This window comes from Litchfieldia sinesaloumensis, from assembly GCF_900156865.1.
Lineage (GTDB): Bacteria > Bacillota > Bacilli > Bacillales > Bacillaceae_L > Ferdinandcohnia > Ferdinandcohnia sinesaloumensis.
Genome location: NZ_LT732529.1, coordinates 3189399 through 3247069 on the forward strand (window position 1 = coordinate 3189399; position 57671 = coordinate 3247069).

The 57671-nt window shown below is 37.0% G+C and carries 52 protein-coding genes, 1 pseudogene and 2 riboswitches (2 of these 55 cut by a window edge); of the genes and pseudogenes, 11 read left to right on the forward strand and 42 right to left on the reverse strand.

Annotation, left to right across the window (positions count from 1 at the left end; genetic code table 11):
• Together istB and istA are read right to left on the reverse strand one after the other, a co-directional pair.
• Positions 1–47, reverse strand: the 5' end (the start) of a protein-coding gene (istB, locus tag CZ490_RS15730; protein WP_200801595.1) for an IS21-like element helper ATPase IstB. 703 nt of this gene lie to the left of the window's left edge; only the first 47 of its 750 coding nucleotides appear in the window; it begins with the start codon at positions 45–47; its stop codon lies off the left edge, out of view.
• On the reverse strand, positions 44–1594 hold the full coding sequence (gene istA / locus CZ490_RS15735; protein ID WP_077619784.1) for an IS21 family transposase: 1551 nt from the start codon (positions 1592–1594) through the stop codon (positions 44–46). The genes istB and istA overlap by 4 nt, the downstream gene beginning before the upstream one ends.
• 420 nt (positions 1595–2014) lie before the next feature.
• Here istA and CZ490_RS22380 point away from each other — a divergent pair, with 420 nt between their 5' ends.
• A complete protein-coding gene (locus tag CZ490_RS22380; protein ID WP_159439970.1) occupies positions 2015–2155 on the forward strand; it encodes a hypothetical protein in 141 nt (46 codons plus the stop codon).
• A 131-nt stretch (positions 2156–2286) separates the two neighbouring features.
• On the opposite strand, the gene CZ490_RS15745 is transcribed toward CZ490_RS22380, so the two are convergent.
• From CZ490_RS15745 to CZ490_RS15845, 22 genes and pseudogenes are all read right to left on the reverse strand, one after another.
• Positions 2287–3162: an ROK family protein gene (locus CZ490_RS15745; RefSeq protein WP_077619785.1), complete on the reverse strand. Its 876-nt coding sequence runs from the start codon at positions 3160–3162 to the stop codon at positions 2287–2289.
• Positions 3163–3225: 63 nt separating this feature from the next.
• A pseudogene (locus tag CZ490_RS15750) lies at positions 3226–3476 on the reverse strand (DJ-1/PfpI family protein); the annotation flags it as partial.
• 181 nt (positions 3477–3657) lie between these two features.
• Positions 3658–3792 (reverse strand): PglD-related sugar-binding protein, encoded by a 135-nt coding sequence (locus tag CZ490_RS22930; protein WP_159439971.1) that lies wholly within the window; start codon positions 3790–3792, stop codon positions 3658–3660.
• Complete coding sequence (gene manA / locus CZ490_RS15755) at positions 3793–4740, reverse strand: mannose-6-phosphate isomerase, class I (protein WP_077619786.1); 948 nt, start codon at positions 4738–4740, stop codon at positions 3793–3795.
• 90 nt (positions 4741–4830) lie between these two features.
• Positions 4831–5850 carry a dTDP-glucose 4,6-dehydratase gene (rfbB, locus tag CZ490_RS15760; protein ID WP_077619787.1) on the reverse strand — a complete coding sequence of 340 codons (1020 nt, stop codon included), beginning with the start codon at positions 5848–5850 and terminating at the stop codon, positions 4831–4833.
• 2 nt (positions 5851–5852) lie between these two features.
• Positions 5853–6707 carry a dTDP-4-dehydrorhamnose reductase gene (gene rfbD, locus CZ490_RS15765; protein ID WP_077619788.1) on the reverse strand — a complete coding sequence of 285 codons (855 nt, stop codon included), beginning with the start codon at positions 6705–6707 and terminating at the stop codon, positions 5853–5855.
• A 4-nt stretch (positions 6708–6711) separates the two neighbouring features.
• Positions 6712–7272 carry a dTDP-4-dehydrorhamnose 3,5-epimerase gene (gene rfbC, locus CZ490_RS15770; protein ID WP_077619789.1) on the reverse strand — a complete coding sequence of 187 codons (561 nt, stop codon included), beginning with the start codon at positions 7270–7272 and terminating at the stop codon, positions 6712–6714.
• 14 nt (positions 7273–7286) lie between these two features.
• Positions 7287–8171, reverse strand: a complete 885-nt coding sequence (gene rfbA, locus CZ490_RS15775; protein ID WP_077619790.1) for a glucose-1-phosphate thymidylyltransferase RfbA — start codon at positions 8169–8171, stop codon at positions 7287–7289.
• 61 nt (positions 8172–8232) lie between these two features.
• A complete protein-coding gene (locus tag CZ490_RS15780) occupies positions 8233–9282 on the reverse strand; it encodes an acyltransferase family protein (RefSeq protein ID WP_142255392.1) in 1050 nt (349 codons plus the stop codon).
• 158 nt (positions 9283–9440) lie between these two features.
• Positions 9441–10811, reverse strand: coding sequence for a sugar phosphate nucleotidyltransferase (locus CZ490_RS15785; RefSeq protein ID WP_077619792.1), 1371 nt, complete (start codon positions 10809–10811; stop codon positions 9441–9443).
• A 179-nt stretch (positions 10812–10990) separates the two neighbouring features.
• Positions 10991–12112, reverse strand: a complete 1122-nt coding sequence (locus CZ490_RS15790; RefSeq protein ID WP_077619793.1) for a glycosyltransferase family 4 protein — start codon at positions 12110–12112, stop codon at positions 10991–10993.
• Between the two features lie 572 nt (positions 12113–12684).
• Complete coding sequence (locus tag CZ490_RS15795; RefSeq protein WP_077619794.1) at positions 12685–13860, reverse strand: glycosyltransferase family 4 protein; 1176 nt, start codon at positions 13858–13860, stop codon at positions 12685–12687.
• 102 nt (positions 13861–13962) lie between these two features.
• The gene (locus CZ490_RS15800) at positions 13963–15264 is read right to left on the reverse strand and encodes a hypothetical protein (protein WP_077619795.1); all 1302 of its coding nucleotides are present in this window, start codon (positions 15262–15264) and stop codon (positions 13963–13965) included.
• Positions 15265–15356: 92 nt separating this feature from the next.
• A complete protein-coding gene (locus tag CZ490_RS15805) occupies positions 15357–16304 on the reverse strand; it encodes a glycosyltransferase family 2 protein (RefSeq protein WP_077619796.1) in 948 nt (315 codons plus the stop codon).
• Between the two features lie 23 nt (positions 16305–16327).
• On the reverse strand, positions 16328–17545 hold the full coding sequence (locus CZ490_RS15810) for a Coenzyme F420 hydrogenase/dehydrogenase, beta subunit C-terminal domain (protein WP_077619797.1): 1218 nt from the start codon (positions 17543–17545) through the stop codon (positions 16328–16330).
• Entirely contained in the window at positions 17538–18995 is a 1458-nt protein-coding gene (locus CZ490_RS15815; protein ID WP_077619798.1) for an oligosaccharide flippase family protein, read from the reverse strand. The genes CZ490_RS15810 and CZ490_RS15815 overlap by 8 nt, the downstream gene beginning before the upstream one ends.
• Positions 18988–20334, reverse strand: a complete 1347-nt coding sequence (locus CZ490_RS15820; protein WP_077619799.1) for a polysaccharide pyruvyl transferase family protein — start codon at positions 20332–20334, stop codon at positions 18988–18990. Before CZ490_RS15820 ends, CZ490_RS15815 begins: the two co-directional genes overlap by 8 nt.
• Before the next feature lie 119 nt (positions 20335–20453).
• On the reverse strand, positions 20454–21122 hold the full coding sequence (locus CZ490_RS15825; RefSeq protein WP_077619800.1) for a sugar transferase: 669 nt from the start codon (positions 21120–21122) through the stop codon (positions 20454–20456).
• Between the two features lie 14 nt (positions 21123–21136).
• A complete protein-coding gene (gene galU, locus CZ490_RS15830) occupies positions 21137–22024 on the reverse strand; it encodes a UTP--glucose-1-phosphate uridylyltransferase GalU (RefSeq protein WP_077619801.1) in 888 nt (295 codons plus the stop codon).
• A 401-nt stretch (positions 22025–22425) separates the two neighbouring features.
• Positions 22426–23196 (reverse strand): tyrosine-protein phosphatase, encoded by a 771-nt coding sequence (locus tag CZ490_RS15835; protein ID WP_077619802.1) that lies wholly within the window; start codon positions 23194–23196, stop codon positions 22426–22428.
• A gap of 194 nt (positions 23197–23390) precedes the next feature.
• Positions 23391–24092, reverse strand: coding sequence for a CpsD/CapB family tyrosine-protein kinase (locus CZ490_RS15840; RefSeq protein ID WP_142255393.1), 702 nt, complete (start codon positions 24090–24092; stop codon positions 23391–23393).
• Positions 24082–24819 carry a YveK family protein gene (locus CZ490_RS15845; RefSeq protein ID WP_077619803.1) on the reverse strand — a complete coding sequence of 246 codons (738 nt, stop codon included), beginning with the start codon at positions 24817–24819 and terminating at the stop codon, positions 24082–24084. The genes CZ490_RS15840 and CZ490_RS15845 overlap by 11 nt, the downstream gene beginning before the upstream one ends.
• Before the next feature lie 337 nt (positions 24820–25156).
• On the opposite strand from CZ490_RS15845, the gene CZ490_RS15850 reads away from it, so the two are divergent.
• Positions 25157–25882: a hypothetical protein gene (locus tag CZ490_RS15850; RefSeq protein WP_077619804.1), complete on the forward strand. Its 726-nt coding sequence runs from the start codon at positions 25157–25159 to the stop codon at positions 25880–25882.
• A gap of 170 nt (positions 25883–26052) precedes the next feature.
• Here CZ490_RS15850 and CZ490_RS15855 read toward each other — a convergent pair whose 3' ends face one another.
• From CZ490_RS15855 to CZ490_RS15870, 5 genes are all read right to left on the reverse strand, one after another.
• Complete coding sequence (locus CZ490_RS15855; protein ID WP_077619805.1) at positions 26053–27210, reverse strand: hypothetical protein; 1158 nt, start codon at positions 27208–27210, stop codon at positions 26053–26055.
• Between the two features lie 230 nt (positions 27211–27440).
• Positions 27441–27971 (reverse strand): signal peptidase I, encoded by a 531-nt coding sequence (locus CZ490_RS15860; RefSeq protein ID WP_142255394.1) that lies wholly within the window; start codon positions 27969–27971, stop codon positions 27441–27443.
• A gap of 226 nt (positions 27972–28197) precedes the next feature.
• On the reverse strand, positions 28198–28362 hold the full coding sequence (locus CZ490_RS22390) for a hypothetical protein (RefSeq protein WP_159439973.1): 165 nt from the start codon (positions 28360–28362) through the stop codon (positions 28198–28200).
• A gap of 48 nt (positions 28363–28410) precedes the next feature.
• A riboswitch (cyclic di-GMP riboswitch) is annotated at positions 28411–28496 on the reverse strand.
• A gap of 139 nt (positions 28497–28635) precedes the next feature.
• Positions 28636–31764, reverse strand: a complete 3129-nt coding sequence (locus tag CZ490_RS15865) for a S8 family serine peptidase (RefSeq protein WP_077619807.1) — start codon at positions 31762–31764, stop codon at positions 28636–28638.
• 242 nt (positions 31765–32006) lie between these two features.
• Positions 32007–32588, reverse strand: coding sequence for a hypothetical protein (locus tag CZ490_RS15870; RefSeq protein ID WP_077619808.1), 582 nt, complete (start codon positions 32586–32588; stop codon positions 32007–32009).
• 289 nt (positions 32589–32877) lie between these two features.
• Here CZ490_RS15870 and CZ490_RS15875 point away from each other — a divergent pair, with 289 nt between their 5' ends.
• Positions 32878–34233, forward strand: a complete 1356-nt coding sequence (locus tag CZ490_RS15875; RefSeq protein WP_077619809.1) for an SGNH/GDSL hydrolase family protein — start codon at positions 32878–32880, stop codon at positions 34231–34233.
• Positions 34234–34509: 276 nt separating this feature from the next.
• On the opposite strand, the gene CZ490_RS15880 is transcribed toward CZ490_RS15875, so the two are convergent.
• Together CZ490_RS15880 and folE are read right to left on the reverse strand one after the other, a co-directional pair.
• A complete protein-coding gene (locus CZ490_RS15880) occupies positions 34510–35298 on the reverse strand; it encodes an SDR family oxidoreductase (protein WP_077619810.1) in 789 nt (262 codons plus the stop codon).
• 40 nt (positions 35299–35338) lie between these two features.
• Positions 35339–35968 carry a GTP cyclohydrolase I FolE gene (gene folE / locus CZ490_RS15885; RefSeq protein ID WP_077619811.1) on the reverse strand — a complete coding sequence of 210 codons (630 nt, stop codon included), beginning with the start codon at positions 35966–35968 and terminating at the stop codon, positions 35339–35341.
• A gap of 234 nt (positions 35969–36202) precedes the next feature.
• On the opposite strand from folE, the gene CZ490_RS15890 reads away from it, so the two are divergent.
• Both CZ490_RS15890 and CZ490_RS15895 read left to right on the forward strand, forming a co-directional pair.
• Complete coding sequence (locus tag CZ490_RS15890; protein WP_077619812.1) at positions 36203–37525, forward strand: Hsp70 family protein; 1323 nt, start codon at positions 36203–36205, stop codon at positions 37523–37525.
• A 339-nt stretch (positions 37526–37864) separates the two neighbouring features.
• A complete protein-coding gene (locus tag CZ490_RS15895; RefSeq protein WP_077619813.1) occupies positions 37865–39421 on the forward strand; it encodes an ATP-binding protein in 1557 nt (518 codons plus the stop codon).
• A gap of 81 nt (positions 39422–39502) precedes the next feature.
• On the opposite strand, the gene CZ490_RS15900 is transcribed toward CZ490_RS15895, so the two are convergent.
• From CZ490_RS15900 to CZ490_RS15915, 4 genes are all read right to left on the reverse strand, one after another.
• Positions 39503–40168, reverse strand: coding sequence for a GIY-YIG nuclease family protein (locus CZ490_RS15900; RefSeq protein ID WP_077619814.1), 666 nt, complete (start codon positions 40166–40168; stop codon positions 39503–39505).
• Between the two features lie 55 nt (positions 40169–40223).
• Positions 40224–41405 (reverse strand): J domain-containing protein, encoded by a 1182-nt coding sequence (locus CZ490_RS15905; RefSeq protein ID WP_077619815.1) that lies wholly within the window; start codon positions 41403–41405, stop codon positions 40224–40226.
• A gap of 727 nt (positions 41406–42132) precedes the next feature.
• Complete coding sequence (locus CZ490_RS15910) at positions 42133–43008, reverse strand: HNH endonuclease (RefSeq protein WP_077619816.1); 876 nt, start codon at positions 43006–43008, stop codon at positions 42133–42135.
• A 78-nt stretch (positions 43009–43086) separates the two neighbouring features.
• Complete coding sequence (locus tag CZ490_RS15915; protein ID WP_077619817.1) at positions 43087–44274, reverse strand: acetyl-CoA C-acetyltransferase; 1188 nt, start codon at positions 44272–44274, stop codon at positions 43087–43089.
• A 516-nt stretch (positions 44275–44790) separates the two neighbouring features.
• Between CZ490_RS15915 and CZ490_RS15920 the strand changes: the two genes are divergently transcribed.
• The 4 genes from CZ490_RS15920 (at position 44791) to CZ490_RS15930 (ending at position 48117) form a co-directional block, all read left to right on the forward strand.
• Positions 44791–45273 (forward strand): sigma-70 family RNA polymerase sigma factor, encoded by a 483-nt coding sequence (locus CZ490_RS15920; RefSeq protein WP_077619818.1) that lies wholly within the window; start codon positions 44791–44793, stop codon positions 45271–45273.
• Between the two features lie 68 nt (positions 45274–45341).
• Positions 45342–45866: a hypothetical protein gene (locus CZ490_RS15925; RefSeq protein WP_077619819.1), complete on the forward strand. Its 525-nt coding sequence runs from the start codon at positions 45342–45344 to the stop codon at positions 45864–45866.
• A 45-nt stretch (positions 45867–45911) separates the two neighbouring features.
• Positions 45912–46043 (forward strand): hypothetical protein, encoded by a 132-nt coding sequence (locus CZ490_RS22935; RefSeq protein ID WP_268762138.1) that lies wholly within the window; start codon positions 45912–45914, stop codon positions 46041–46043.
• A gap of 790 nt (positions 46044–46833) precedes the next feature.
• Positions 46834–48117, forward strand: coding sequence for a M20 family metallo-hydrolase (locus tag CZ490_RS15930; RefSeq protein WP_077619820.1), 1284 nt, complete (start codon positions 46834–46836; stop codon positions 48115–48117).
• Between the two features lie 43 nt (positions 48118–48160).
• Here the strand turns inward: CZ490_RS15930 and CZ490_RS15935 are convergent, their stop codons facing one another.
• Positions 48161–48691: an AAA family ATPase gene (locus CZ490_RS15935; protein ID WP_077619821.1), complete on the reverse strand. Its 531-nt coding sequence runs from the start codon at positions 48689–48691 to the stop codon at positions 48161–48163.
• A 210-nt stretch (positions 48692–48901) separates the two neighbouring features.
• Positions 48902–49003: riboswitch (purine riboswitch) on the forward strand.
• Positions 49004–49277: 274 nt separating this feature from the next.
• Between CZ490_RS15935 and CZ490_RS15940 the strand changes: the two genes are divergently transcribed.
• Positions 49278–49868: a xanthine phosphoribosyltransferase gene (locus CZ490_RS15940; RefSeq protein ID WP_077619822.1), complete on the forward strand. Its 591-nt coding sequence runs from the start codon at positions 49278–49280 to the stop codon at positions 49866–49868.
• On the forward strand, positions 49868–51172 hold the full coding sequence (locus tag CZ490_RS15945) for a nucleobase:cation symporter-2 family protein (protein ID WP_077619823.1): 1305 nt from the start codon (positions 49868–49870) through the stop codon (positions 51170–51172). Before CZ490_RS15940 ends, CZ490_RS15945 begins: the two co-directional genes overlap by 1 nt.
• Positions 51173–51224: 52 nt before the next feature.
• Here CZ490_RS15945 and CZ490_RS23060 read toward each other — a convergent pair whose 3' ends face one another.
• From CZ490_RS23060 to purU, 6 genes are all read right to left on the reverse strand, one after another.
• The gene (locus CZ490_RS23060; RefSeq protein ID WP_077619824.1) at positions 51225–52373 is read right to left on the reverse strand and encodes a YecA family protein; all 1149 of its coding nucleotides are present in this window, start codon (positions 52371–52373) and stop codon (positions 51225–51227) included.
• Between the two features lie 23 nt (positions 52374–52396).
• The gene (locus CZ490_RS15955) at positions 52397–52786 is read right to left on the reverse strand and encodes a hypothetical protein (protein WP_077619825.1); all 390 of its coding nucleotides are present in this window, start codon (positions 52784–52786) and stop codon (positions 52397–52399) included.
• Positions 52787–52926: 140 nt separating this feature from the next.
• Positions 52927–54456, reverse strand: a complete 1530-nt coding sequence (locus tag CZ490_RS15960; protein WP_077619826.1) for a YifB family Mg chelatase-like AAA ATPase — start codon at positions 54454–54456, stop codon at positions 52927–52929.
• Positions 54457–54613: 157 nt separating this feature from the next.
• Positions 54614–55747: a glycerate kinase gene (locus CZ490_RS15965; protein WP_077619827.1), complete on the reverse strand. Its 1134-nt coding sequence runs from the start codon at positions 55745–55747 to the stop codon at positions 54614–54616.
• Between the two features lie 80 nt (positions 55748–55827).
• Positions 55828–56748, reverse strand: a complete 921-nt coding sequence (locus CZ490_RS15970) for a ribose-phosphate diphosphokinase (RefSeq protein WP_077621093.1) — start codon at positions 56746–56748, stop codon at positions 55828–55830.
• A 407-nt stretch (positions 56749–57155) separates the two neighbouring features.
• Positions 57156–57671 carry the 3' portion of a formyltetrahydrofolate deformylase gene (purU, locus tag CZ490_RS15975; RefSeq protein ID WP_077619828.1) on the reverse strand. 378 nt of this gene lie beyond the right edge of the window, so the window shows 516 of its 894 coding nt (coding positions 379–894); its start codon lies off the right edge, out of view; the stop codon is at positions 57156–57158.

Sequence of the window (57671 nt, forward strand, 5' to 3'; positions counted from 1 at the left end):
CTTAATTTCATCTCGATTAATTTGGTTAAAGTTTGTTCATTCATCATTTATCCGTTCCCCCATAGTAAGAAGCTCCACGTGTAAAGCCGTAATTATTTTTGTTGATATCTGTTTTCCGTTTTAATTCTTGCTCTGCGTCATTCTTTTTGTTAGTCTTCAGTAGAGTTTGAATACTTTTGACCGTTGGTCTTTTAGTCATTGAGAGCACCATTTTACAAGCACGTTCAATCTCATATTTTGTGTAACGACGCTCAAATTTTTTTAAAGAAAATATAGATTGTAGGGCTAGCTTCTCTGTTTGTGAAGTATCTAGAAGATATCGAATTACGCTTAATGTTGATTCTCCGATATTTTCTGCCCATTCAATCGCAACTTCTGGGGTTTGATCAACGAATAACTTGTGATTATCTGGCATATGATCGTGAATGGTGGTCGTCTGTCCAAATTTTCCATATAATCGTTTATGAGATGCAATTCTCATATGGTTAAAAAATACTTCTATGAGGTTATCTGTCACTCTCACCTCGACTTCTCGATTGATATATTCGTATGGCACAGAATAAAACATGCTATCGAAAGAAACGTGATAGTCAGGGGCTACAGTTGTCTTTTTCCATTCAGACATTTTATAAGGTGCTAGTGGAAGGGGAGAAAGCGCAAATTTCTCCTCTTCTTCAAATGCTGACCAACGAGACCCTTTTTTCCGAGTAAAGGGTCTCTTATTAAATTTATCTAATTTCTTCCGAACCTCTTCGTTCAATTCATCAATAGTAAAACAATGCGTATTTCTTAATGCTGCAATAATCCAGGTAGAGATAACTCCAACCGAACCTTCTACACTAGCTTTATCTTTCGGTTTACGCACCCTCGCCGGCATGACGACAGTGTTGTAGTAGTCCGCCATCTCTTTGTAGGCAGGATTTAATATCAATTCACGGGTCGTATGCTTCGTAACGCTAGTTTTAAGGTTGTCTGGAACTACAATCTGTGTCGTTCCACCAAAATACTTATACGCATTATTGTGAAGTGTAATCCATGAATGCGAATCCATAGATAAGCTTGCCTCTGCGTATGATAACTGGCTGCACGGCAGTGTCGCAACGAACACATAGGCTTTTACCTTTTCTCCAGTATCTCTATCAATGATGAATGCTGTGGAACCCGCCCAATCGACTTCGATGATTTCGCCTGGTTTTCTACGAATGCGCAAAGTAGCTTTGTACTTATCTGCATAATTGCTGTAATGACGCAAAAAACTACGATAAGAGTATGGAATCTTCTGGCTCGCTCTACATTCAGCTTCATATTCATGGTGGAGAAGTGAAAGTGTGACATTGGGCTTTGCCAACTCTTCATGAATATAGTCAAAATTCAAGGGGTGTCGACCTGAAGCCTCCAGTGTCTTCTCAGGAAAAAGGAATTCCTCAATCCACTTATCCGTCATTTCTTCCTCTAACGGACAGACTAACCCCTTCTTTTCGGCAAGGCCGATGATCTCTGTTACTTTTTGACGAGAATGACCAGTACTTGAAGCAATGCCTCTAAGGCTGATGCCCTCATTGTGTAATTCCAAAATCTTTCGATAATGAATCATACTAAAATACCTCCTGAATAATAATGGCACACCCGATGGTGTGCTCACTAATTATACAGAAGGCATAGTGGTAAATAGCTTGTCATTTACTGGTACATTTCTTGTCACTGGGTGGTAAATAGAATGTCATTGGTGGTACATTTCACTGGCCGTAATCACTCCTCGAATGGCCAAGAAACATTTAACTTTTGAGCCCTTTTAAATACTTCTCTAATCGTATTTCTCGAGTTGGCACAACTAGAAGCAATCCCCCTTTGACTTACTCCTTGGGCATGCAGCCTAAGGATTTCTCGGTATTTAACCGCAGAAAAACCTCCTATATAATAGTTGAGCACAGCGTAGTGCAATTCCATTATATAGGAGGGTGGTTCTCTGCTTGGCAGAAGTGGATCTGATTTTTGTCATCAATGGGATAAAAATATGGCAAAGTTGGATCTATTGGGTGAAAATATTCAACCAAGCTTAACGGGTCGTGATAAAAATGAAAAAGTGGCCATTCGCAAAAGGCGCCTATGGGCTTGTCAATCTCAATGGTTTTATGGGCAATTATTATTTTTATAGTTGTAAATATTATTTAACTAACGAAAGTTTTAATTACAGACAGTTCTATAATACCTATACAGAAACAGACGGATAAAAAAGATAAAAACTCCTCTAAATCCAAGAGGAGTCACAATCCTGCAACCTTTTAATTAAATCATACCTTCTACCCCAAGAGCAATTGCCCCAGCCAGTCCAGCATTATCGCCAATTTCAGGTAATACAATGTAGGTATCGATATTTTCTACCGTTAACTCAGGTATGTCTACGTATCCATTTAACATCTCCAATACTTGTTTGCGAACGAGCGGTAATAAATGTTCTTGCTTCATTACACCGCCGCCGACTATAACTTTTTTCGGAGATAGAACTAGAATGTAATTCATTAGCCCCTGAGCGAGATAGTAGGCTTCAATCTCCCATACTTCAGGATAATTCGTTAACTCTTTCCCTTTTTTATTCCATCTTTTTTCAAGGGATGGACCTGCAGCTAATCCCTCCAGGCAGTCTCCATGATATGGACAGAATCCTTCAAAAGTATCCCTTGGATGACGTTTCACAATGATGTGGCCCATTTCAGGATGAGTTAGCCCTTGGAATGGCTTACCGTTTATGACAGCGCCGACACCAATTCCCGTTCCTACTGTCATATAGATACAACTGTCCAATCCCTTTGCTGCTCCCCATATAGATTCAGCTAGAGCGGCTGCCGTTACATCTGTATGAAAGCCCATCGGTACAGAAAAATGTTTTTTTAGTTCTCCAAGCATATCATAATTTTTCCATTTTACCTTTGGTGTTTGCGTGATATAACCGTACGTTTCACTTTTTATGTCTACATCGACTGGACCAAATGAACCAACGCCTATAGCCTTGACCTCATATTCATGGAAAAATGAGATTACCTTTGCCATTGTTTCTTCCGGTGTTGTGGTTGGAAAAGTGACTCTTTCTAAGATCTCTCCATTCTCATTTCCAACTCCGCAAACGAATTTTGTCCCACCTGCTTCAATTCCACCAATCAGCATAGATAATTACCCCTTTAATGTTAGATTAGTATGTATGGGACAAGCTACCTGTCCTCTGTCACATTATTTTAGAACGTTGATGAATTCTCTAATGTAGTCTGGTAAGTCTGGAGGGAGACGACTTGAGATTAGGTATCCACCGGTTATGACTGGTTCGTCATACCAAATTGCACCTGCATTTTCCATGCCATCCTTAATTCCCTGGGTACTCGTCACTTTCTTCCCTTCCAGTATCTACGCTGAAATCAATACCCAACCTCGAGGATAGATAACACTTCAGGGAATCTACAAATTTTATCTGGCGCCCAGCCTCCTGTTGCCGGAGGCGTAACGTTGCCGTGACTACTGTACTGCTACCTATAGATACATCTCAAGCAATCTGAGCCGAGGGATGGATAGCTGTTGTCAGCTAATGCAACACTGCCAACTACATGTTCCTCAATTTCAGATAAGCTATCCTCACCCGTCCAAGATTTCATACCCCATTATTTTTGTTCAAATCTCTTTAAATGGGTTAATCCATCCAAGAATAGTAAATTCGCCGGCCTTCTCAACAATATCAATCACCACCTTGCTATGGCCTCCAGAACCAAATATGATTATATTGTTCAGCATATTCTCCTTACCCATTTATGGATGAGATACGATTAAGTCTAAAGTCCCTTTTAGTTCAAAGTCACCTAACCCAGCAGGTAAGATAAAATGCATGCCTTTTTCAACAGTGAAGCTTCCTTCGTCTATGAGGATTTCACCTGAACCATTCAAAATACTACAAATTAAAAATGGCTTATCTTGATGAAAGTCTGCAGAACCATCAATTTCCCATTTGTATACTGTGAAGTAGTGTTCCTTAACAAAAGTCGTAATCGTAGCTCCTTCAGTCTGCTCAACTACAGGCTTAACCGTAATGTTTTCGTGTGGAATGGTCGTTACGTCAATTGACTTTTTAATATGTAGTTCACGCTTATCACCATTTTGATCTACTCTGTCGTAGTCATACACACGATAAGTTGTGTCAGAACTTTGCTGCGTTTCTAGGATGAGAACACCAGAACATAGAGCGTGAATCGTTCCACTAGGGACATAAAAGAAATCACCAGGCTTCACTTTTATGCGGCTTAATAATCCGTCCCAATCGCCACTCTCTATCATCTCAACAAATTGTTCTTTAGTCTTTGCTGTATGGCCAAAGATAATCTCTGCTCCATCTTCACAGTCAATTACGTACCAGCATTCTGTTTTACCTAGTTCACCGTTTTCATGTTCATTAGCATATTCATCATTTGGATGAACCTGAATTGATAAGTCATTATTGGCATCGAGAATTTTTGTGAGAAGCGGAAATACGTCCCCTTCCAAATAACCGAAAAGCTCACGATGCTCTTTCCACAATTCACCAAGACTTTTGCCTTCATATGGGCCATTACTTACAATACTTTGTCCTTTTGGATGAGCAGATACAGCCCAGCATTCACCTGTTAAATCAGAATCAATCTTATAACAAAATTCTGTCCGTAGTTTCGTTCCACCCCAAATACGTTCCTGAAATAGTGGATTTAAAAAAATGGGTTGTTTCAAAAATATGCACGTCCTTTACTAATTACTTATATAAAAAGATAATAGGAAGCAACTTATGCTTCCCATGCGGCATTTGTAATTAAAACAGTGTTACAAAGTATATTGTGTTTCAAAATAATTCTTGTATTCTCCACTAATAATTTGCTCCCACCATTCTTTATTATCCAGATACCATTGAATAGTTTGTGCAATTCCAGTTTCAAATGTATAAGTTGGTTTCCAGCCTAATTGTTCCAATTTTGATGGATCAATAGCATATCGTTTATCATGTCCTAAACGGTCGGTTACAAACTCTATTAATTCTTCAGACTTTCCTAAAGCGCTAATTATTGTTTGAACAACTTCTAAATTAGTACATTCATTGTGTCCGCCTACATTGTATACCTCACCATTTTCACCTTCATGTAAAACCAAATCTATTGCTGCACAATGATCTAGTACGTGTAACCAATCACGTATGTTTTTACCATCACCATATACAGGTATCTTTTGGTCTTTTAAAACACGAGAAATAGTTAAAGGTATTAACTTCTCTGGAAAGTGGAATGGTCCATAGTTGTTTGAGCAACGTGTAATATTTATAGGCAATCCAAATGTTTCATGGTAAGCACGAACTAAAAGGTCAGATGATGCTTTACTTGCACTATAGGGACTATTAGGTTGTAATGGTGTATCTTCGGTAAAAAACGTATTCGGGTCAAAGTCTAACTCTCCATATACTTCATCCGTGGATACATGCAAAAATTTTGATACTCCAATTTGTTTCGCCGAGTCTAGCAAAACTTGAGTACCAAGTACATTTGTCTTAACGAAGATTTCCGGATCAGTTATTGAACGATCAACATGACTTTCAGCAGCAAAGTGAACAACACAATCAAATTTTTCATTCTCGAAAAGTGGTATAATCGTTTCCCGATCAGTTATATCTGCTTTAACAAAATGATAATTTTCTTCACTTTCAATTTCTTTATGTTTCATTAAATCCCCTGCATAAGTTAACAAATCTAGATTATAAATATCATATTGAGGATATTTTTTGACCATGTATTGTACAAAGTTACCACCAATGAATCCTGCTCCACCAGTAACAAGTACTTTCTTTTTAGCCATCCTTATTCACCTCTTGAGTTAATTTCTGTCAAGTATCTTGTAATCGCGTCTTGCCAAGGTGGCAATGTCGTAAATCCATTTTCTACTAGTTTCTGCTTCGACATACGGGAGTTTTTAGGACGTACAGCACGCGTTGGATATTCTTCAGTTTTAATAGAATTTATCACAACATCCTTATTAGACACTCTGAATATTTCCTTAGCAAATTCAGCCCAACTACAATATCCCTCATTCGATGCATGATAAATGCCGTACTTGTCAGTTTGTATCATATCAATTAACAGTCTCGCTAAATCATATGTGTATGTCGGAGAACCGTATTGATCGCCTACTACATTTATTTCATTTCTCGATTCTGCAAGGCGTAGCATAGTTTTTATAAAATTATTGCCATTCATACCAAATACCCACGATATTCGTACAATGAACCATTTATCCAATAAGCTTTTAACTGATTCTTCACCAGTGTGTTTTGTTAAACCGTAATGTCCAATAGGATCGGCACTATCAGTTTCCGTAAATGGCTCTTGACCTTCACCATTAAAAACGTAGTCAGTACTTATATAAAGAAATTTTGCATTAACCATTCTTGCAATAGTAGCTAGGTTTTTTGTCCCATCAACATTAACCTTCCAACAAGTTTCTTTGTCGTCTTCCGCTTGGTCAACAGCTGTATAGGCTGCACAGTGTACTATTACATCAGGTCTCAATTCTTCAATATAAGATATAACATTATTTTTATTTGTAATATCTAACTGGCTTGAACCAATACCATACATCTCAAATCCACGTCTTGAGCCCTCTCTTACGACATCATAACCTAATTGTCCAGTAGCACCAGTCACTAATATCTTCATATGGCTATTCTCCATATTTAAAATTATTATCAGCATCTTTTAGTAATGGTGCATTCTCATCTTTTGCTGACAAAACAGGTCTTATTTCGAAAGGCCACTGAATTCCGATTGAAGGGTCATTCCATAGAATACCTCGATCACATTCTGGCGCATATAGCTCGTCCACCTTATATTGAACCTCAACATCATCAGTAAGTGTCATAAAACCATGCGCAAATCCTTTAGGAATTAACAGTTGCTTTTTATTTTCCGCACTCAGTTCAATCCCATACCATTTTCCATAAGTTGGACTTCCTTGGCGAATATCAACAGCAACATCAAAAATTGCGCCTTTTGTACAACGAACTAACTTAGTCTGCGCTTTTGGGTTTAGTTGATAATGCAACCCGCGAAGTGTTCCTTTTGTCGCCGAGAATGATTGGTTATCTTGTACAAAACTTATATCTAATCCAAATTCTTGGAGGTTACGACAATTGTATGTCTCCATAAACCAACCACGATGGTCTCCAAATACATTAGGTTCTATGATAATAACGTCTTTAAGATATGTTCTTACAATCTTCATTTATTCTCACCCACTCATTTCGTAACAACATAAACCTGACTTGCAAGTCGTAATAAATATTGACCGTATCCGTTCTTTTTTAACGGTTCTGCTAGATCTATTAGTTGCTCTCTAGTTATATATCCTTTTCTAAAAGCAATCTCTTCAAGGCAAGCAACCTTTAAGCTTTGACGTTTCTCAATAGTTTCAATAAATGTTGAAGCCTCTAACAAAGACTCATGTGTTCCAGTATCTAACCATGCAAAACCACGTCCTAGTAGTTCAACATGAAGTTCATTTAATCTTAGATATTCTTCATTTATAGCGGTTATCTCCAATTCACCACGTTTAGAAGGCTTAATATTTTTCGCAATCTCAACTACACGGTTATCATAAAAATAAAGGCCAGTAACAGCATAAGTAGATTTCGGAACTTCCGGTTTTTCTTCTATAGAAATAGCTCTACCATCTTGATCAAACTCAACTACACCAAATCTCTCTGGGTCTTTTACATTGTATCCAAAAACTGTTGCTCCTTTTTCCTTAGAAGCCACTTTCTCCAGTAATCTAGTAAATCCATGACCATAAAAAATATTGTCACCTAAAATAAGTGCAACGTTATCATCACCGATGAAGTCTTCCCCAATTATAAATGCTTGTGCTAGCCCATCTGGAGATGGTTGGACTGCATAACTTAATTGAATTCCTAACTCAGAGCCATCCCCTAGTAACTGTTCAAAGCGTGGAGTATCATCCGGTGTAGATATTATCAAGATATCCCTAATCCCTGCTAGCATTAATATAGATAAAGGATAGTAAATCATTGGTTTATCATAGATGGGTAATAATTGTTTGGAAATAGATCTTGTAATGGGATAAAGTCTCGTCCCACTTCCCCCTGCCAATATTATGCCTTTCAACTCTACACCTCATTATAATTTATTAAAAAGTTATAATTAGTTTGCTATTAATTCTTTCATCTTACTTAGAAATTTTTTCTCTTAAAAAAGGCCCAACCTTTATTGTTACTAATTCACTTGATTTTACTTTTTTAAATTTCAACATAGGATTCTCAATTAAATGCCACGAGCAATAACTCATAACTAAAACAATAGGAAATGAGATAGCAAAATTTGATAACGGTGAAATCTCTCCGTTAAATAGATAAGTTATTAATTGTTGGATTGGGAAAGCAAAAATATACAATCCGTATGAAGCATCTCCAATTTTCGAAAAACTGTGAAACGCAATTCTTGGATGATATGCAATATAGAAAATTAAATAACTACCAAAAAGGGCAAATACAGTATTAAAGTGTCCATAAACTAAAGACAATACTATAGTTGAAAAAGAAATCATTGCTATTATCCAATTTATTGAAATCCTTTCTCTATATAAATAAAAAATGCTTCCAGCGACAAAATATCTAAATAAATCTATATAATCTTCACCAACAGAAAACCCTAAAAATGGGAGAAGTAATGACAAAACAAATATTATTACCATAAACCTTTTATTTAGTAGGTTTATAATTCCTATAAATAAAATAATAAAATAAAATAAAAATTCAATTGGCAAAGTCCATAGTGAACCATTAATCGCTATTGGATATGGATTAGTTGTGAATACTCCTGGTATATCGTACTGCATCGTATAAAGTAAAATTGATTTTAAATAGATATATGTTTCACTGTTTGTAAAATATTCTTTTATCGAGAGAGTTGTTACGAAAGAGCCTAAAACAAAAACACTTAATAAAACTACGACTATTAGTGCAGGAAAAATCCTAAGGATACGTGCTTTAATAAATAGTGAAACATTTTTATTTCTATCGAAACTCTGAGTAATTAAGAACCCACTAATAACAAAAAAAATCAATACTCCCAAATGACCGAAAGTTGTTTGGTTTTTACTGAATTCCTTTAAAGGTTCACTTTTGTCAAAGCCAGTCAAGGGAAATGCGTGTGAATAAATTACTAGAGTTGCAGCAAAAAATCTTATTATATCGAAGTTATTTTTTCTACCTACCATTTGGTCATTAATGCTTATCAATATATCAACCCACTTTGGTCAGTTTTAACCTAAAAAATATATAAATCATAGTAGTCTTTCAATTATAATTCTTTATTAAATAGCCAACACAATTACTAATGGACTTTTCACACTCTAGTTAAACTCAATGTATTATTTTATTTATTAAATGCGTAACAATGTTCCTCTATTTCATCCCAACTCATATAAATACGGACAATGTCCTCTTCAATTAATTGAGACCCTGATTGGACCTCTATTAATTCTAAATCAGTTATTGCTTTCAAGGCGTGACTTTCTCCGGTCTTAATTTGTAAGACATCTCCAGGACGAACTACACTTAATTTGTCATTATGAGCAAATACTCCCTCACCTTTTATTATCGTCCAAGTCTCACTTCTTAAAAAATGGTATTGATAACTTAAATTACTACCTGCATTAACTCCAATTCTTTTGGTTAATACTTCATGACCATCTTCTACCTTAGTATGGTCTAATACACGATACCAGCCCCATCTACGTTCCTCATACATTGGTCTATTGTTAAATTCACTAACTATTTCTTTAATGAGTGGACTTAATTCTTTATCCGCTATTAAAATCCCATCCGGGCTTACAGCAACAATAGCATTGGATATGCCTAAAATAGTAACTGGAATGTCTAATTCATTGATTAAATGAGTATCAATACTCTCCTTACTAATAACTCCTTTACCTATTTGGTTTGTACTCATCTCATCTGTTAAAGTGTTCCAAGTACCTAGGTCCTTCCAATATCCCTCATATGACAATGCCACGATATTTTCTGCTTTTTCCACTACTTCATAGTCAAAACTTATTTTTGGAAGATCTTCATAGCACTTTAATAATTCATCATATTGAACGGGCAAACCTTTTTTCTCTAGTATCTCAATTATATAACTTAATTTAAATGCAAATACTCCACAATTCCATAGTCCGCCTTGTTTAATTAATTCACTTGCTTGAATCTCTGACGGTTTTTCGGTAAATCTATCTACATTAATATATTTTTTGTTATCATCTTTAGGAATTATATAGCCGTACTTTGAAGACGGATAGGTTGGCATTACTCCTATTAAAGCTAAATCCGCTTCACGCTGTTCAATCAAACTCTCCAAATCTTTAACTCTTTCAAAAAAGGACTCTTCCACATAGGGGTCAACAGGAAGCACTCCAATTACTTCACTTAAACTTGCTTCTTTTACTGTATATAAGTATGAAGCTGCAAGTGCGATTGCTGGAAATGTATCACGTCGGCTAGGTTCGACTATCAAACTGGCCTCATGACTAAGCTGACTTTGTATCATATCAACTTGTGATTTACTAGTAGCAATTACAGTATTTTCTGCAAGACCAACTTCTGATAACTGCCCCCAAACTCGCTGGACCATTGATTGTTGAACACCATTATCATTCTCTAATACTTTTAGAAACTGCTTAGATCTTGCATCGTTAGATAATGGCCATAACCGTTTTCCTGATCCACCAGAAAGTAAAACTAATCTCATACTTTATTCTCCTTATTCTATTATTCTTAATAAATAAACATTAAAAAGATATTTAATGTCCAGTATATATCCTATGATCAGCAACTTTTTTATCTGTTCCTTCACTTACAATTCTTCAATATTTATTTATTAATATAACTGGTGTTAATAACCTTATTAAATAGTTAAAATTAACTTGTTTAATTTCTCTCCTTTATTTTTTCACTAACAAAAGATTCAAATTCCTTTCTGAACCTTTCTGAAGAGAATCTTAATGCATTGTCTCTGCAATCTTCAAACTTTATTTGATGGCTTATATCTTCAAACCTTCTCACTCCGTCTATTAATGATTCTACCGTTTGTTCCTTAAAAAATACTCCTGTGCACTTCTCCCCACTATCTCCTATAACTGTTTCTAATGCTCCTCCTTTACCATAAGCAATTACTGGAGTCCCACAAGCTTGCGCCTCGACAGGGGCAATACCAAAGTCCTCTTCTGCCGCAAAAATAAAGGCTTTCGCCTTTTGCATATGTGATAGTAAAGATTCAAATGATTGATAACCTAATAGTTGTACATTAGAAGTGGCTTTAGATTTTACTTTATCAAAATCCGGTCCATCACCAATTACCACCAATTTCTTATCTTGCATCTTAGCAAAGGCTTCAACAATCATATCAATTTTTTTGTAAGGAACCATTCTTGAAGCAGTTAAATAGAAATCTTCTTTTTGTTGATGAAAATTAAATGATAAAACATCAACAGGAGGATAGATGGTTTCAGATTCTCGACGATACACCTTCCAGATTCTTTTTCCAATAAAATCGGAATTTGACAAAAAATAATCTACACCATTTGCAGTTCTATAATCCCAATCACGCACTTTCTGTAACATATACCTCGTGGCCCAACCCTTTATTCCCTTATTCAACCCAGACTCTTTTAGATATTGGTGTTGTAAATCCCATGCATAACGTATGGGAGAATGCACATAAGAAATATGCAGTTGATTAGGACCTGTAATTACACCCTTTGCCACAGCATGTGAACTTGAAATTATCACATCATAGGATGATAAATCCAACTGCTCAATTGCTAAAGGCATAAAAGGTAGATAGATACGATATTTCTTATTTGCCAAGGGTAATTTTTGAATAAATGTGGTATTTACTTCTTTGTTAAGAATAAAAAAACGTTTATCCTCTGGTAAGAAGTCAACCGTACTAAACAAATCAGCCTCAGGAAATATTTTCAAAATCTCTTCCAGTACTTTCTCAGCACCTGCATATGTGACTAGCCAATCATGAATAATTGCAACCCTCATCTATTTTCTAACAACTCCTTTAATAATATTAAATATAATGTTGCTATTGGTCCCAATCGGATTTGCAACCATGATTAAATCACGACTATCTAATACCGAAATATCTTGAGACATAGGCATCAATACAACCATGTATTTTATTTCTTACTTAACTAACAAACACTTCCTATATTCCCAAAATATAAATTCATCGATAAACTTTTATTCAAAAAATTTTTTCAAAAACTAAATTGGATATAACATATATAAGTTTCTTTACTGATATTGATAGAGATATCTACCAGTAAAATCTTTCAATTAAATAAAAGATTATTGCATTATTAAGAAGTGGGTACAAAAATATATCTAGTTAATTTTTAAATCATGAATTCGGAATATTAAATAACAAAAATTATATTATTTTCAAAAACTGATTATGAATAAAAGAATACAAAGTGAAGTTCACCTATTTTTTTTTTAATATTTAACAATTGATACAAACATTGAAGCTTTTATTACTAGAGTATACAAATATTCAAGTCTTGAACTAAGAAAAATATCACTCAAGATTTAATATTAATAATCTATCCAGTTCACCCATTACAATTTAAATTATTTAGATATTTAATTACCTTTTTAGTTATATCAAACTCATTTTTCAGATACAGCTGTGAGTTTCTAACTAATCTTACTTTATCTTTATTACTTTTCAATATATATAATAACTTTTGACTAAATTCAAATTTATCCTTCCCAATATAGATATGTTCATTATCAATCAGTCCGGTGCCCTCAGCACCTACACTTGTTGAAACTACTGATAATCCCTTCTGTATCGCTTCTACTGTCTTTAATTTCACACCTGCACCATGTAACATAGGATTTATAAATACTGAACAACTAGAGTACAAGTCATCTAAGCTTTTTGGGGAATCATATATACTTATGTTCGATCTAAATTTGCATTCTTTAATTGTTTCTTCCAACCACTTAATACCCTCACCTTTTGAATTTCCAGCTATAGTCAAAGTGTAATCACTTACCTGTTTTGAAACATTATCATGGATATTCTCTAAGTACCATATTACCCCCTCTCTGTTGTTAACCATAAAAAATGATCCAATAAATAATACATTATTATTTAGCGTTTTTTTAAATTTATAAGAGTCTTTATTAACATGCGGAGGTAAAAATAAACTATTTAATTTATGCACCTTTTCCTCATACACTCTTTTTTCATCTGCGGATATAAACCAAATATTTTTTAAATCTTTACTATATTTTTTTGTTAGAATTTTATTTTTGAGAGATTCGGTCAAATAATAGATTTTTTTCAAAACCTTTTTGTCACTTTTCATTAACTCAAACAAATATTTGACTTCATTGTTGTGCATTCTATATATTAATTTTTCTTTACCTGTTAGATTCTTATTTTCCAATATAGAAAGGACATAGTCCCCTTCACAAATAATAAAGTCATAATTTTTCATTATGGCTATTTCTTTTAACAGTTCACGTGTTTTATATTGGAAAGGATATATTGAGAAAATGTTAAGTAAGGTTAGATTTCTATTTATCAAGGTAATTTCAGAACAAAACTGCTTAACAATCGAAATATAACTTTCATCTACTTTTTCTGTAACCGTCGCAATTAAATCAATTTCATATCCCATTTTTGCTAGTGCCTTAATCCGTTCCCAAATGTCTTTACGACCTCCGTGATTAGCTGGATATGGAAAATCGGACGAAACAACTAAAATTTTATACATCCCTTTTTCCTCTTTCTTAATTTTTGTTTAATAGATATTATTTGCATTGTACACATAGGATTAATTAGATTGACCCTATGTATACTACAGATAAAAGTATTTTTAATTATTTTGAGCTTTATATTCACTATGAATAGTAAATTCAACAAAAGCGAATAGTAGCCATATTTCATACTTGATATCAATACTAATATACGTAGTAATGGCAATTAAAATAAATAGTAAGCTATATTTTAAAATACTTGTTTGCTTTACCCCTTTAAATAAATAGATAAACGTTTGAATGAAATACCAGAATGCAAACAATCCGCCTTCTATACCCCATTGGAGTATACCAGACTTCATACCTAAGCCCTTAGTATCGGTAGACAATCTTATTAACTCTGAAACGTTTGGTGTTGCATTAAAGAACATAATAAAAATATTTCTAAGTGGTTTAAGGATGTTGGGTATTTCATTAGCTAAAAAAAATATATATGCTCCCTTCCCAGTTCCAAGGGGATTTAAAAGAAGAATATTTATTTCTGCTAATAATAATCCACTTCTAGTTGCAACTGATGTATAACTTTCAATATCATTTAAAAATAAATCTACAATAGAATCCTTAACAAAGGCTAATATAGCAAAAAGTAAACCTATGCCTAAAATTGTTACTAATATTTGTTTATATGATATTTTTTTTATTCTTATATTCTGAATAACAAAGAGCAAAAGTGAGATAAGAAGTGTCATTAAAAATCCTTTTGATAAAGTTAACACCGTGTACAATGTTATAGTTAATATAATATAGGTTATAATTCCACTCTTAAATAACCTCACTTCTTTTGTTAAATATAGAGCAATAAAACAATAAACTATATATATAGTCCCAGTCCAACTACTTTCTGCAGTTAGTAACCTTATCCTATAATATGGAGCATTTTCCGAATGAAAGCTTAATAACGCATTCGGTATAGTAAAATATTCTATTAAAATGATTAAGTTCAATATGGTTAGCACAACCAATATTGATAATAAAATATTCTTTTTACTCATATTTACAAATAGAAGGTAACAATGTCTTATATACAAAAATATAAGAAGTAAATACAGTTCACCTTTAATATATTTTAGAAATAAGTTTTCATTTAAAAATGAATATTCTCCTTTTAAAAACAGTATAAGAACATATATCAATCCGATAGTTGAAGTAAATAATATATAATTTAATAAATATTTTTGTAGTTTTGTTATCTTAAATTTCCTTCTAAAAATCAATATTAATTCAACTATTATAAATATTGGAGTTAGAAAAAAAATAGGTGTCCTTGCAATCTCACCAAAAGTATTAACTAACGGTAAATCTTGATACGCAGTACAAAGCAGAAAAATTGTGCTGTATAATATAAGAAGTATAATCCTCAACTAAATATTTCTCCTTATCTTAGCAGCTAGTAAATTAAATGAGTTATTATTTCACTGCTATCTTTGTTAATAGTTTTTCTTCATTTATTAATTCAAATTAAAGGATGAGATCCCATCTTTCCTTTAATACCATCACTTATTCCTAAAAAAATATATTTTAGTCTCTTAATCTTATTATTTTGGTTGAGCAATAATACTTTTGCGATATATTTAACGGAAGGAATGAAGAGAAAAATTAATCCTAATTTCTGAGAAATTAAACCACCATTCCTTTTAATCATTACATATCTATTTCTTAAAAAATAATATGGAATAAATGGAGAAGGACTTTTGTCTCCTCCTGAAGATGATGAGACTTTATGGTAGACAATTGACTCGGGAACAAATAAAATCTTAAAGCCATTTTTACTTACTTTAATGTTCCAGTCAGTTTCTTCAAAGTATAAAAAGTAATCTTCAGGCAAAAATCCAACTTTCTCTAGTAATTCCTGTTTAAACAGCAAGCTGCACCCAGTGATGTAATCAACTTCCCTAATTTTGTCGAATTGACCTTTATCCTCTTCTTCAAACCCAACGTGTTTTGTAAATCCACTTATAGTATTTAACTTTCCACCTGCAAACCAAATTTTATTAGTACCATAGTATAATATCTTTGAACCAACTATACCTATTTTAGAATTGTGTTCAATTTCGTCTACTAGTTTTGTTAAAGCACTTTTCTCAACAGTAGTATCATTATTTAACAACCAAAAATAACTAAATCCTTCCTTATATGCCTTTTCTATAGCAACATTATTTCCACCGGCAAAACCAATATTCCCTCCAGACTGGATGAAGGTAATATTTATATTAAATTTGCCTATTTGATAGTCTGCTTTTAATTTTACAAAAGAATCATCTTGGGAATCATTATCTACCAAGAAGACACTATATGAAGGGTAATCTAGATTTTCCAACGACTTCAAACATTCAAAGGAATCGTTATATGCATTCCAATTTAATAAAATTATAGCAACAGATTTTCGTTTAAAATTATTCATCTATTATCACCACTAATCATTTTTTACATCTTGCCTTGTTTTATTCGAATGGTTGTACCCAAAAAACTCTTAGCCTTTTTTTTGAAACTAATTTTTTGGGAACTTTTCACTAATAGAGATTTTGGATAACCTGGTGTCCTTCTTCTAGAGACTTTCATAGCTATAATTCTAGATAGTAACAATCTTCTTCGTTCAGATTGATAAGGCTGTATTTTTTCGATTTCCTCAATGCTGACACTTTGATCTACAGACAAGTGACCTTCTTTCACAGCTCTTTCAAATAAATCCTGACCTTTTACTGTCCTCGTAGTTACAAGACTCCTACCTTTTGACTCTTCAAAACTAGGATATCCATTTTCATTACCAAACCAGCCATCTCCACAACTTATGTCTGCAAACTCTCCAATACCATCTATACATACTTTACATCTTGGCTGTAAATGTCGATTAAGAATTTTCCCCCAAGAGTCATCATATTTCATATTAAATTTTTCATTTTTACTAGTAATGACTTCGGTTAAACCAGGCCAACCTTCTCCTCTGTAACGAAAAGATTGAACTTCCTCTTTTTTCACATTGAAGTTTTCTAATATTTTATATGTTCCTTCTATACTCGGAACTCCGGCACAAAAAAATGAAAAGAAATACAGTATCTTTTCGGAGACTCGTTCATCAAGTCTAGAATAACTTCTTAAAGCTGCTATATCACAGGGTTTTCCAACAAGAGCGAATTTCTTATTTTCATTTAAAAGTTTCCCTAAGTTTGCTAGAGGTGCAGATGGGCTATATCTTGATCCAGAATTTTGGAGAACTTGTTCTTTTGTATTGCTTCTTTTAATTTCATTTAGAAGAGGATTTTCGTTACTCACCCCTATATGAATAATTTCATCAACCTCTCCTTTTTCCAGTAAATATACTAGTAATTGGGACAATACTCCCCCCGAGGACCCTTTATGCCTAATATTTTCATCTGTTGAATAAGCTATTGTACTTGATTCAATGTTCCCCCAAACTGGTTCATTAGTTGGGACTCTATCATAGTTAACAACATTCCCTGGGCAAACTTGACTTAATATATTATTCTCTTCCTCTGTAATACTTTTATTTATTACTGGACGAAGGTAGCCATCCTCGCTAAATTGCATACTTATCTTTTCGTTACTAACAATACCAGCACATATTCCACAGCCAGAACACATATTGGCATCTATAACTTTTGAAATAATATTATCTTTACTCATTTTTACCCCTTACCTTCAACTTAATTTTTTCTATTATTTTGTCTAAGTACCCAACAAAATAAAATACTATACCAACTGCAAATAAAGATACACCACCAAATACAAAAAACGAAAGAATGTTACTAAAATTAATCAGTAAGGAAACACTGTAGCATCCTGCTACCGTTATGCCAGAAATGAGGAAGATTTTACATAACCTTATTAAAGGAAATAATGTCTTTACTTTTACCTTTAACGAAACTTTAATTTCAATAAGTGTAAGTACTACTAAGCTAAATTGAGTAAGTATAGCTGCAAGTGCAACACCCTCTAATGAGAAAACCTTATCCAATATAATAATTAAAGTAATATTAATTATTATTGCAGCTACCATATTAAAAAGAATATATTTACTTTTGTTTAAAACGATTAGAATATTACCAAAAACTGTGATGGCCAATGGTAACTTCAATAAAAATATCAGAAAGATACTTTTTGCACCAATATATTCAGATGAATAAATAAATTCTATATATCCATCTCCAAACAAAAATAAAATCCAAAAAATTGGGAAGATCAATAAAGCACTAATAATTGTTGATTCATTCCATATTGACAACATTTCTAGAGGTTTTTTTTCTTTGTTATATTTTTCAGAAAGAGTTGGTAGTATTGCGGTTGCAATTGAAAGAGTAATAATTGAAATAAATGGAATCTCGGTTACACCCACCGAAAAAACCGCAAAATCATCAACACTATACTCTCTAGAGACATACATATTTCCTAAATATGAATTTAAAGACTGAGCAATAAAGGAAATTCCTATAGGAACAGCTATAACCCATTCCTTTTTTATCAACTTTGTATCAAATTCAAATTTAATATTATTTTTCCTTTTAAACAAAAAATATAACAATATGCCTTTTATAGTTTCTAATCCAACAAATAAAATAAGAATAATATTTAAATCCTTGTAGATAAAACTGACATATAAAAAAGAAATTAACTGGATAATGAAATAAATAATATTAAATTTAGCAAAACTTTCTCCGTCATTATTTGATGTAAATATATTTTCTAAAAAGCTAAAAAATATGATTGATGAAATATACAAGATTAGAAGATAATAATAATTGAGAATTTCACCATCTTTACTTACAAAATCAATAAAGGTATCTCTAAATATCACCAATATAAGAGCGGAAAAAATATTAATAAATAATAATAAAATAGATGTTGAAGTAAACAGTTTTGAAATATGTTGTTTATTTATGGTTTTAAATAGATAACTTACCGCCGTTGGGATACCAAAATACAATATGCCACTTAGCAATGTAGAATATAAAATAAACTGTCTGTATACACCATATTCATTCTGCGAAAGAACCCTAGCAATTATCATTGTAATTACTAGAGCAGATACAGATTTTAAACCTTTGCTAATAGATAGATAAAAAGATTGTTTATACAATGTCCTTCCCCAATTCCTCTATTGAGGAAAACATAGAAGCTAACTCGTTTTTAAATCTTGTATTCGTAGAGGTGATTTTTTCTATAGAGCCTTCCCTGTTTTCAAATGCATTTTTTATAGTTTCTAATAATTCTTCTTTTTTCTTTTTTCTAGGATCTGCAACGAAACTCTCCAAGCCAAATTGTTCCCAAATCCCTATAAACTTTCTACTATACGCAATCGGGACAGTTGGCACTCCTGATGAAATGGCACCTATGCAAGAATGCATCCTACCACCAATAAAGAAATTACATTGCTTCAACATACCTTTAATCTCATCTTCTCTAAGATGCTGTTTTAAAACATGAACCCTTCCAGGAAAATCTTTATTAAAATTGGAATACATATTTAAACATACTTGTAGATCATCTTCTACCGGAAAATCTTCTACTATTACATGAGGGATAAACACTACTTGAACATTATCGTATTTTTCAAGAAACATTTTAGTAATACTGTTCATTAAATCCTTATAATCCGTTATAAAGTTAAACATATTATTCTGTGAATAACCACCATTATATAAAAGACCACTGACATTAATTCCAACCAATAAATCATTTCCAACTTTTTCTTTTATCAAGATTGCTTCTTTAGTTTCAAGAGGTTTCATGTAGAATGCTAAATCCGCACAATATTTTATTTTATCTTGGTTAACACCAATGTCTTCCTTTAGGATATTATAACTAATGAGATCCCTAGCATAGTTCATCTTTGAATTGTTACAAATATACTTAGTTGTTCTTTTAAACATTTCTTTTTTAAATGGTCCCATTGTTTGTGGAAGTAATACTAGATTTTTTCCTTTATTAACGGCTAATAGCTTTATATTTGAATGCATTACAAATCTTTTCCATCCATAAATATCACTAAAGCTGTCACCTTCACTTATATCAAGAATTAGGTCAGCCCAATCAATGATTGAATTTATAGCTTCAAATACACTAAACTTATTTATAAATTTATTTAGATTAACTTTCTTATGAATAAAAGATATTGGTGTTAAAAGCGTTGCAAACTTCGTACTTACTGGAACTTCTTCAATTTCTATTTTTCGGCCTTTATAGTCAATATAGTGCGTTTGTTTAGATTTTGTTGTATATGATAATATTTTTATTATTGGAGAATTTTCATGGTCAAGTAATCCATATATTGCTCCTCTAGTTAATGCATTTACTCCCCTATTACCTGAGGTTAGAGAAGCCCCTACCAATAAAACTTTTTTAGATTTCACGTTTATTAATATGCTCCTTTCGATAAAGCAATATTTCTTGTTGTTTAAAAGAGGTTTTTCAAGCAAAGATTAACACTATTTATATCCCAAGGTTTCTAATCCATCCTTATTCAAGTTCCTTTAATATAGCAACTCTCTCTTTTATTTCTTTATTGTGATTTTAAATCTATTATTACACCCATCTATTAAAATGCGTCTTTTGAGCCGAACAATACCAAAATAGTTCGTAAAATGATTTTTATATCAAATAATAGAGTGCGCTTTTGGATATATTCTAAATCTAAACTTACCATATCCTCAAACCCAATATTACTTCTACCACTTACCTGCCAAAGACCCGTACACCCAGGAGTAACCATAAGTCTTTGTTTATGGTAATCAGTATACTCTTTGACTTCTCTTTCCAAAGGTGGTCTCGGACCAACAAGGCTCATGTCCCCCTTTAACACATTGAATAACTGCGGAAGTTCATCGATACTTGTTTTTCGAATAAACCTACCAATTTTTGTTATTCGTGGGTCATTTTTCATTTTGAACATAGCCCCAGTTGTTTCATTATACTTAAGCAATTCTGCTAATCTTTCTTCTGCATCCGAAACCATGGAACGAAATTTATACATTTTAAATTTTGTTCCATCTTTTCCTACTCTTACTTGTGAAAAGAAAACAGGCCCTTTTGGATCTTCGATTTTAATCGCAATACTTACGACTATGAATAATAAACTTGTAATAAATAAACCAATAATTGCCCCTACAATGTCCATTGAGCGTTTCAATACGATATATGTTTTCTTTTCATTTGTTGTAAGGATGCTAGAAACGCTTATATTTTCACTTTTCGCTAACTCCGCCACCTCTACATACTCCTTTACTCAACCGTTACTAGTTTTTCGTTATTTAATAATTGTTCCATGAATTCTAGAGTTTCTTTACGTAATTCTTCATTTTGCAATGCAAATTCAATTGTTGTTTTGATAAAACCAATCTTTTCACCAACATCAAAACGGTTACCTTCAAAATCATAAGCAAATACTCGTTGAATTTCATTCAGTTTTTGAATCGCATCCGTTAATTGTATTTCTCCACCAGCACCAAGTTCCTGTTGTTCTAAGAACATAAAGATTTCTGGTGTTAATACATAACGACCCATAATTGCTAAACTAGAAGGGGCAGTACCTTGTTTCGGCTTTTCGACGAATTGATTCACTTGGTAACGTCTACCGTCATTAGAAAGGGGATCAATAATACCGTAACGGTGTGTTTGGTCATCAGGAACTGGTTGAACGCCAATCACAGATGATAGTGTATTGTCATATTCATTAATCAATTGCTTTAAACAAGGTGTCTCGGCTTGTACAATATCATCACCTAAAAGAACGGCAAATGGTTCATCACCAATGAATTTCCTCGCACACCATACTGCATGTCCAAGTCCTTTCGGTTCTTTTTGACGGATGTAATGGATTTCTACATTCGAAGACTGTTGTACCTTTTCTAGCAAGTCAAACTTCTCTTTTTCTATTAAGTTCTGCTCTAGTTCAAATGAGTTATCGAAATGATCTTCGATTGAACGTTTTCCTTTACCTGTTACGATGATGATATCTTCTATACCAGATTCAATTGCTTCTTCAACGATATATTGAATCGTTGGCTTATCAACAATCGGTAACATTTCTTTTGGCATTGCTTTCGTTGCAGGCAAAAATCTTGTTCCTAAACCGGCAGCAGGAATAATTGCTTTACGTACCTTTTTCACTTTATTTCTCCCCTTGTAAATGATGTTATTTCATAAAAATTATAACAATAGGTCTCTGCTATTCTTGGTTAGAAGACACGTATTCTTACAATTCTAAGTTGGGCAACTAACCCACCCTCACCCGCACTTCCGACGACATGCTTCTAAGGCACCAAAACCCATAGTGAGACCGAGTACCTCCTTTGATAATGGTAAGGAGATATATCCATGACCAATTATTAGAAATGGTCTAACTGAAGTGCGATTCAGTTTTTATCCAATATTGGATAAAATGGAAGTGATAAATTAGAACTTCCATTTTTGGGATAAATTAGTATGATTAAGGTGAGTAAATCTAAAATTTTTAGATTCTTAGCTTTAAGTCATTACATTATTAAAGTACCATTACAAAATGTTAACTTTTACCCAAATAATCCAAACAATTTCTTTTGCTTAATTCTTTCAGGTGTATCTTTAATGACCGATTTACCCTCAACTAGAAGCTCAGCATTTTCCTTGAAGTAGTATTCTGCGGCAGTGCCGTATTCTTTTACAAGCACTGAATAAGCCTCTCTAAGGCGAAATGGTCGATTTGATAGATTATGAGCATCCGATGCTAGAAAGTGAGTTAAATTGTATTCAACTAGTTGCAGCGAAAACTTTTTAATCTTTTTTCCAAAATGTCCGGTTACACTTGAAGAAGTGATTTGCGTACATGCTCCATTTTTAACAAACTTATATAAAAGGTCTGGATTTTCGATAAGTTCACTATTACGCTCTGGATGAACAATGACAGGCGTAAGTCCATTAAGTTGAATGTCAAACAAAAGTTGTTCTGCATATCGTGGTACATGTCCACTTGGAAATTCGACAAATAGATACTTTCCGCCATTGTTTAATGATAGTAATTCACCTTTAGTATAGTCCTGTAGAAGTTCACCATCGATCCGCGGCTCTTGTCCTGGTAGAATTATGAGGGGTATATTTTGTTGAGACAATTCTTTTTTTACCATCTCAACAGCCTGTAGGATTTTTTCTTTCGCGTTTTCATACTCTCTTTTTTTATAATGAGGAGTTGCAATTATATGTGTAATTCCTTCTTCTGTCGCACTCTTTGCCATCTCAATCGTAACATCTATGTCTCTTGCTCCATCGTCGATACCTGGAAGTATGTGACAGTGAATGTCAATCATACGTTACCCCCTCCTTATGATATAGTACTTTTCGACAAATTATTCTACCAAAATGCTTACAAACGTAATAGTACCACAGTCGTATAGTGAAAGGAACAGGTGTATTTTGTCGAATCATGCCGAACAAGTGAAAAGGAAATATTTACACAAGATAAATATCTCCCTCTGTCCATTTAATCATGCAAAAATAAGTATTAATTTTGTGCATAATAATAATACTGGCTTTCTGTTCTCTTAATATTATTTAATACAACACCTAATAGCTTTGCCTTTGAATTCACTAATGACTCTTTTGCTTTAGTCGCAGCTTCTATTTCTGTTTTCCCACTACTTACAACCATGACTACACCATCCAGTTTATTCGCTAACACTTGTCCATCTGTAACAGCTAATACAGGCGGTGTATCAAATACAATAACATCGAATAACCCTTTTACTTCATTGATAAATTGATCCATCGCTTTAGAACCATGTAGTTCGGCTGGGTTTGGTGGTATTGGTCCGCTTGTTAGAACAAATAGATTCTCTTGATTAGTTGCTTGTACAGCATTAATCAAGGTTTCCTGTTTTGTCAAAACATTTGTTAACCCTGTATGATTATCAACACGGAAGGAATAATGTACCGTTGGCTTACGCAAGTCAGCATCAACTAGCAATACTTTTTTCCCTTGTTGCGCAAAGACAACTGCAATATTATTTGCTGTTGTTGACTTTCCTTCACCAGGTCCTGAAGAAGTAACCATGATAGCTCTCATTTCTTCATCAACTGTGGAGAACTCGATATTTGTTCGAATTGTTCTGTATTGCTCCGAAATAGGTGATTTCGGATTCATCATTGTGACTAGACTACGATTCTGTGCTTGAAATTGTTTGCGATTCGACTTCTTACGCACCAACAGAATCACCTCTTCCTCTCTTACGTTTAACTGCTTCTTGGGCTTTTAGCGCTTCTTCCTCAAGGTCAATCTTTGCAATTGCACCTAATACAGGGAGCTCAAGTAACTTTTCAATATCTTGTTCAGTTTTGATAGTGTTATCAAGGTATTCTAATAAGAAGGCAAGACCTACACCTACCATTAAACCAACCACTAATGCAATCGCCATGTTAAGGACTGGGTTTGGTTTAACTGGCACCGGATTTTCTGCAACCACTGCTGGTGAGAGAACACTAACATTATCTACATTCATAATCTTTACAATTTCTTCTTTAAATACTGTTGCAGTCGTATTTGCAATATTTGCTGCAGTTTTTGGATTTGTATGTTGGACGGTAATTTTCATGACTTGGGAGTTATTTGAACTTCCAACCGTTATCAGATCACTTAATGGTTCCGTTAAGTTTAGTTCTTCCTTAACAAGTTCTAATATCGTCGGTGTCTTAATAATTTCGTTATACGTATTGATTAGTTCTATATTTGTTCTAATATCAGATTGATTTAAGTACGGCTGTTCTGAAGCTTTTTGGTTTACAAGAATTTGAGTAGAAGATTCATAGACTGGTGTTAAAAAGAAGTAACTCACAACCCCAACAGTCGCTACAGCCACCGCCGTAATCATTGTAATTAACCAAAGACGTTTTCGTATCGTCTGGAATATCTCTTTTAAGCTAATTGTTTCTTCCATTGTATCCTCCTGTTTCGTTTGTCGATAAATGTTAAGTCTAAAGGTTATTATAAACAAGGAATTTACAAATATCTACAAAAAACCAATAAATTAATATGGCACTTTGTGCCTAATTTCCTAAATCAGACCAACTTATACTATGTAAGGGTTTTCGAATTTATTTGAGGGATAATATTGTTGATCCATCTGTGGACTATCAAAATCTAATATATGTACTCCGCTTCTTAAGAACGGATTGACATAGTTGTAGCAACTAGACTTTTTCATATTTTCGTTAGATTAATAGGATATATATGGTAGAATAGGAATAGTTTCAACAGCAGTGGAGGTAATAAAATTGCAGAAGAGTAACCTATTCTATCTTGTTCTTTTAATTAGTATGTTTATTACATATAATCGTCCTGATATTGCATATGGGTCAATAAAGCCCATCGATTCAGAAGGAAAGTCCATTACGAATCCGACACCTAACCCAGAACCTGAACCTAATCCAACTCCGGAACCTAGTCCTGAACCTCAGCCAGAACCTGAGCCCGCTCCTGAACCGGATCCTGAGCCTAAGCCAGTGGAGGAGCCTAAGCCAGAACCACAGCCTGAGAAAGAGCCATCTAAGCCTAAACCAGAGCCTGAACAATCTGAACAAAAGGAACCGGTTCCTTCTAAACCGTCAAAAGACAAATCAGAGGCTCCAAAGCCTACAACAAGTCAACCTACTAAAGAAAAGCCTAAACAAACAACACCAAGGCAACCTGTTCAACCCACTTATGTCCCTGCTACAAATCAGGAAGTTCAAACTCCTGAAGCTGTTATAGAAGAGGAAGAAGAGATTGAACCTACTGAAGAGGATATTATAGAAAAAGAAGTAGAACCTCCTGTGATTGAGGAACCTCAAGAAGAAGAAGTGGTCGAAACAGATACGATGATTAAGAACACAGAGGTAGAGGGTAATAATAGCACTTTTACGACTTTTATTGTCGGAATAAGTTTGTTTGGATTAATGATACTTGTACTTGTTGGGAGTGGATTATATATGGTGGTTAAGAGAAGAAGAGGGTATCGATAAGAACTAATGTAAAGAATTGACTTAAGACGTTAGTCATTTCTTTTTTTATTGTACAATAAGCTTTTCAGTTCATTAGATGTTCTGTCAAAAACTAATCCCTCAAACCAACACAAAAGAACCAGAAAATATATACGTCTCTGGTTCTTTGCATTTGTAAATATTCACTTAATTTATTCAAATATCACATTAAGTTTTACTTCTAACCTCGTTGAAGGTTCTGAGTTAGATACATTTACCGGCAGGTCAAAAAATTCACTTGTTATCGTGTAGGTTCCTGGTTTTTTCCAACCATCAAATACAAATGGTCTAACGTCCCATTTTAAATCCACTAGATGTTCTTGATTAGTGGAATCTACTATTGTCGCCTTTTTTGGTAGTGCTTCTTTATACTCATCAATAGTTATATTTGATGGGATTTTCAAGTCATCTAGAGGTTTAATTTCTTTTAAAGTCAAGTCTGACTTCAACACAATTTTCGCATATTCGTTTTTATCTTTCGTAATTACCAATGGGTTACTTTCTGCATCGTAAATCGTTTCCTTATAGGATTCACCAAGTTGAATTTCCTTTACACTCATACCTGTTAGCATATCAAAGTGAACTGTGTACTCACCTACAGGAATATCCTTCATCTCAAAGGTATATTTGCGATTCCACGGACTTGAACCAACCGTATATTCCTTTCCAGTTTTCTTATTTTTCAATACGAAATTCGTAATGTTTTCAAAATCAATTGTATTCTTAGATGAAGTAGAATCCTTATAAAGTGTGATATGAGCACTACCGAAATCTACAACCACTGGCTCAGGATCTACTTGAGTAGCAACTACCTCTAGTTTGATATTCCCCGTCTTACCTTGGAAGGCAATATCATTTTCACTATGTTCCCAATCCACGAATACCTTGAACTTTTCCACATCATTTTTAGGTTTAAATGTAGTTTCAAAATTGACATTTACCCAATTACCTTCAACTAATCGTTTTAATGTTAGAACGACCGGCGAGTTTTTATCTGCTGGGAAGAGGTCCCCACTCGGTAATAGTTTTACCATATATTCAACTGGTAGCTCTGTATTATTTCTATTAATCTCAAAGTTGTAGACTTCCCTTGTTTCCATTCCTGGATAAAGATCCTCATCTAGGTTAAATTCAGCATCGGCAATCGTTTCACCATTTGTTCCTACGACATCGACATCAAATACGGCAGCTTTCGCAACATTATTATCGCTTGTAAAGCCTTTTGAAAAGTACGCTACTGTTCCTATTAGTGTGGCAACTGTTACAAGAACTAGTGCCGAGATTAGAATAAAGATTGTATTTTTTTTCACTATATCCACCCCTATTTGATTTTTTACTGCTCATTTGAACCTAAAAACTCTTGGTTATGCTAGTTTCACCTCCAATTCCCAAATCTTTTTATTTTAAACTTCAAGGGTCATGCAACCGATTTTCATAGAGAGTAGCCCTTAAAGCTAAAAAAACTTTTATAATGCACTCGATGTTCCTAATTAAGAATATTTTGACGACAAAAAATCAAAACCTTAAATATCTATCTGAATCAGCTTTGTTCTTGATTAGACATAGACAACACTCTTATTCTTTTAATCAAGTAAAATGCAATCATTATGGCGAAAACAATACTAATTGCTAGTGGATTCTTCATTTCATTTACAATATGACCAACTTTCGGGATGTGGAATTTTAACGCCCCTACCACCTGATTAGGAGATACCAACTCTTGATCTTCTACGTTGTTTGCATCTCCTTTCGTTTGAAAGGATAATTGTCCATCGGTTCTGATTATATCGATTACACGATGTGTTACAAATGTTTGCTGTCCATTTCTGTAGGTAATCACATCGTTCATTTGTACTTGATTTGGATCTAATTCTTCCACAAAGATGATATCCCCAGGCTCAAGTAAAGGTTCCATGCTTCCGGATAAAACAGTCATTATACTATAACCAAAGATAGATGGTTGACTTTGTTGATTTTTTGTTAGTAGTAACGAGAATATAATCGCGATAGATAGAACTACAAATAACACAAATGCAATATTCCCTACCCATTTGAATATCGGATTTTTCATATCATTAATCACACCTTTATCTAGAGTACTAGATTAGAAGACCTCCTATATTGTTCCTAATTAAGAACAACTAATTAAAAGTATAGTTCTTTTTATAGAATTAGACAAGCATTAAAGTAATAAATTCATTCTTTTTAGAGCACAAAATGGGTTTTAAAGGAAAATAAAAAGAAGTGACTACTTGAGAAGAAGCCACTTCATTTAATGAGTTAGTATTAGATTTTAATTATCGTTTGGCAATATAGTTGATAGCAGCACGTTCATGGTATTGCATTCTTGATTTTATATCTGTTTTCAAATCCTCACTAAGACAATCCTCAAATAAAACTTTATTCTTTTTGAATTGCAGGCTGTGCCAATAGTATTTTACTTTGTATACGAATTTCTTCAATCGAAATTCCCCCTTTGATTGTTAGAACATAAATCGCCGGGTTTCGTATTCGGGAACTGGCAAGCATAGTCCAATCGACCGTAGCCCCTCTAGCTTTGCGTCATTATCTTTCAATAATTTTGCCGTTTCGTACGATTTATGTAATGGTCCATATTTACTATAGAGTAAGTGTTAATGATTTGAATAGAGACTTTCGACCTATTTCGACATAATTGCAATACTAAAAGACTAGCAACCATGAGAGATTGCTAGTCATTAGCGTTTATTAATTTATTACTTCTTATTTCCTGTGTTACCGTTGTTGCCTTTGTTTCCAATTTTCACGTCGTTCGTTGTGACGTTACCAGCATTGTCGACTGCAACGATTGTTACGGTTTGGTCTTTTGTTACTGGTTGGTCTAGTACGTGTGAAGTTTCTCCGCTGACATACGGTTCGTCAACAGCAACCTCACCGTCAACTAATACCGTCCAGTAGGCAATACCACTCGTTTTATCTGAAAGGTCGACAGCAACTGTCTTGCCGTCTTTTTCTAATTTTGTTTTTAGCTTAGGTGTTGTTACATCTAATTTCACTGGGAATGTTAAGGTTTGGGCCTTAGCACCTTCAAAGTCAATAGTTGCCTCTGCTTTGAGGTAGTATTGTCCATCAGGAGCTTTCTTACCATTTTGCATTGTTCCATCCCATGTCCAGTCGGAGATGAGGTAGTACATGGTACCTTGGCCACCATCATAATAGTTTTTACGCACAAATTCTTCTGTAGCGATTTCTTTTACCAGCTTACCTTTTTCATTCACAACACTTAATTTTAAGTCTTCAGCGTTACGAATTAGTGATAACAGGTAGGTTGCACTATCATTTGTGCCATCACCATTTGGTGAGATGGCAATTAAATTAGGGTCAAACTCACCCGTTGCTTGGTCCACACCTAGGAAGTTGTAGCTACCTCCACCTGTGTGAGTCAATACACCTGTATTTCCGTAGTATGTCATTGGATCCCAAACTGGAGCATCAAAGATTGGTGCTGCTGTCCAGTCTCCTTTGAAACCAACATACGGTACTACTAATGCTGGATTTACATCAGTTGGATCGGTTAATTTAACAAAGCCTTCTAACCAGTAGCCGTTTGTGAAATAAGATGTTAAGTCCTCATCCCACTCACTCACATCTACTTTTACTTCAAAAGTTGTTTTTCCACTTGCAGGTACTTCAATCGTGCTCGTTGACTGACCGTTAACCGTTGTGATGTCTCCTAAATCCATTGCGCCAAATAGGTTTGGTGCGGATACAAATACACCACCACCGTCAACTGGAGAATCGGTTTGAGCACTTGCATTCACTTCATATGTTACAGCCTCATCTGAAAGATTTTCAGCTGTAAGTTCAAATGTCACTTCATTGCCTTTTACTTCTTTTAACGCTACTTTTGCTTCACCTGTTGTTGCGTCTGTTACTGTTACAGGCGTTGTTAATGCACTGTGTAGTTGCATTAAGCCAGCACCTTGACGACGAGGAGAAACTGGTGCTCCATCAAAGTCTACAGGATTTGATGTATTCATTAAGAATTTCTTAGCAAGCTTTGATCGGTCTGTGCCTTCAAACCCAAATTCTGTATCAACTCGTTCTAAGACGAGTGCTGATCCACCCGCTACATGTGGAGCAGCCATTGACGTACCACTCTTCACACCGTATTCGTCATTATTAAGAGTTGAATAGATTTGTCCACCTGGCGCTGTGATTTCTGGTTTGAAATCAAGGCTAGGTGTAATTCCCCAAGATGTAAAGTCACTCATTTTGCCTGCATTGCTGTTAGGAACTGTCATTAGGTCTCCGCTAAATGTGACAGATACTGTTTGTCCATTTTTTAGAGCCGCTGCAAAGCGATCTCCATCTGATTTCAACATGAATAAATGTGGAATCGTGATAGCTGCATCAGAAGCCATATTGACTGTTCCATCTGCATTGTTGTAAATGAAAACACCTGCTGCCCCTGCAGCTTGCGCATTAATTGCTTTATCAACAAAGCCAATTTCTCCACGTTGAACTAGCGCGTATTTACCGGATAGGTCTTTGCCTTCAAAATCAGCTGGATGACCTAGTCCAGCTTCGACTAATTCATAGCTTTCCCCAACTGCTGGAGCTGTTTGCCCAGCTGATAAGAACATTGCTTGTCCTTCATCATTTCCGTCTATTGCTACACTTACTGCGTCCACATCCATGTTCGTATTTTCATAGGATGCAACTGAAATCGAATCGTTCGATACACTTGGCGATCCCACAACACCGTAGTCTGGATTTGATGCATATGGATAGAAATAACCTTCACCAAAGTGGTTTGAGTTACCTGCTGAGATCGACATGATCACACCATTATCTACGGCACGTTTTACCGCCTGTTGTTCAGCTGATTCAGCGTCAACAAATCCTGCCGGAGAACCTAGGCTCATATTAAGAACGTCTGCACCTAGCTTGATTGCATCGTCAATCGCTTTAATATAAATATCACCGTAAGTGGATGCTACCTCTTCACCAAATACACGTAATGCGAGTAGTTGTGCTTCTGGAGCTACCCCTTCGATACCGCCATTTGCTTCATCTCCGTTTGCCGCAACAGTACCTGCTACGTGCATACCGTGCATACCAGTATCAGCATTCGTGTCAACGATATTTTCGTTCCCATCCATGTAGTTCCAACCATATGGTACCTTTTCAGTCCAGAACTTACCTGGAAGAGCATATTCTGAAATGGCATCGTTCACATCTGTTTGTGATAATTTCGCTTCAGAGCTATCTGTTAAAACAAGGTCTTTGTGAGACGGGTCAATACCAGAGTCAATGATTCCAACAACCATTCCCTCACCATCGTACCCAAAGTCACGCCACACTTGTTGCGCCTGAACGAGTTCCTTACTGTATTTCATGTCTACTTCCTCATCCGGAATCTTATATTCCGTAGCGATGTAAACATTTTTTACCTCAGGTACTTCTTTAATTGTTGCAATGTCCCCGTATTGTACTTTCGCGCTAAATCCGTTCACAATTGCATCAAATTCTTGTTCATACTTAATTTTGACGTTTTTACCTTTGATTTTATCCTTTGCTGCTTTTTGCTTATTTTTCGCAGCCTTTTCTAATTGCTTTCGTTCACCTTTCGAAAGCTTATCGTACTTCTTTCCTTTTTTCGTTGCTGTTTCAACTGGAGAATCCCCATCCATTTCAACAACAACACGAACCTCTTCGTTAGGTTCAATCGTATGTAGTCCTGTTGCTTTAAGATCTTTGTTCGCCAATGTTGGCTTTTGCGCATCTAGCTGATTTGGCGTAATGGAGTCCGTAAATGCAAAAGCGCTTCCACTAAATGCGAGCAGCAAAACTAGTAATAATGTCGTAATTTTCTTGCCCATTTTCATCCTCCCCTTTTACATTAAAGTCTAATAATCTACTACTTTCGAAAAAATAGTCCCCTTTCTTGAAAATTTCGACCACAAAACGATACAAAATATTCAGGGTATTCATACTATACTAAAATATAATTAAGCTAACTAGCGTCTAAAGACATGGGTCATAGGCAGAATTTTCTATTCTAATCTAGGAAAATAGACTGATTTTAAAGAATAAAAAAAGAAAGGCTCGCGCCTTCCTCATCTTAATCGGTTGTTTCAATCCACCAACCTGCTATGTTGATTCCTTTATAGTGCACTTCTTTGCCAGTACTATCTTCGTATGCAAAGTATCCGGTTGCGAACATGAGGTACCAGTTTGTGTAGGAATCCGTTATTGGAACAATTTCCGACTTCGTTAACAATTGATCATTTTCATCGACATAGGTGGATACTTTTACACAATCATACGTACTCGGGCAGTACAGCTGTTTATTCTCACTCACCCAATCCAAGAAAGCGCCGGGATGGGTTGGGACACGGTACCCACAAAATAGGAATACCAACAAGATAGAACCAACAATCCAAATTCTCGTCCTTTGCGCTTTTTCAAGTAACCCGATCAATAGTACAAGGAGAATACCCGTATAAAGGGCTAACCACAAAAACAAGCCTTCCTTAAAGATAATCCATCCGAAGGAGAAAACCATTAAACAAAAGCCAAGGGCCTTTAAGAAATGTTTGAGTACAGAGGGATCAATCCCCTCGTCCTCGCCTTCCTCTTCTTTTTTTAAGTAGACCCAATAGATTGATAGAGCTATTGCAAGAATAAAAAAGGCGATTTTCATTGTGCACCTCGAAGATTAGTTTCTTCTCATATCAGAGTAACTATAGTTATATAGAAATCATTGAGGTTATTATATAGTACATAAATGGAAAATAATATAAAAATTTTCCTGTTTTTAACTCAGATTTTGAGGTTGAAAATACTAAAATTGTTGTATCTTGTTGGACATTGATTCCGGTATAATGTCCCAATTTGTCGCTATTTAGCGAATGGTTTACATTGATAGTTCTGAAAATTAAAAATATAATATAGGAGGTTATGAATCTATTACCAAAGAAGGAGGACGTTAGATGCACTTTTTTAAAAAGAAAAGATTTAGCATTTTGTTTGTACTCGCTTTATTGTTTCAAACTGTACTAGCTCCGTTTGTCTTCGCTGAAGAAACAGCTGAGGACAAGCCCTCTCTAGTAGCACTTGGAGATTCAATCACTTTTGGTTGGAATCTCTACGGTGAGGATGAGCCAGACAAATCAAAACCATCGAAACATGCATTTCCGAATTACATATTAGATGGAGCTTTTGATGTTACGAACTTAAGTTTTCCAGGATGGACCTCAGGTGATTTGTTAGGACAGATTAAAACCAATCCGGTATATTTACCTGCAATTACTGAGGCTGATGTTATTACGCTAAACATAGGAAACAACGACCTACTTAAAGCTGCGGATATAAATAATCTCCTTAATAATCCTGAACCATTAACAGATGAAAAAATAGCTGAGATCACAGAAAAGATTGAAGCAGCTTCTATTCAGTTGTATAGTAATCTAGCACAAATTATGGGTGCTATTCGAGGAGTCAACCAAGATGCACCTATTCTCTTCTATAATACGTATAACCCATTTGGTTCACATATGGATCAGGTTTTCCCAGGTTTACATTTGATGGGAGAAAAGATTATTCTAGGCGTGAATGAAAATGTTATCCATCCCATTGCAACAGATGCTCCTGGAACAATTCTAGTAGACGCTTATTCAGCTTATAATGGGAAGCAAGTTGATTATATTCTACCAAACGATGTACACCCTACAATTAAGGGGCAAAAGGTACTGGCTTCTTTAGCGGATCAAGCCTTATTTTCGTTGTTACCTCCAGAACTTCCAGAATTAGAGATTGAATTAACTGCTACACCAACTGAATCTACAGAAGGTCCAGTAACGGTTGCTGTGGCTACAAACCATGAAGAGATTTCTGAAATGAAGTGGCTTCCAGGTGAATTAGAGGTTGAGGATTTTGAAAATGAAGGCAACGAAATTTCATTATCTAATCCTGTATTTGAAGTGACTGAAAATGGGGTTTACACTGTTTATGTGTTGAGTGGAACTGGTGAAAAGAAGGTTAATACAATCCAGATTACAAACATTGAAGAAAAAGTGGTTGAGCCTCCGGTCGTGGAACCGCCTATTGTAGAACCACCGCACGAGGTGCCACCTGCAGAAGAGGAACCTCCAGCGGAAGAACCTAAAATAGAAGAGCCTGCTAAGAATGAACAAAAGGTAACACCTGAAAAGACTGAAACAAAATCAGGACCAAAACTACCTAACACAGCAAGTCCGCTCTACAATATGCTTGCGATTGGATTAGCAACTCTACTATTCGGTTCAGTTATCTTGTTTGTGTACATTAGAAGAAATAGATCTGCATAACTTTTGCAGTGAAATAGCCTAAAATACACCCATGTGTATTTTAGGTTTTTTCATTTATTCTATCGATAATTAGGGTATTATAGTAGTGGAGGTTATTGCACATGAACAAAAATAAGAATGGATTGTTTAAAGCAATTAAGATCATTTTCCTCGGGTTTTTATTTATTAGAGCGTTGGTTTCATACAAAATGAAAAGGAAACGGAAAGAGAAATAACTGTGCCTATTACTACTACAGAGCGGTATCGTGTAAGCCTATCTTCCTCCGAAAAGATAGGCTATTGTTTTAGTGAATGGACCTCGTCCTTCGCTCCAACCTTATTCACTACATTCACTCCGCCCGATGCCGAGATGATGCTCCCTGTAATAAAATCCGAGTTGCCCTCACAGAGAAACGCAATGATTCTCGCAATATCCTCGCCTGTTCCCGGGCGGCCGATTGGCGTCTCGTGGTCTTCACGTGTACGAGCCGCTGCGATAGTGGCCTCTTTCATCTCACCGACAATATCACCAGGGCACACCATATTAGCAGTAATTCCGTGTTCGGCTTCTTCGAGGGCAATTGATTTTGTGAGGGAAACGAGACCGACCTTTGCTGCACTGAATGCTGAGCGATATTTCCAGCCAGGTGAGCTTTCGGCATCCTGAAAGCCATAGGTGACAATCCTGCCAAAATGTTGCTTTCGCATTACTGGTATTGTTAGTTTGAGAAAGTGAAACACCGAACTCAAATTGCCATCTATCATCTCGTTCCATTCATGATCTTCATAGTCTACTAGTTTCTTACGTTCAAAAATATACGGTCCCGCGTTATTAATGAGATAGTCGATCCGGCCAAAACGGTTCATTGCTTGGTTGAAAATATTTGTAATGTCTTCTTTTTTGGTAATGTCACCTTGAACGAATTGAAGGCATTCTAAATAGGGCTGCCATTCTCTCTTTAATTCTTCGACACGTGTCTCGTCACTCCTATAATTTACTGTGACGGAGCAACCCATTTTTAAAAACTCCTCTGTTACCTTTCTACCCAAACCTTTTGTACCCGCAGTAATGACCGCATGTCTCACCAATATCACCCACCTTTCGTTTTTGGACGTGACCTGTCCCTTATCGATTTAGTAGTGTTAGGAATTCGAGGCGTGCGTCGGATTGTTGCTCGTATAAGCCTCTTACAGCTGTCGTTGTCGTTTCTGCATTTGTTTTTTTAATACCCCGCCCACACATACACATATGCTTTGCCTCGATGACAACCATCGTGCCTTGGGGCTCGAGGATTTCTTCAATTGCATCGGCAATTTGGTTTGTTAATGTCTCTTGAACTTGGAATCGCTTCGCATAGCCTTCTACCATTCTTCCAATCTTGGAAAGTCCGGTTACTTTTTTATCTGGTATGTAGCCAACATGCGCGACACCGAAAAAAGGTGCAAAATGATGCTCGCACATCGAATGAAATTCGATATTTTTTACGAGTACAAGCTCACGGTGAGCTACGTCGAACACCTTTTTCAGATGGTCCTTAGGTTCCTCTCGGTAGCCTTCTGTATACTCGAGAAATGCTTTTACGACACGCTGTGGCGTTTCCTTGAGCCCGTCACGAGTAGGATCATCCCCACAAAGTTCGATTAACTCTTTTAATGCATCTGCCACATTTTGAACCTGTTTGACTTTTTCAGGGTTATCTTCAAATATACGAGGAAATTTCTCAATTATGTTTCTTTCCGTATCTATTAACGACATAGGTCGAACCTCTTTTCATCATTGTAAACTTTACTATTACTTCTACTTAGTTTTGGAAAATCCTTCCTACTAAATGACTATATTAATTCTATGTTAGGATTGTTAGGTTCATGCTGTTTTGCTATCATTTTAATGGAACAAGAGTTAGATAATAGAAGGTTTGTAAAACAAATAATGTGTTATTTCATTAACTAACGTTTTACTTTATACTATTAGTCCAAATAGGAGGTATTTATGGCAACCATCGGAATTGATTTTGGACAAAGCTATATAACAGTCTCTTACTTAAAAAATGGCGAACCTACCATTATCCATGATTTAAATGGAGATGGACATATTCCAGCTCTCTTTCGTATTAGTCTCACTGGTGAAATACTGATTGGGACAGTTGTTAAAGTTACGTGGGCAGGATTTCAAGAGCAAACCATTAGCGAAATTCGAAATATACTTGATAAAGAAACAACTTGTACGATTGATGGAAACAAATATCATACATATGAAATTGCTGCTCATTTGTTGAGATATGCCAAAACGTGTGCCGAGGAAATACTAGGAGAAACGGTTGAAAGTGCTATTATTACTGTTCCTGACTATTTTTCTAGTTCTCAAAAAGAGGCTATTAAACTGGCAGGTGAATTAGCCGGTTTGCATAAGATTGGATTAATCGAAGAAACACATGCGGCACTACTAAGTTATGGGCTGAACAAGTCAAATGATCAACGAAATGTTATGGTTTATCATTTTGAAGAAGACTGTATCTATCTTTCGATTGCAACTATAGACAATGGGGTCATAAACTTAAAAACTCATTGTAAAAATTCTATCATTAGTAGAGCAAAGGTTATTGAAAAGGTTATTAAGTGGATATTTGATAATTTTAAAGCAGAGACAGGAGCCGACATACAGACAATTGGTAATCAACAAGACCAAACAATAAGAATAGCAAGAATTAGAATAGAAGTGGAAGATATATTGGAATCTTTGATTTTCGATAAGGACATTCAAATTTCGATTCCATTTATAGCTATTCACAACAATCGGATGCTATCTATAAATTTAGACTTTTCACGAAAGACTTTACTAGCTCTTATTAAGACTGAACTAAATCAATTGTTTCAAGAGACTCAGCAGATTATATTGGATAGTAAATTGCAACTAGAAGATTTAGACGATATTCTTTTTGTAGGACAATCAACAAATATTCCTATGATAAAAGAATTCATCGAAATAAAGACAGACAGACAAATCTCGATGATTGTCCAGCCAGATGATGCTATTTCATTCGGCGCATCGATTCAAGGTGGAATACTGAATGGTGTGTACGATATCAATAATCTTATGATTTATAGCAAGTCTAATGTAGGACATCAGGATCCGAATTCAGTTGATTTACAACCGTATTTCATTTTATTCAATCTTGATGATTCAGCAAGTCTAGAAGAGTTAAGATTGGCGTATACGAAATTGATTCGCAAATACACGAATGAGAACTATCCAAATGAATTCCAAAAAATTTCTAAGGCCTATCAATACATTAAAAAAGTGAAATATACATAAAGAAGTAGCAGTGCAAATATATAAATACACTGCTTTTTCTATGGTTTAATAATTAGAACTACCCTCTAGATAGGGCTTATAGACTATCCATCGCAGGAATGAGAAGTGATTTATTTGCAATAGAACACTAAAATTTTAAGTACCTTTTTCCCAATTCCTTCCCCTGTATTTCGACAACATCCGAGCCACCCTCTTACTTTTGTATACAACTTTTGTAGTATTTTACATGATATGGAACTGTTTTCCACCCATATTCATTGCGGTATTATATGTATATTCTGTAAAATCGAAATGATATAAAAGAAGATAAATAGGTTAAGAGATGGGGGCTTTCGCTTTATGGTTTTAGATGAATTGAAAAATGAAGAGCAAAGGAGGGATACACATTTAAGTCAATTAGCTTCGGTTGGCCAAATTGCTGCGGGTATTGCTCATGAGGTACGCAACCCGTTAACGGCTGTAAAGGGGTTTTTACAACTTCTTCAGCAAGAGGAGGAACATCATTACATTGACATAGCGCAAGGTGAACTCGATAATGCTTTGGTGACCCTGAACAATCTTCTACAGGTGTCTAAGCCTGACCTTGAGGATGAGACGGTCCAGACGATCCACCTCGCGACAGAGTTGGAATCAATTTTAAACCTATTTTTAGATAAATTGTATGTGATTGAGCTTGAAACAGATTTCCAAGATGCAGACGCAGCGATTGTCGGGAAGAAAAATCAATTCAAGAAAGCCTTTTTTAATATCATCAAAAATGCAATTGAATCTATTGACGGAACGGGAACGATCACCGTTATCCATCAAGCGAATGAAAAAGAGGTAATTGTCACGATTAAGGATACGGGCGTCGGTATTCCAAAGGAAAAAATGAAACTATTGGGGACTCCATTTTTTTCTACTAAGGACGCCGGAACAGGAATGGGGCTTGCCCAAGTGTTCTCAGTCGTGTACCAGCACGGTGGGGATATTTCCGTTGATAGCGAACTAAATGTTGGAACAACCTTTACCATTAGACTGCCAAGGAACCACAAAACGATAAATCGAGGTGTTCGGAAGTTGGACGTTGTATATAAAGATTCGATTAATGAGTTTTTTCTTGAAAACAAGGCATATTTTGAAGAAAAACTACTTGAAGAAGCCACAAACGTAAAGGACAAAATCAAGGATATACATAAAATTGGAAACATCAGCCTCCTTGATAATGCTCACAAACTTGTACTCTATGTTGTTGAAGAGCGCGAGCATGAATTGATTACATTTGCAAAGCAAGAAGGAATTGCCTGGGCCAAAAATTCGCTAACAGTCGCATTTAAGCTCGAGTGGGTCCAAGCCATTCGCCGAACCCTCTGGGACTTCTTATACAATTACGACCTATTATTAAACATAGAATCCAACCGTGACGACTTTTTTGCGCTTGAAAAAAAGGTTAACATGTTGTTGGATTATTTCTTAACGCACTTTTTCATCAGCTATTCAAGGTACAAGGACGAGCTCTTGGAATCACAACGCCAGCTTGTTGAAAATCTATCTGTACCAATCATTCCAATTAATCAAGATACGCACATCATCCCGTTGATTGGTGGGATTGATACGATTCGTATTGTGACAATCGAAGATAAAATTTTGGCCAGTATTGAAAATGAGCAGATTCGTACGTTGATTATGGATTTATCAGGCGTTGCGTTCATGGAAGATGAAGTGATTTTCCGCTTCATGAAGCTAATTGAGGGTATTAAGATGATGGGCTGCCAAACAGTGTTGACTGGCATCCGCGCTGAAATTGTAAAAAAAATGATTGCACTGAACATCAGTTTTGCTGATATCGCAGAATCCAAAGGCACCCTGCAGCTAGCATTGAAAGACTATTTGGTTGATGGTGATGCGGTGGAATAGTTTTTAGTTTCTAGGAAGGGTCACTCATGATTATGATGAGTGACCTTTGTGTTGAGAACCTCTCGTGACCGAGGGGTTGCTTTATCGATTATGTTGTACGTTCCATTTTACATGTAAGTGGCTAATCATGGCGGGTTCAAGTGCCTTTACCGTGTCGACGTCGTCTGCTGAATCCCCGACGATTAAGATGGAGATTCGAACGCGGTCTCTGTTTTCGTTCATTTTCTGACCTGATCCATGCGTACGCGCACTATCACTATTTCGCACATAATCTCTTAACCTTTTTCGAAACCCACCGTTATTATATTCAATCGCCCTACCTAAATACACGACCTGCCCATTTAGTTCAGCTTTATAGAGGCCGATGTGTTTGTTATATGGGCTTAAGTCTTGTAACGTTAGCGAACTAAGCACTCCTAATTGAATCCACTTTCGATTCCACTGCGATACGGTAAGTCCCCCATACGTAATTTCACCACTGATGTTTGTAGATTGAGAGCTACGTTGATAGTAGTTATCTAGTTTCTCCCTTTCTTCTTTAACCTTTCTAGCAAATTGAGGGTCACTCATCCGGTTTGATTTTTCAGCCTGGGCTACTTTTCGTTCATGTTCCTTCAGTCTTCTACCTGCCTCTTTATGTAAGTTAGCTTGCTTCTTTGCTGCCTCTTGCTGTAATGCATTTAACACTTCAGGTGCATGGTCAATGACCGTCCCTACCACTTTGCCAACTTTATTCCAAAATCCCATTTCAAGATCCTCCTATAAGTAAGAAGCAGTGGAATCCACTGCTTCTTTTTACTAGCTATAAATTTGAGATGATAAAACCTATTATTAAAATAATTGCCACTAGACATCCTAGACCACTGAGTAAATTTTTAATGGCTCTTGCTTTAAAATACCAGACGAATCCAGCGATGATTCCAACGATCGGTGTTGCAATAAACGATAAAATGATTCCAAGAAGAATAGAGAAACCTACTGAACCCCTACCATCATCTTCATAAGCAGGCTGTGAAGTCGTAGTGTGAGATTGAGTTGATGTGTTCTGATTTGTAGGCATTGGATCACCGTAGTAGATGAGGTCCTGACGAATCCGGGATTCAGCACTACGTAGCCAGTCATTTACTTCATAAAACTCATTATTGTTGATATCCCTCACCATTTTAACTAGCTCTTTATAGGCATTGTTTTCATTTGAGAGATCGTTCACCAAGTCAATCATCATATTTACTAATTGTCTCTTTTCAGCACTATTCGAATATAATTTTTTAATTCGATAGATGACCTTGTTGTGATAGCTTTGATTGTCCGCAATCATCGTAATGAAATATAACTCTTCTAGTAACGGATAATCATGTACCGACTCTTTCCCTTGATTTAATTTTTCCTCTAAAACACGACAAGCCCGGTCATAATTTTCCATATTTAAATAGATATTTGAAAGGCGTAGGTAATAGTTAGACTCGCCTGGCTCTAATACTATCAGCCTTTCATAATAACTAGATGCTTGCTGATATAACTTTTGGCCTTGGAAAACTTGTGCAAGTAAATAGATTGTATCCGCATCATTCGGATTTTCACTTTCTAGAATGTATAGAATTCTCTTTGATTCTTCATACCGATCTAGATTCAGATAACACAACGCCATATTCTTCCGAACTCGTTGGTCATTCGGGTACTGCTTCAACATCTCTTCTAATGTGTATAGGGCACTATTGTAATTCTCATTCCCCATACTATCTAGCGCTACTTGCATTAACCTTGAATATGCACCATTGTCCATGATTTCACGGTCATAGTTTGACTTTGCATTGGCATCACTCAAAACCTTGTATGCCTTCGCAATCTGTTGGAATTCCTCAGGATGTGTTTCATTTGGGAATTGACGGATTTTCTTAAAATACGCTCTCTTTATCTCTTGCTCTGTCGCTGTTTGACTGACCTCAAGCAGCTCGTAATAGTTACTAACAGTGGTTGCTTGCATGATTCTTCCCCCGCAATTTCTTTACCCTTTATCATTTTGGGATATATACTCTATCTTAGGCTTAAAGTCCTTTATTAAGGGATTCAGCCAGGAATTAAACTGAGAAACTAGTATAATATTAACATAATATTGCAAAAGAAGTTGATTTTCGACAATTTTTTCATGTGGGGGTAGTTCTTTTTTCTTAGGTGGGATTGGAGGAGGTGTGTGTTTCGGTTTGCGCATGGTTTGGGCGGTTCTTTTTCGGGGAAGTGATGCGTAAGTGGGGGATTTTTACAATTATTGTTGCTTTTGAAGGGGTATCTTCCAGTTTGTGGGTTCTACGCATGATTTTCTGATCCAATCTTGTATTAAAGCATGCGCATTTCTGGTTTGCGCATGCTTTGGGTGGTCTTTTTCGTAGAAACCATGCGCATGTGGATATCTTTTACAATTACAGCTCTTTTGGAGTGATATCTTACATTTTGTGGATTATACGCATGGTTTTCTAATCTAACCTCGTTTCAATGCATCCGCATTTCTGGTTTGCGCATGCTTTGAGTGAATTTTTTCATAGAAACCATGCGCATGTAGATATCTTTTACAATTCTAGCTGCTTTTGTAGCGATATCTTCCATTTTGTGGATTCTGTGCATGGTTTTCTAATCTAACCACGTATCTAAGCATGCGCATTAAAAAAACAAAAAGCCTGAGGTTTTAAATCAAACCTCAAGCTTCTGTATATCAGTTAACGATGCTCAGACCCTCCACCCCATAACTCTCTACCGCCTGTATGGCCAGTGTTATGGTGGATCTCCTCGTCAACGAGTTGGAGCACGCCAGCCTCTTCCGAATGATGCCACGTATATCCTTCAGGTGTATTCCCTTGTGCTAACTGATCGATGTCCGCGCTACTTAAGCCTAGCTCTTGCACCAAGCCTGGGTTGGATTCGATAGCCTCATATAACTCATAATTGGCATATGAAAAATGGACTGAATCTGATTGGAGATACATGTCTTCTTGAAGCTGGACATCATAGGCTGATTCAAAAACTGGGAAGGTACCAGTGATGGTGCCATCTGGAACTTCAACCGTTTTTTCAATGAAAGGGACATTTGTTTCTGGGTGTACATCCCCTGCTAATGCATCATTTCGGGTTGAGATTTCTTCAGCCTCGGCCACGTCTGCCCCATCAATGACATCAACAACTCCAACCGCCAGAGTTGAGATGACCGCTACCTTACCAATGTTCTTCACGCCTTGCATCGTCTGTTCATTATCTCCGGACCTGATTCCTTCGATGGTGGTACCCGCACTTTTTACCGTATAGGTCACGGCGCTTCCGATTCCTTTAAGTGTTCTTCCAGTTGAGTCTTTTAAATCATAAAACCCTTCTAGCTTTGCAATCTCGTCTTGCTTTAACACTCCGTACGTGCCTCTTACGGCTCCATCGACAAATTGTCCGGCATTATCTAAGGCAATTGTGGACGCCTGTTTAACTCCATCGCCGACTTCTTCCACCCATTCCGATTTAACAGCCTTGCCGACTATCTTGATGCCGCCACCGATTACACCACCGGCAACCGTTCCGACACCTTTCCCTACTTTACGAAAGAAGGCCATTCTCCCACACCTCGTTTTTTATTCTATGAGACTATCGTACTATGTCGCATGGGAATATGGAATAATTTTGTATGCTAGCTAAAAACTAGTATTCTCAATAACCATCGCAATCCCTTGCCCACCGCCGATGCAGAGGCTGACGACTGCATATCGTTTACTGCGACGTCGTAGTTCATAGGCTGCTGATAAGAGAATTCGCGCTCCACTTGCGCCGACTGGATGCCCCAGTGCAACAGCTCCACCGTTGACGTTTGTTTTTTCACGGTTTAGTCCGAGCTCTTTTTCGACGGCGAGGTATTGAGCCGCAAAGGCTTCGTTCACTTCAACTAAGTCCATATCCGCTATTCCAAGACCAGCCCGCTCGAGTGCTCGTTGAATCGCTGGAACGGGACCAATTCCCATGATGGTCGGGTCGACCCCCGCTACTCCCCACGAAATCACTTTCGCTAGAGGGTTCAACCCATTTTCACGCACCGCTTTTTCTCCTGCGACGACTACTGATGCTGCGCCGTCATTGATGCCAGACGCGTTTGCCGCGGTAACTGTACCATCCTTACTAAACGATGGACGGAGTTTGCTCATCAACTCCAAATTTGCATTCGGTTTGATATGTTCATCTTTATCTACAAAAATACTACCTTTTCTCGTTTTAGCCTCGACGGTAACAATTTCTTCTGCAAAGGTTCCATTCTCCGCTGCCTTAGCTGCTCTTTGATTCGACTCAATCGCAAAATTATCTTGTTCTTCACGTGAAATGGAATATTGCTGTGCTAGTTTTTCAGCGGTCATTCCCATACCTTTTCCTGTGTATTGGTCGGTTAATGTTGTCAGCAACATATCTTCAAACTGGAGATTGCCCATTTTGGAACCACCGAATCGTTGTGTAAAATTCGCGTACGGTGATTGTGACATATTCTCCGTTCCCCCCGCGAGCACCAAGTTCGCATCTCCCACTAAGATATGTTGTGCTGCTGAAACAACAGACTGCAGGCCGGAGCCACATAGACGGTTTACCATAAATGCAGGAACTTCCTGAGGAACACCGCTAAGTAGAGCGATATGCCGAGCTAGGTAGGATGCATTTTTTTCAGTGTGAATGACATTGCCATAAATGACATGATCGATTTGAGCTGGATCGACCTTAGATCGTTTCATTGCTTCAACTGCTGTATGGACGCCAAGTTCAGTCGCCCCTGTTCCAGCAAAAGCCCCTCCAAAACTCGTGAATGCAGTACGTGCTCCATCAATAATGAAAATTGGTTCCATCATATTACCTCCCTTTTACCATTAGTTTACCACGGGATCGTCAGTATGTAATGAATATTCAGACGGAAAGGGGCGCGCATTTCTGCACACCCTGTGTTAGACTCATTCAGTTGTTTATGTTGAACTTGGCTGCCTATAAGAAGAAAAAACGAGGGATAGCGAGGAAACATATGAAACGCTTTCATTTTTATGTATTTATTATTGCACAATATGTATGGACTGAGATCGTTTCAAACGAGTAGAGCAGATGTAAGAGGAATGTGACTTTCTACCTATATATTAAAACAATATTCGACAATAATTCCGTGAAGTTTGTCACACTTTTTATTATTTTTAAATTTTTTTACTATTATTTTCAGTAAGTGGTCCCTATACATGAAGTTTGTCTGTAACAAACGTTACGTACGGTACCCTCGTACGTGAAGTTTCCCCTTTCGACTCCCCTTCTGTTACCGAGTACATTGGTAATACCGGCGGAATACATGAGGAACGCGTTCTTTAAAAGGACTATTTTACGTGAATTTTGAGGAGCTTGCAGAACAATACACACCATTAATTTATCAAGTGATCAAACGACTACAGCTGTATGGGGATAGAGAAACCTTTTACCAAATTGGCTTAATTGGACTGTGGGAGGCATCGACCCGCTTCGATTCAGAAAAAGGTGTTGAGTTCTCAACATTTGCATTTTCGACCATTCGTGGAAAGCTGTTGGATCATTTAAAAAAGGAAGTTCGCTACCAGGAGCACTGCCAGCCATCGAAGGATGAGAGTTTTATGATGGTTGCCGATAGCTCAGACCCTTTTTCGACAGACATAATTGATGTATATGGTAGAAATTTGACGAAAAACCAAGTGAAGTGGGTACAGGGGAGAATTATTGAGGATAAGAGTTATAAGGAAATTGCGGAGGAACATGGAGTGTCAGTGGAATCTGTGAAGTCCTGGGGGAAGCAGGCAGTTAAAAAGTTACGCGGAATTATTTTAGCAGAAAAGTAATTTTGGGGTTCTATTTTTATTGATTAAGAAACAGGCATTGGGTCAACAATGTATGGTGAGGTGAGGACATGATTAAGAGGTTGCTGATTCTCGCAATCATTGTGGAGCTTGGTGTGTTTTGGTATGTGCATCAAGGTAGGGAATTCGATCAAGCTGCAGAATTGCCACAGCGTGAGCTCTACTTGGACAAGAAACAGGTTCCCATTGACGAACCAGAACCGGCTGTTGAAACGGCTGCTACAACTGACCCTTTGACTGTTATAAAAGACAAATATACGGTTGAATTTGAAAGTCTTGAAAAGGAAACAAAAAAGAGAGCTAAGGAGCTATTGGCCCGAGCAAAAGAGGATTTTGTTGAGGAATCATCCGAAGGCATCGCCGCTTTGCAGGTCATGAGCACCTACTATAATGAATTTAAAACGCTAGAGAAAGAAACAGACGTAGCCTTCGAGGAGATTTATTCTGGATTTGAGGCTGAACTAGAGGAAAGTGGGTTCTCGAAGGAAGAAGCCATCCCATTTCGTGAACAGTACGAGGAAAAAAGGAAGAAAATGTTGAAAAAAGCATTAGATGTGCAGGGGAGTTATGAGTGATGGGTGTGGGTTAGTGAGATGAGTTGGAGGATTGTGTTCTAAATAATGGCGAACATTATTTTATGGGACAAAGACTTTGATTTATGGGACGCGGTTCCGAATTTATGGGACACAAAATTCGATATATGGGACAATGATCCGGATATATGGGACAAACGTAAAAATAGAGCAATTTAACAGATTAATTGCCCTACTTATTTGGGATTGCCACCTAACTTACGGAAAATTTCCAACTAAGTGCTTCAGTTTCTGCCATTCATAGAGAAAAATTGCGATCGAACTATAGGTGAAGATTATTTTATAGGACAAAGATCTGAATACATGGGACATAGCTCCAATTTTATGGGACACAAAATTCGATATATGGGACAATAATCCGGATTTATGGGACACAACTTCATTTTTATGGGACAAACGTAAAAATAGTATGAATCCATTAAACCAGTTACTATCCTTAAAACACTCATTTGTAACTAAAGACCCATTCAAGTGATTGAAATAACCGGCTAGAATGCTATAATGAAAGATATAATAAAAAAGATCAGGTGCGGCTAACACCCGATCTACAATTACATGCCGCAAAGTGAGCGGCTGCCCATGAATTTTTAGTGAGTTAAAAAGAAGTAACTACCTGGATCCTAGGCGAGGATAGGCGGTTACTTCTTTTTCTTTTCAACGACCAACATGACTACAATTGTTAGGACCCCTATCAAAACTACATTCGATTGCATTGCCACAGACATTGCCTCATATGACGTCATCAGACCACCTCCCTTCTTGAGGAAGTGGCTAACCGCCCACCTTCTTTATGTAACTGTACCTCTATTTTAGCACCCTAACTACTAGATTACTAGCAAAAACAGAACATTTGTTCGTATATTAATTATTACGAATGCCGAAAGTTTTTTCACGATAACAATGTCTATTATGATAAAATATAAAAAATCAGATAAAGGAGCGACCTAGATTGAACTTATTTGAAAAGTTAGTTTCAGATTATGATGTCTCGTTGGACAAGAATGGTGTTAGTGGAGAGCGTCTGGCGGCACGTCTCGCGGCGTTATCGGAAATTGGTCTAACTCCAGATAAAGGCTCTCACCGGATTGGATTTTCCAAAGAAGAAAAGGCTGCAAAAGATATCGTGAAAAAGTGGATGACCGAAGCTGGCCTTACCGTGACCCAAGATGGAGCTGGAAATGTGTTCGGACGTGTTGAAGGGAAAAATCCAGATCTACCTGCGCTTTTATCCGGGTCCCATGTGGATAGTGTTCCAAATGGTGGTCACTTTGATGGCCCTCTAGGTGTGCTCGCTGCACTTGAGGTCGCTGAAGCGTGGAAACAAACTGGCTTTGTTCCGGAACGCCCATATGAAGTTGTTATTTTTTCAGATGAAGAAGGATCCCGTTTTAACGGAGGATTTAGCGGAAGTGCTTCGATGATTGGTGAAGCGACGAGAGAGGAATACCTCTCAAAAATAGACATCAACGGTGACTCATTCACAAAAGTGATAGAGGACATCGGGCTATCAGTGGATGAATTTTTTCAGTCAAAAAGAGACTTATCTAAGCTTGAGGCATTTGTAGAAATCCATATCGAGCAGGGGAAAAGATTAGAACGTGGGGGTGTCCCAGTTGGAATCGTGACGGGAATTGCAGGACCTTGTTGGTTGAAGCTCACGTTTACAGGACGTGCGGGACATGCGGGCAACACACCAATGAACGACCGTCAAGACGCGCTTGTTGCGGCGGGACAGTTCATCCATGAGGTTCAGTCCCTACCAGGGCAAGTTAGTTCATCGGCCGTTGCAACCGTTGGTAAAATCGAGGTCATTCCAAACGGGGTGAACGTCATTCCTGGTGAGGTTCGCCTCTCAGTAGACATTCGCGACATTCAAAAGGAAACAAGAGATCGACTCGTTGACTTAGTGTTGGAAAAGGCGAAAACTGTTTCTTCGGCACAAGGTATCGAGCTTCATATTGAAGAAACATTGCGCGAAGCACCTGTTCCAATCAGTAAAGAGATGCAACAACGATTAGAAAAATCAGTCGTCGCGCAAGGCATTGAGCCGGTATACCTACCTAGCGGTGCTGGACATGACTCCATGATTGTCGGGCATGTCCTCCCTGTCGCGATGATTTTCGTACAAAGCAAAGACGGAGTCAGCCATAACCCTGCCGAATGGACAGACCTAAGTGATTGCGTGCAATCTGTGCATGTGTTGAAGGATTTTGTTGAGGGGTATGATAAGTAAGATTCTAGCTAAAGAAAAGCTCAGCATATGACTGAGCTTTCTTTTATAATAGATTTACCTTATTCAAGATTCTATCAACAACAACCCCTACCGGAACATTCTCAGTGTCTATGTACTCTCCAAAGTTGTGTTCGTTATACGCTTTTAAACACTTGTCTGTTTGTTGAAAACACCAGTTTCCTTCTTCTTCTCCACGTTCAAGTAGCCTTTTGTAAATAGTATCCTTACTTGCAGTTAAGCAGAAATGGTAGGTTCGCTTATCAATATTTTTAAATCCATTATAAATAGTTTGAAAGTATTCGAGGTTTCGAATAGTCATAGGTACAATTAAATTCACATTGTATTTAGTTACTATAGAATTTGCTACCTTAACGGTTAACTCTCTCCAGAGTTCTAAGTCTTGAAAATCTCCGGTTTCTGCTTCATGTCGTTTTACTTCTTTAGGTAAAACATTTCGTAGCATAAAGCCTACTTCTTCAGGATCGTATAGCATACTGTTTTCAATGACTTTTACTAGTTCGTTAGAAACAGTGGTTTTACCCACACCGAATGCACCATTGATCATAACTATCATTTTATTCTAGCCCCAGTCGGAAAAAATTTAGGTTTATCTGTACTTTAACATAATTTCCCTTTTTTTCGTAGCCATATTTTTTATTCCTCCAAAACTTCCCAAACCCGAAATATGCCAGTGTTTTTTTGAGCCATTGTACGCTATTTTCGCTCTTTTTCCAACTCCGACCATTTACAAATCCCCCAACACGTCATATAATACCAACATACCATTTGAATATCGGCATTCACTCATATAATCGCGGGGATATGGCCCGCAAGTTTCTACCAGCGCACCGTAAATGTGCTGACTATGAGTGAGCAATGGGAATCCATTTTGCATTATGCGATTCCACTTTCCTTCGATGAAAGCCTGAAGGTCATTGACTCACTCGTAATTGAGGAGTGCAATGATGTTCAGGCTTTTTTCATTTTAGAGGATGTTCAAAAAGTCCGGTGAAAATGACACATCGAATTTCTTCGTTGGCTCGCTTTTGCGTTCCTCACGTATTTACTTCATACGTTCCGGTACTCAAAGCTTCGCCGCCTAGAACTTCTTGGTCCTTTTCATCCTCCTTTTTGAACACGTATTATAAGGAGGAAACGAAATGGAACTCTTACATCAGAAAATTATCAACGAAGGCAAGGTCCTCTCTGATCACGTCCTTAAGGTCGATGCCTTTTTAAATCATCAAATAGATCCGCAATTAATGGTGGAAGTTGGGAAAGAATTCGCACGTCGTTTTCAGGATGACAAGATTACGAAGGTGCTTACCATTGAATCCTCAGGGATTGCGCCTGGACTTATGGCTGCCCTTGAGCTTGGTGTACCAGTTGTGTTTGCTCGAAAAAGAAAATCTCTTACTCTCGTAAACGACCTACTCACTGCGTCTGTTCATTCTTTTACGAAAAATGAAACCAATGAAATCTCTGTTTCACAAAAGTTTCTTGAACCTACGGATAACGTGCTTATCATCGATGACTTTTTAGCAAACGGGCAAGCTGCCATTGGTCTTGCCGAAATCGTTGAAAAAGCTGGCGCAACAACCGCTGGCATTGGAATCGTAATTGAAAAATCGTTCCAAGATGGTGGAAAATTGCTTCGTGACAAAGGGTTCAAGGTTGAATCTCTTGCACGCATCCAATCACTACAAGATGGAAAAGTTACATTTTTAGAAGAAGTGGGGGTTGGTCGCTAATGAAGAAGAATCTATTTAAAACTGCTTCTTTAGGAATTCAACATGTACTTGCGATGTATGCCGGTGCAGTAATTGTGCCACTTATTGTTGGTGGTGCGATTGGATTAACGGGTCAGGAACTCACGTATCTTGTTGCAATTGACCTTTTAATGTGTGGAATCGCAACGATTTTACAAGTATGGAAAAATAAGTTTTTTGGCATTGGGTTACCTGTTATGCTCGGTTGTACATTCACTGCGGTTGGTCCGATGATTGCAATTGGTGGGGACTATGGGGTATCCGCCATTTACGGTTCGATTTTAGTCGGTGGTGTGTTTGTTGTTCTCATTTCAACCATTTTTGGTAAGTTGATAAAATACTTTCCACCAGTCGTAACAGGATCGGTTGTTACAATCATTGGTATCACCCTCATTCCAGTTGCGATGAACGACATGGCTGGTGGTCAAGGAAGCGCGGATTTTGGTTCGCTTCAAAATCTAGCTCTTTCTTTTGGAACTCTCATTTTTATTTTAGTTCTATATCGTTTAGCAAAAGGATTTATCCGTCAAATTGCGATTCTACTTGGATTAATCGGTGGAACAGTTGTTGCCTATTTTGTAGGTAGGGTTAATTTTTCAGCCGTTTCTGAGGCATCTTGGTTTCATATGCCAACACCATTCTACTTCGGAATGCCTACATTTGAGATTTCTGCTATCATCACGATGATTCTTGTGCTTATCGTGGGACTTGTTGAAGCATCTGGTGTGTACTTTGCTCTAAGCGACATTACGGGTAAAAAGCTTTCAGAAAAGGATTTGGCACATGGGTACCGTGCAGAAGGAGTTGCCACTATATTTGGTGCTATCTTCAATGCGTTCCCTTATACTACGTATTCTCAAAACGTTGGTTTAGTCCAATTATCAGGTGTTAAAAAGAACAGTGTAGTGTATGCTGCTGGGGCATTTTTAATCCTACTTGGTTTCATTCCTAAGATTAGCGCATTTACAACCGTGATTCCGACGCCTGTTCTAGGTGGCGCGATGCTCGCGATGTTCGGAATGGTTATCTCTGCAGGTATTAAAATGCTAAGCAAGGTTGATTTTTCATCACAGGAAAATCAATTAATCATCGCATGTTCTGTCGGAATGGGCCTTGGTATCACAACTGTTCCAAGCTTATTTCAAAACCTACCGGATGGCATTCAGATTCTATCAAGCAATGGAATCGTGATTGGAAGCCTAACAGCCATCTTCATGAACCTCATCTTTATGAAAAAGTCTGCAACACGACAAGTACAAATAGTAGAAGAACCAAAAGCATCTTAAGGACCTGTCCCACATAAAAAGGTGAATCCCACTACAAGGATTCACCTTTTGTTTATTTTCCACAACATTTCTTATACTTTTTCCCGCTACCGCATGGACACGGGTCGTTCCGACCTATTTTTTGGTTGTTTTGAACCGGGACTTGGACGAAGGGCTCATCATCACCTAGTTCTTTCCTTAGTGCTTCCTCTTTCCAAAACGACAAGTCAGGATGAGATTTGCCGATAATCGAATAAAAGCCATATGCGACTTCTTCAATATCAACCATGAATGCTGTTTCATATGGAGATTTCATGTGTTGATTTATAATTGGAATTGCCTCTTCTGAAAAATGATAGCTAAGTGCCTCAATGATCATTTCTTTTTCATCGATTTCCTCTACCTTGTGATAAGCATCTTTTAAAACCTGAACAGCTAGGTCGGTTTTGATGTTCTCAACTACAGATGACGCAAAAATAGATGATTCTGGATTTGTTACAAACGGTGCAACCTCTTTTACCACCTTGTCTGACTGAAACTGGATTAGTGCAGATGCCACTTCTTCTAACAACATATCTTCATCGCGCAATAATAAACTTGTTAGAACAGGAATATGCTTCTCCATTTTCAACAAACCAATCATATAGACTGTTATTACTCCGTTCGAAGAAAACCAGTCATCGTTCAGTTCTTCAGCCAGAATCGTATCTATTTCCTGTTCTGTAATCCAGCCCTTTTCAACAATACATTTTGCCAACCGTTTTGCCTTTCGATATGTTATAGCCTCATAAAATCGACCATGGTCTAGTTCGTTTAAAAGCAGCCTATATTGTTGATAGACCTCTTCCTTTGTCCCATTTACCATCAATTCAAAAAATGCCCATGTCTCATGAGGAATATACGGTTCAAGCTGATGACGATAGTTTAAAACAAGGGTTGGTTCTACTTCGGTTACTAGATGTACCGCTAGATGAACTTCTGAAGCGTCCATTTTCGGGATGTTTTCCACTAAAATCGATAGCGCTTCTTCGTTTATTTTTTGGTTATCGATATAAGTTAATATGTAAAAGAGATTTTCTTTTGTTGTAAAAGCCTTCTCTAATAAGGCTACCGTCCACTCTTCAGGTACGGAAGGATAATCATGGAGTGCGTGTAGAACTGTTTTTTGAATCAATAGGTCATCTGATAGTAAATGTGGTTTGATTTTTTCTAGAAATGTCATAGAGATAATTCCTTTCATTATACTTATTGCATGCGATAAATATACGCATCATCAATAAAGGTATTGTCTATCGTTTTACGTGAAAATCTAATATCTGTTATTTCTTTAGGAGAAGTTTGAATTACTGATCGTAAAGATTTTATCAAAGGATGTTTTGGACTCCAAGCTGTGATATCCATTAAATTGATACTTTTTAAATCCCCGCTCTGATTAATAATATCATTAATTTGTTCATAAGCTTTACGCGCCCCGTGGGTATCTACCACCTCCGAAGCAATAATTAACCTCCAGTATTCACTTTCAGATTCATAGAGCCAAAGAGCAGCATGCACATCAAAATTTGCTTCATCTAATTCCTTTATTAATGCCTCACCTTCATTAAAATCTTTTTCTACCAAAAACGTTTTAACCATTGCAATACCCCCTCGTCAGGATCTGTGACTGCCCAGAATATGCCTTTTGCCTCTTCTTCAGTGTATATGCAATTTCTTGAAAATCTCCTCTATTCATTATAATACCCTCACAAATGAATTAAGTAGTATTTTATCTATTTCTACCTTGCACCTAATGATTTTGAACTAACAACTTTCCTTCTTCTTAATGACATTGCCTCCCAAAGTGCTGAATTCGTAATTTTATCGTCACCACTAAGATTAGAAATGGTTCTAGCTAAACGCAGTACTTTCATTTGAACACGACTACTCCATTGATAACTGGCTGACCATTTTTGAAGCATCTGCTTTTGATCGGTTTGAAGAGTTGTTCCTACAACTAACCTTTCAATTGGTACACTAGAATTTAAGAACTCACCTTGATATCGTTTGTACTGTCTGGCTCTTGATGCAATGACTCGATTGCGGATTACTGAGGATGTTTCCACTTTTTCATTTGAATCACCATGTAATAGAACAGGTTTTAATTCGAGAATGACGTCTATACGGTCTAAGATTGGACCAGAAATTCTATTTTGATAGGTATTAATTTGTTTAGGTGTACATGTACAGTAATGACTACGGTCGCCTAAGTAGCCACAAGGGCACGGGTTCATTGCACCTATAAGTATAAAGCGAGATGGATACACGACAGTTGTTGCAGCTCGACTTATCGTTACTTTTCCAGTTTCTATTGGCTGCCGTAGCATATCCAGAGTTCTCCTGGGGAATTCCGCCATTTCATCAAGGAATAGTACGCCATGATGTGCAAGCGATACTTCACCAGGCTTCGGTATTGAGCTTCCTCCAATCAGTGAAACAGAAGATGATGAATGATGTGGTGCACGAAACGGGACTTGAGTTGGGTTTGCTTGGGAAACTCCAGCGAGTTGATAAATACTCATTACATCAAATTGACTTTCATTTGAAAGTGGTGGCAATATCGAGGGCAAAGACTCTGACAATAGGCTTTTACCACTTCCTGGCGGTCCAATTAATAAAACATTATGAGCACCTGCTGCTGCAATTTCTAATGCACGCTTTGTTTGGTGGTGACCGATTATGTATTGAAAGTCTTTATCATAATGGATAATCTGTGGTGAGGTTTTTGTAAGATTCATAGTAGAGGGATTAGGGATTCTTTTGCCTGATAAGGATTGAAGAACATCGTTAAGTGTACGAACAAATCGTAACTCAATTCCATCGATATTTGTGAATGGCAAATCTTCAATGCATGGTAGATAGAGAATTTTAATATTTTGCTTTTTAGCTGCAAGAATTGCAGGAAGCATTCCTTTAACTGACTTAATTTCTCCTGTAAGTGATAATGCTCCTAGAAAAGCAGTATTTACTGGTATTTCATGTTGAATATAATGCATTTCTTTCATTAGCCCTATAGCCATCGCGAGATCAAAAATGGGAATGTTTTTCTTTTGCTCAGAAGGTGAAAGATTTATAATGATTTTTTTACCAGGAAAACTACAATTATTAGCATATAAGGTTGCCATTACACGATCCTTAGATTCCTTCACACTTGCTTCAGGCAAACCAATTAGACTGACGGATTCTCTCCCAGGAATAATCTGGACTTCAACAATAACTTTATATCCTTCCAGCCCTCGTAATCCGATACTCGTGACACTAGTAGTCATATATTTCCTCCTTAGTTAATTAATTAGAATATACGTTCGTGTTTTTAATATATATCCTTTAGCGAATATTGTCAATTTATAGTTTTGCTCATAGAAAAGTCCGCTTTCCCACCAACTTTCATCATCTGGGACGAGGGACCTGTCCCTCTGTCCCAACTCATATCCCCATTTTCAATACCCGCCCAATGTTTTCCGAACAATTTACGAGGTTTCCTTTTGCATTTTTCATCGCTGTTTCTAGGTCGACCACTCCTGGTGTTATCGAAAAGATAGCATCGATGCCGTGTTCTTTTACGATTTCACTGCCAGGTCCTAGATGTCCGGCAATCGCGATGACAGGTAGGTTATGTTTCTTAGCCTCTTTTGCGATGCCGATTGGCGTTTTACCGTAGATGGTTTGGCTGTCTATTTTTCCTTCGCCGGTTATGACAAGATTGGCATCGGTCATTTGCTTTGAGATTTCGGTTGCCTGTATTACAAGCTCGATTCCACTTTTTAGTTCAGCGTTTAAAAAGGCAAGGATTCCGCCACCGAGCCCTCCCGCTGCTCCGGCACCAGGAATCATCCGAATATCTTTACCGGTTGTCGTCTCCACACAATCAGCGAAATGGCGAAGATTGCGGTCAAGTACTTCGACCATTTCAGGAGTTGCTCCCTTTTGTGGTCCGAAGATTGCAGACGCTCCATTTGGGCCTATTAAAGGAGTGTCAACATCACAAGCCACTTCAAATGCCACTGTTTCAAGGCGTTTATCTAGGTTGGAGGTATCAATCGTTTGGATGTTTGCTAGTTCTCCACCACCAAATCCGATTTCTTCACCGTCCTCTTTTAAAAAACGAACTCCTAATGCTTGAAGCATCCCAACACCCGCGTCATTGGTCGCACTGCCGCCAAGGCCAATACATATCTTTTCAACGCCATGTTCGAGCGCCTTCAGAATAAGCTCGCCTACACCATAAGTTGTCGTCATGAGTGGGTTTCTTTTATTTGGTGGAACTTGATCAAGGCCTGCTGCAGCTGCCATTTCTATGACGGCTGTTTTTCCATTTCCAAGAAGGCCAAAGAATGATGGAACCTGCTCGCCTAGTGGTCCAGTAACCGTCGTTGGGATGATTCTCCCTCCTGTTGAATAGACGAGTGAATGAACGGTTCCTTCTCCTCCATCAGCCATTGGAGATTTTATGTAGGTAGCGTTAGGAAAAACCCGCTTTAAGCCTTCTTCGATTGCCTCCGCTACTTCAGTGGCTGTCAAACTTTCTTTAAATGAATCTGGAGCAATGATAATCTTCATAATTCACCCCCGACAATAAATAATAAAATAGCCAACTAATTGACTAGTTGGCTACATTTTGGAACATGGACCTGTCCCTTTTATTCAAATAGTGGACTAACGGCTTTTTCGTTGTGGATGCGGTCGACTGCATCGACTAGCAGTGGAGCCACGGAAATCCTTGTGATTTTATCAATTTGTTTTTCTTCTGGTAATTCAATCGTGTTTGTAACGACCAATTCCTGAATTGGTGAAGACTCAATTCTTTCAATTGCTGGACCAGATAGAACCGGGTGCGTACAACATGCGTATACCCCTTTTGCGCCTCTTTCCATTAGAGCTTTTGCAGCAAGCGTGATTGTGCCAGCTGTATCAATGAGGTCGTCAATGAGGATAGCATTTTTTCCTTCGATGTTACCAACAATGTTCATGATTTCAGCAACATTTGGCTTTGGACGACGCTTGTCGATAAACGCGATTGGTGCATTTAAATGGCTTGCCAATTTACGTGCACGAACAACGCCACCTTGGTCAGGAGAAACAACTACAACATCCTCAAGATTTTTAGCAGTAAAATATTCAGCTAAAAGTGGAACACCAAGTAATTGGTCTACTGGAATATCGAAAAATCCTTGGATTTGTGGTGCGTGCAGATCCATTGTTACAACTCTTGTTGCACCAGCCTTTTCAAGTAGGTTAGCAACTAGCTTTGAAGTGATTGGTTCACGGGAGCGCGCTTTACGATCTTGGCGTGCATATCCGTAATACGGAATCACCAAGTTGATATTTTTAGCTGAAGCTCGTTTTAATGCGTCAATCATGATCAATAATTCCATGATGTGTTCGTTTGCGGGTTGAGAAGTTGATTGTACTAAATAAACCTCGCTTCCACGTACACTTTCTTCGAGGTTTATTTGGATTTCTCCATCACTAAAACGTGTAACGGAACTTTTCCCTAATTCACAGCCAAGAAGTGATGCCATTTCCTCCGCTAATGATGGGTTTGAGTTTAAACTAAACATTTTAAAGCATTCGTTCAAATGATAAGCCACTATTAGTCCTCCATGCAAAATATATTCTATATATAATATACCCCATCTTAGAGGTCATTACATAGTGTCAAATTTCAATTTTCGACAAAATCCGGCGTTTTTCCTTGTTCTGCTACAAATTACCAAAGGTAAAAGGACACCATGTTGCGTGGTGCCCTGTCTTTTTCAAAAAGGATGTTTTCGCAAACTTTGTTGTTATTGATACAATTGATTTCCGCTCCAGGTGGACGCTTTCCGCGGGCGTGGCTTGAGCCTCCTCGTCGCTATCGCTCCTGTGGGGTCTCAAGTCTCACGCTTTTCCCGCTGGAGTCGCCACCTTCCGCTACAATCAATAGGTTTGTTTTTCCAAATAGCAACAATCTTTTAGAAAAGAGCCTTTAAAAAACAATCGTCTTATTATTATCGACAATTACTCGGTCTTCTAGATGCCATTTTACACCACGTGCTAGCACGCTACGTTCTACGTTTTGGCCGATTTTTTTCAGTCTTGCTACATCATCACGGTGATCAACACGGGCGATATCTTGTTCGATGATTGGACCTTCGTCCAGATCATTCGTTACATAATGGGACGTCGCACCGATTAATTTTACCCCTCTTGTGTACGCACGTTCATATGGTCTTGCTCCAACAAACGCAGGCAGGAATGAGTGATGAATATTGATGATTTGGTTTGGATATGCCGCCACAAAGTCAGGCGTTAGCACTTGCATATAACGAGCCAGCACAATCAAGTCAATATCATACTCCTTTAAAAGCTGAAGCTGTTGCTCTTCAACCTGCTTACGGATGTCCTTGTTTGCTGGTATGTAGTGAAATGGGATTCCGAGATTCTCAACGACAGGTCTTGCATCTTCATGGTTGCTCACAACTACTGCGATGTCCGTCATTAG

What these genes read in the sequence shown, in the direction of transcription:
- istA (WP_077619784.1), bottom strand. Translation starts at nt 1,594, where the DNA reads ATGATTCATTATCGAAAGATTTTGGAATTACACAATGAGGGCATCAGC.
- CZ490_RS22380 (WP_159439970.1), top strand. Translation starts at nt 2,015, where the DNA reads ATGGCAAAGTTGGATCTATTGGGTGAAAATATTCAACCAAGCTTAACG.
- CZ490_RS15745 (WP_077619785.1), bottom strand. Translation starts at nt 3,162, where the DNA reads ATGCTGATTGGTGGAATTGAAGCAGGTGGGACAAAATTCGTTTGCGGA.
- CZ490_RS22930 (WP_159439971.1), bottom strand. Translation starts at nt 3,792, where the DNA reads ATGGGTAAGGAGAATATGCTGAACAATATAATCATATTTGGTTCTGGA.
- rfbB (WP_077619787.1), bottom strand. Translation starts at nt 5,850, where the DNA reads ATGGCTAAAAAGAAAGTACTTGTTACTGGTGGAGCAGGATTCATTGGT.
- rfbD (WP_077619788.1), bottom strand. Translation starts at nt 6,707, where the DNA reads ATGAAGATATTAGTGACTGGTGCTACTGGACAATTAGGTTATGATGTC.
- rfbC (WP_077619789.1), bottom strand. Translation starts at nt 7,272, where the DNA reads ATGAAGATTGTAAGAACATATCTTAAAGACGTTATTATCATAGAACCT.
- CZ490_RS15780 (WP_142255392.1), bottom strand. Translation starts at nt 9,282, where the DNA reads ATGGTAGGTAGAAAAAATAACTTCGATATAATAAGATTTTTTGCTGCA.
- CZ490_RS15785 (WP_077619792.1), bottom strand. Translation starts at nt 10,811, where the DNA reads ATGAGATTAGTTTTACTTTCTGGTGGATCAGGAAAACGGTTATGGCCA.
- CZ490_RS15790 (WP_077619793.1), bottom strand. Translation starts at nt 12,112, where the DNA reads ATGAGGGTTGCAATTATTCATGATTGGCTAGTCACATATGCAGGTGCT.
- CZ490_RS15795 (WP_077619794.1), bottom strand. Translation starts at nt 13,860, where the DNA reads ATGTATAAAATTTTAGTTGTTTCGTCCGATTTTCCATATCCAGCTAAT.
- CZ490_RS15805 (WP_077619796.1), bottom strand. Translation starts at nt 16,304, where the DNA reads ATGAATAATTTTAAACGAAAATCTGTTGCTATAATTTTATTAAATTGG.
- CZ490_RS15810 (WP_077619797.1), bottom strand. Translation starts at nt 17,545, where the DNA reads ATGAGTAAAGATAATATTATTTCAAAAGTTATAGATGCCAATATGTGT.
- CZ490_RS15835 (WP_077619802.1), bottom strand. Translation starts at nt 23,196, where the DNA reads ATGATTGACATTCACTGTCACATACTTCCAGGTATCGACGATGGAGCA.
- CZ490_RS15845 (WP_077619803.1), bottom strand. Translation starts at nt 24,819, where the DNA reads ATGGAAGAAACAATTAGCTTAAAAGAGATATTCCAGACGATACGAAAA.
- CZ490_RS15860 (WP_142255394.1), bottom strand. Translation starts at nt 27,971, where the DNA reads ATGAAAAATCCGATATTCAAATGGGTAGGGAATATTGCATTTGTGTTA.
- CZ490_RS15865 (WP_077619807.1), bottom strand. Translation starts at nt 31,764, where the DNA reads ATGGGCAAGAAAATTACGACATTATTACTAGTTTTGCTGCTCGCATTT.
- CZ490_RS15870 (WP_077619808.1), bottom strand. Translation starts at nt 32,588, where the DNA reads ATGAAAATCGCCTTTTTTATTCTTGCAATAGCTCTATCAATCTATTGG.
- CZ490_RS15875 (WP_077619809.1), top strand. Translation starts at nt 32,878, where the DNA reads ATGCACTTTTTTAAAAAGAAAAGATTTAGCATTTTGTTTGTACTCGCT.
- folE (WP_077619811.1), bottom strand. Translation starts at nt 35,968, where the DNA reads ATGTCGTTAATAGATACGGAAAGAAACATAATTGAGAAATTTCCTCGT.
- CZ490_RS15890 (WP_077619812.1), top strand. Translation starts at nt 36,203, where the DNA reads ATGGCAACCATCGGAATTGATTTTGGACAAAGCTATATAACAGTCTCT.
- CZ490_RS15895 (WP_077619813.1), top strand. Translation starts at nt 37,865, where the DNA reads ATGGTTTTAGATGAATTGAAAAATGAAGAGCAAAGGAGGGATACACAT.
- CZ490_RS15900 (WP_077619814.1), bottom strand. Translation starts at nt 40,168, where the DNA reads ATGGGATTTTGGAATAAAGTTGGCAAAGTGGTAGGGACGGTCATTGAC.
- CZ490_RS15905 (WP_077619815.1), bottom strand. Translation starts at nt 41,405, where the DNA reads ATGCAAGCAACCACTGTTAGTAACTATTACGAGCTGCTTGAGGTCAGT.
- CZ490_RS15910 (WP_077619816.1), bottom strand. Translation starts at nt 43,008, where the DNA reads ATGGCCTTCTTTCGTAAAGTAGGGAAAGGTGTCGGAACGGTTGCCGGT.
- CZ490_RS15915 (WP_077619817.1), bottom strand. Translation starts at nt 44,274, where the DNA reads ATGGAACCAATTTTCATTATTGATGGAGCACGTACTGCATTCACGAGT.
- CZ490_RS15925 (WP_077619819.1), top strand. Translation starts at nt 45,342, where the DNA reads ATGATTAAGAGGTTGCTGATTCTCGCAATCATTGTGGAGCTTGGTGTG.
- CZ490_RS22935 (WP_268762138.1), top strand. Translation starts at nt 45,912, where the DNA reads ATGGCGAACATTATTTTATGGGACAAAGACTTTGATTTATGGGACGCG.
- CZ490_RS15935 (WP_077619821.1), bottom strand. Translation starts at nt 48,691, where the DNA reads ATGATAGTTATGATCAATGGTGCATTCGGTGTGGGTAAAACCACTGTT.
- CZ490_RS15940 (WP_077619822.1), top strand. Translation starts at nt 49,278, where the DNA reads ATGGAACTCTTACATCAGAAAATTATCAACGAAGGCAAGGTCCTCTCT.
- CZ490_RS15945 (WP_077619823.1), top strand. Translation starts at nt 49,868, where the DNA reads ATGAAGAAGAATCTATTTAAAACTGCTTCTTTAGGAATTCAACATGTA.
- CZ490_RS23060 (WP_077619824.1), bottom strand. Translation starts at nt 52,373, where the DNA reads ATGACATTTCTAGAAAAAATCAAACCACATTTACTATCAGATGACCTA.
- CZ490_RS15955 (WP_077619825.1), bottom strand. Translation starts at nt 52,786, where the DNA reads ATGGTTAAAACGTTTTTGGTAGAAAAAGATTTTAATGAAGGTGAGGCA.
- CZ490_RS15960 (WP_077619826.1), bottom strand. Translation starts at nt 54,456, where the DNA reads ATGACTACTAGTGTCACGAGTATCGGATTACGAGGGCTGGAAGGATAT.
- CZ490_RS15965 (WP_077619827.1), bottom strand. Translation starts at nt 55,747, where the DNA reads ATGAAGATTATCATTGCTCCAGATTCATTTAAAGAAAGTTTGACAGCC.
- CZ490_RS15970 (WP_077621093.1), bottom strand. Translation starts at nt 56,748, where the DNA reads ATGTTTAGTTTAAACTCAAACCCATCATTAGCGGAGGAAATGGCATCA.